This window comes from Streptomyces daliensis (assembly GCF_054782395.1).
In genome coordinates this window covers 65038-122708 of the sequence record NZ_BAAGSO010000094.1, presented here as the reverse complement: position 1 = coordinate 122708, position 57671 = coordinate 65038, and the positions used below count along the sequence as shown (strand labels likewise).

Sequence of the window (57671 nt, the reverse complement as noted above, 5' to 3'; positions counted from 1 at the left end):
GCCGACCTCCCGGTCCTCGTCGCGGGTGAGCACGAGCGGCTGACCGGCCACTGGAACTCCACAGCGCACGACGTTCCCGGGGCCATCGTGGCCGACCTGTTCGCAGCGCAGGTGCTCCGCACCCCCCACGCACCGGCCGTACGGCAGGGGGACACCGTGCTCACCTACCGGGAGCTGTCGGAGCGGGCGGCCCGCATAGCGGCGCGGCTCCGCGCCCGCGGGGCAGGGCCCGGCAGCCTGATCGCGCTGGAGCTGCGGCGCGACGCCGAACTGCCCGCAGCGCTGCTCGCGGTCCAGTCGGCCGGTGCCGCCTATCTGCCCGTCGACCCCTCGCTGCCGCCGGAGCGGGCGGCGGCGCTGCTGGCGGACGCCCGCCCCCTGCTGGTGGTGCGCAACGCCGACGGCCCCACCGCCGACGGCCCCACCGCCGACGGACCCGCACCCGACGGGCTCACCGTCACCGCCGGGTCCGACGACCCGGCCTCCGTACCGGAGAACACCGCGTACGTGACATACACCTCGGGCTCCACCGGGCGGCCGAAGGGCGTCGTCGCGCCCCACAGCGCGCTGACGAACGTGGTGCTCGCCCTGCGCGAGCAACTCGCGGTCGGCCCCGAGGACCGTGTACTGGCCGCAGCGCCCGCGAGCTTCGACATGTCCAAGCCCGAGCTGTACCTCCCCCTGGTCACCGGTGCCACGATGGTGCTCGCCGGTGAGGGCGCGCTGCGGGACCCGGACGAGCTGTCGGCGCTGCTCGACCGCCACCGGGTCACCGTGATGCAGGCGACCCCGTCGCTGTGGCAGACCCTCGTGACGCGACGCCCTGACCAACTGCGCCGCATACGCGCGGTCGTCGGCGGCGAACCCGTACCGCCGGAGCTGGCCAGGACGCTGGCAGGTCGTACGGCGTCCCTGCTTGCCTGCTACGGCCCGACCGAGACCACGGTCTGGTCCACCACCCACGCGGTGGGCCGGGTGACGACCGCGGCCGTGCCCCTCGGGCGTCCCCTGCGGAACACCCGGTGCCATGTGCTCGACGCCAGGCTGCGGCCGGTACCACCGGGCGTGACCGGCGAACTGTACGTGGCCGGTGCGGGCGTGGCCACGGGCTATCTGCACCGTCCCGGCCTCACGGCGACCCGGTTCGTCCCCGACCCGTTCGGCCCGCCGGGAGACCGGATGTACCGCACCGGTGATCTCGCGTCGTGGACCGCCGACGGGGTGCTGCGTTTCCACGGGCGGACCGACGACCAGGTGAAGATACGCGGCCACCGCGTCGAGCTGGGAGAGGTCGAGGCGGTGCTGGCCCGCCATGACGACGTCGAGGCCGCCGCGGTGGCCGTGCACGACCGGAGGGCCGACGACCGCCGCCTGGTCGGCTACGTCGTCCCCACCGGCGCCGGTCCCACCGGCGCCGACCTGGACTCGGTGAGCGCACACCTGGCCCGGCACCTTCCTGACTACATGGTGCCCACCCGTCTGCTCGCGCTGGACCGGCTCCCCCTCAGCGCCAACGGAAAGCTGCTGCGCGACCGGCTGCCCGAACCGGACTGGGCATCCGTGCGGGACTCCCCGCCGCCTTCGAGCCTCCGCGAGCACCTGATGTGCGAACTCTTCGCCGAGGTGCTGGACCTGCCCAGGGTCGGCCCCGGGGACAGCTTCTTCGAACTGGGCGGGCACTCGCTCCTGGCGGCACGGCTGACCGACCGGGTGCGGACCGTGCTCGGGCTGGAGCCGACACTCCGGAACGTCTTCGAGGCGGCCACCCCCGCCGCGCTGAGCCGCCTGCTGGACCGCACACCCGCCACCCCCGCGCCCGCCCACCTCGTGCCGTTCCGGGCCGAAGGGCCGGCGGCGCCGGTCTTCTGCGTCCACCCGCTCAGCGGGATGAGCTGGCTGTACTCGGGACTGCTGCGGCACATCGGCCGCGACCATCCGGTGTACGGCATCCAGGCCGAGGGCCCCGGGGGAGTGGCGGACCTGCCGGGCACCGTCGAAGCGATGGCCGAGCGCTATGTGGACCTGATGCGTTCGGTACGCGCCAACGGCCCCTGCCACCTGGTCGGCTGGTCCTTCGGCGGGCTCGTGGCACACGCGATGGCGGTACGGCTGCACGAACTCGGCGAGCCGCCCGGGTCGCTGTTCCTGGTGGACACCGTCGCCGGTGACGCAGCCGGTACCGGAGCCGGAGCGGAAGCGCCCGTCGACGACCGGCGGGTGCTCAGGGTGCTGCTGACGGCGGCGGGGTTCGACGACGAGCGCATTGCCTCGACGGACCTGGACTTCGACACCGTCTCGGCACTGCTGCACCGGGAGGGCAGCGTGTTCGCCCGGTTCACCGAGGACGACATCAGCCGCCTCATCGAGGTGTCGCGTCACAACGACAGGCTCACCCGGGCCTACCGGCCACCGCGCTGCCCCGGGGACACCACCTACGTCGAAGCGGCGCCGGACGGGCCGCGCCGGGTCCCGCACCACGAACTGTGGCGGCCCCACGTCGGCGGCGACCTGACCATCCGTCATGTCACCGCGTCGCACCACCGTGTGATGCAGCCGCAGCACGTGGACGAAGTCGGAGCACACCTCCGCGATCTGCTGAGGAGGCGGAGTTGACCAGCACAGAGACGAGCACCGTGCCCGGCGCACTGGCCGAGCTGCCCGCCGGCACCCGGGTGGTGATCAGGATGCCCAACGGCCGCGGACTGGCGGACGTGCTGCTCGCCTGCTTCGACCTGCGCCTCGTCGCCGTACCGCTGCACCCGCGCACCACCGGCCGAGCGGTGGCCGCCATCGCCGAACGCGTCTCCGCCGCAGCACTGGTGGACGCCGACGGCCTGCACCGCACCGGCCTGCCCGACGTGCACGCGGCCCCGGACGACCTCGCCTTCATCATGTTCACCTCGGGCTCCACAGGCCCGCAGAAGGGGGTCATGCTCAGCCGGCGTGCGGTACTGGGCAACGCCACCAGGACCGCGGCACTGCACGGGCTGGCACCCGACCGCCCCCACGGCACCTGCCTCCCGCTCTACCACTGCAACGCGCTGGTGATGTCGCTGCTCGGCACGCACCTCACCGGCACACCGCTCACCCAGCAGGCCGCCTTCGACCCGGCCGGCTACTTCGCGGCACTGGACGCCGCGGGAGCCAGGACCGCCTCCATCGTGCCCGCGCTGCTGTCGGACCTGCTGGAGGAAGGACCCGACTGGCCGGAGAGCCTGGAGTACCTGATCACCGCGGCGGCGCCGCTGACCACCGACCTCGCCCGCCGCTTCCACCGCCGCTACGGACCGCGCCTGCGGCAGGGCTACGGCCTCACCGAGGCGGTCAACTTCAGCTTCACCATGCCCCGGCTCGACGACGCGGAGTTCCGCGAACAGTATCTGGCACACGTGCCCCCGGTCGGCGCACCGCTGCCGGACACCGAACTGCGGCTGGAGTCCGGCGAAGTCTGGATCAGAACCCCCGACCTGATGACCGGCTACTGGCAGGACAGCCGGACCACAGCGGCCACGGTCACCGAAGACGGCTGGCTGCGTACAGGCGATCTCGGCGAACTGCGCGACGGCCTGCTCGTGCTGCGCGGACGCGCCGGCGAGCGCATCAACCGGGGCGGGGAGAAGCACTACCCGCTCGACATCGAGCACGGCTGGCGCCGGGCGGGGCTGTCCGGCAGGTTCGCGGCAGTCCCGGTGGACGAACCCTCGCTCGGCCAGGACATCGGCCTGATCGCCACGGAACAGCCCGTCTCCGCCGTACGCGAACTGTACGAGCGGGCGCCGCTGCGCCCCGCAGCGGTCCAGTTCGGCGGGTTCCTCGCGACGTCCACCGGCAAGCCCCAGCGCAAGGCGATGAGCCGGGCCCTCACCACCCGCCGGCTGACCTCCGCACGGTACGAACGACTGCTGCGCCACGCCGCCTCCACCGCCCGCGACCTGCTGCGCTCGGGAGCCCGCCACCACGGTCTGCGCGCACTGGCCGCACAGGCCGAAGGGCACCCGGGCGCGGGACCTGGAGCGGGACCGGGAGTAGGAACGGGAGAGGACGCCGTTCTCGACGCCCTCGACTTCATGCGCAAGCACTGGCACGACGAGGAGGGCGCGGAACTGTCCCGGGCCAAGGCCCACTGGCACACGACGCTGCTCACCGGGTGGCCCCTGGCGGAGCACGCGGAACTCGCCGCCGAAGTGGCCGCCTGCCACGGCCACGAGACACCGCCGGTGCCGTTCGGAAGCGAGGCGCGACTCGGCGGCGGCACGCTGCTCGTGCTCCCGCACGGACCCGCTGCCGACGGCCCCGGCTGGCCGCTGGGCCCGCTGCTGGCCTTCCTGAACGGTTCCGCCGAGGAGGAGGACGGCGAGCCGGACCGCTGGACGCGGCTGACCCGGCTGCGCGACCGCGGATTCCCGACAACCGGCTGCTCGGTGCTGCGCGCCGGGCGGCACGACCTGGGCGGCGTGCTGTGGGCACGGCAGCCGGACCCCGGACCGATCGACGAGCACACTGGAGCGACTGGATGACGCACAGCACCGAAACGCCCGCCCGTACGAACCGGATGAAGGAGTCTCCGGACCACGAGGACGAGATCCTCGACGTCGAGCGGCACCAGGACCCCTCCCGGAACCGGCTGACCCCCGTGGTGCAACTGCCACCGGACGTCGCCCTGAGCGTGGTGGAAGCCCTCGCCCGCCTGGTCCGGGCGGCACACCGCACGGAGCGGGAGCGGCCCACCCCCGACGGTGTGCTCAGGCAGGCGCAGGAGTTCGAGGAGGGGGACGTCTTCATGCTGGAGCCCCCTTTCGAGGGCTACTTCGCCGACCGCTACCTGATGGACTTCTACGACACCGCCGAACGCGACATCTGCTCGCGCATGCACCTGCACACCGGGTTGCGGTTCGTGCGGATGATGACGGGTCCCGAGACCACGATCCGGGTCTCCAGCCTGTCCCCGATATCCGTACGCCCCGCGACGGGGGGCTGGGCGGGCCCGATGAACACGTTCACCGACGCGCTGCCCGGTACGCCTGCCGGGGTGCACCGGGAGCGGCACAACGTCATCGTGCCGCCGAACTCCTGGGTGGACATGCAGATCCCGCGGGGGGTGTCGCACCAGTTCAACGCGGTCGGCCCGAACGCGGTGATCGACTCGGTGCACCCGGAGGAATCCATCGAGACACTGCGCGAGGGAATGTCGGGCTACCGGATGATGGCCCAGACCATCTTCCTCGCCAAGGACAAGAGCCCTGCCAGCACCTGCGCCGACACCACCGCACCGGCCGACACCCCGCACCCCTGACCACGACACCCCGCACCGGAGCGGCGTCGACCGGGTCCAGGAACCCGGTGCGTTCCCCTCCGCACGGTGGTGGAGGTGGTGACGCCGGTCGTGCTGTGAACGTTCCGCCACGTGGGTGTCCCGGCCATCGGGCGGAACACCCACGTGGGCGGGGTCAGGAGTGGGCGGGGGCGGGTGCGGTGGTGGTCCTGCGGCGGGAGACGACGACGGTGGCGGTGCCGGTCAGCAGGGCCACGACCGCCGCCGCGAGCACGGCCGCGGCGGGAAGCGGGGTGCCGGTCGAGGCGAGTGCGGAGTCCCCGGAGCCGCCGACGGTCGCGGCGGTGCTGCCCGAGGAGCCGGAGGTGTCCGAGGCACCTGCGGTGCCGGTGCTGCCGCCGTCGTCGCCGCCGGGCAGGGTGGCGTCCTCGTCGAGGGAGACGTTCACGGTGACCGGGTCGAGGGCTTCCCCGGCCTCGTAGAAGCCGCCGAACGCCTTGGCGCCGTCGGCGGTGAGCTTCGCCGGTGTCCTGGAGAGGGTGAGGATGCCGTCCTTCGCCGCGAGGTCGCCCTCGGGCAGGTCCAGGGTGGCGAGCGTCAGGCCGTCGTAGGTGGAGACCTCGTGCGTGGTGCGGTCCTTGGCGCGTACGTCGGCCGCCAGGGTGCCCTTGCCGTCGGCGACGGTTACCGCGAGGGCGCTGAGCTTGAGGTCGAGGGCGTAGGAACCGTCGGACTCCTTGTGCCCGAGGAAGCGCACCGAGCCCTGGAAACCGGCCGACAGCTTCTGGTCCGCCGAGTCGAAGGAGCCGTCGGCCCCGGAGAAGCGGTAGACGGAGCCGGACTCGGCCGCGCCGTCGGCCAGTTCGATCCTGCCCGAGGCGATGGGCCCGGTGACGTAGGAGCGGAAGGACTCCTTGACGCCCCAGTCGAGGTTGCCGTCGACCAGGGCACCGTCCTCGGCCGCGGTCCCGGACGAGGGAGTGTCCGCTTCCGTGCCCCCGGTGCCCGAGGTGCCGCCGGCACTGGACGAACCGCCGGTGCTGCCCGCGCTGCCCGAGCCGGTCGAGCTGCCCGTGCTGGAAGAGCCGCCGGAGCCGCCGGAGGTGGTCCCGCCGGACGGGTCGGCGGGGCCGGGGTCCTCGCCCGCCGCCGTGGTCATGGCCAGCGTCGCCGGGTCCAGTTCGGCGCCCTCCTCGTAGAACCCGGCGAACGCCTCGGCGCCCTCCGCCGTGAGGGTGGCGGGTATGTCCGCGAGCACCGTGCTGCCGTCCTCGCCCTGGCCGGGCGTGACACCGTCGAGGGCGAGGTCGGCCAGGGGCACGTCCTGCTCGGCGGAGTGCTCGCCGTTGTTGTTGCTCTCGACGTCGGCGGTGAGGGTGCCGGAGGTGGCCGTGGTGTCCACCTTCAGGTCGCTGAGGGTGATGTCGAGCGCGCCGTGGTGGCCCTCGAAGCGCACGGAGCCCTTCACCGCGGCGGACGCGGCGTGCGTCGGGGAGTCATAGGTGCCCTTGGCGTCGCCGAAGGTGAACACGCCGTTGTCCGCGGCCTGTTCGGCGCCGTCGGACACGGTGATCTTTCCGTCGGCTATCGGGCTCGTCAGATATCTGCGGAAGGACTCCTTGACGCCCCATGTGAGGGAGCCGTCCACGATCTGCGAGGACGACGCGGCGGCGCCGTCCTCGGCGGCGTGTGCGGGGAGTGCGGTGAAGGCGGTGCCGCAGACGAGGGCCGCGGTGGCGGTGGCGGTGGCGGCGGCGAATGCCAGGGGGCGACGGGGTGTGGACATGGCCGGTTCTCTCCTCGGTGGTGCCTCGGGGGTGTGGCGGTGTGTGGCGGGGTGTGTGGCGGAACGGGGTGGTGCGGGGAGTGTTCGCGGCGGGGGAGCGCGTTGGAGCGGGTGCCCCGTCCGCCGCGACGGGCCGAGGCGGGCTCTGCCAGGGTGTGCCAGGGCGTGCGCGGTCGAGGTCAGCCGGTGCCGGGCTCGTCGGCCGCCCGCGCGGCGCGGGCGCGGCGGCGCAGCACGAAGACGGTGCCCGCCGCGAGGGCCGCGAGCACAGCCGCGCCCGCGGCCACATAGGCGGTGACCGGCGCGGCCGTGTCCTCGGTGGCCGACGTGGGACGGTCGTCGGCGGCACCCTCGGCGCGCGGCGAGGTGTCGCTGCCCAGATCCGGCAGGGCGGGCAGCCGGGCCTCGCCGGTCACCGCGACGGACAGGGTGACCGGATCCATGGCGGTACCGGCCGGATAGAGGGAGGCGAACGCCTTCGCACCGCGTGCGGTGAGCTTCGCGGGGGCCTCGTCGACGGTGGCGAGCCCGTCCTCCGGTTCGAGGTCGCGGGCGGGGAAGGTGACGAGCGGGACCTCCGTGTCGGTGGTGCCCTCACGGGTGACGTCGGCCGCGAGGGTGCCGCTGCCCTCGGCCACCCGCACCGTGATCCGGCTCAGCTTCAGGTCCAGGTCGTGCCCCGTGAAGCGGACGCTCCCGGCGAAGCGGGCCGTCAGCGTTCCGCCGTCCTCGTCGTAGGTGCCGGTGCCCTCGGGGAAGCGGAAGACGGCGCCGCCGTCCCGGGCCCCGTCGGCCGTCTTCCAGCGTCCCTCGGCGACGGGGCCCGTGACGTATTCGCGGAACGTGCGCCGTACGCCCCAGTCGACGGCGGCGTCCTCGAAGCCGCCGCGCGCGTCCTTCCCGTCCTTCTCCTCCTTTTTGCCGTCCTCCTTCTTGTCCTTGTCCTCGGAGTCCTTGCCGGACGAGTTCCCGTCCCCGGTCTTCGGGGCGGACTCGACGACGTCGACGGAGAGGCTGACGGGATCGAGCGCGGTGCCGTCCGAGTAGTAGCCCGCGAATGCCTTGGCGCCGTCGGACGTCAGGGTGGCCGGAACGTCGTTCAGCGCCACGGGGCTGCCGCCGCCGCGCATGTCCACACCGGACAGGTTCAGCCGGGCGAAGGCCACCTGCGCTGAGCGTGTCACCTTCCCCGAGCCGCGGGCCTTGCTGACCAGGTCGGCGTACAGGGTGCCGGAGCCGCCCTCGGCGCGGACGGTCGGGCGGCTGATGCGCAGGTCGAGTTCGTTGCCGCCGTCGGGCACCTTGTGCCCGGTGAAGTGGACGCCGCCCTCGAACGCCGCGCGGAAGGCGCCGGTCTCCGGGTCGTAGCTGCCGCTCGCCGAGTGGAAACGGAACCGGTTGCCGCTGGTCGTCGACGCGCCGTCCGTGGGCGTGTGACGGCCCTGCGCTATGGGCCCCGTCACATAGTTCTGGAAGGAGGACTTGATGCCCCAGTCGAGCCGGCCGCCCCGCACGGTACGGCTCTCCGCGTGCGCGGCGGACGCCGGGAGCAGGGCTCCGAGCAGGACCGCCAGTGTGGTCAGCGCCACGGCGGCGCGTCTGTAGGGGCGCATCATGTGCCTTTCTCCCGGGGGACGGACGGCGCGTGCCGGAGGGGACGGGCACACCTCCGGCACGGGCACACCTGAAGCCGGGCCCAGGCACACCGGAGGATCGCCGAGTAAGGGAAGGCTAACCTAAGCTATGGTCGTCGGGAACTGCCAACATGACGACAGGACGGTGGACTTCGGTGCGCATGCCACGACTGGGCGCGGCCGCTGCCGCGGCACTGGCCCTGCTGCTTCCCCTCACCGGCTGCGCGCAGGAGGGAACGAGCCCCGCCGCGGGCGAGGCCAAGGGCAAGGCCACCGCCTCCGCCGCGCCCGCCGACCGTGTGGAACCCCTGTCCGGCGACCCCGCACCGCACCTGCCCGCCATCGTGGAGGGCGACGACGGCCGCCGGGTGACGGTGCGTCAGGCGGAACGCGTCGTGCCCCTCACCGGCAGCATCAGCGAAATCGTCTTCACCCTCGGCCTCGGACCGCGCGTGGTCGGCCGCGACATCACGGCCACCTTCGAACAGGCCGCGAAACTCCCCGTGGTCACCCGCGGCCACGAGGTCTCGGCGGAGAGCGTGCTCTCCCTCCGGCCGGATGTCGTCCTCGCCGACTCCACCACAGGACCGGCCCAGGCCCTCGACCAGATCCGCTCCGCCGGTGTCCCCGTCGTCGTCCTCGAAGCGGCCAAGGACCTGACGGACGTGTCGGACCGGATCACACGGGTCGCGGCGGCACTGGGTGTGCCCGACGCGGGCAAGGCGCTCACGAAGCGCACCGACCGGAGGATCGCCGCGGCGCGTGAGAAGATCCCCGCACACCACGAGAAGCCCCGCGTGGCGTTCCTGTACGTGCGCGGATCGGCGTCCGTGCATCTGATCGGCGGGCGCGACTCGGGCGCGGGGTCGCTGCTGGAGGCGGCCGGTGCCCTCGACGCGGGCACGGAATCGGGGCTGACGAAGGACTTCACCCCCGTCACGAGCGAGGCGCTGGCGAAGGCGGCACCGGACGCGTTCCTCGTCATGACGAAGGGGCTGGAGTCGGTCGGCGGCGTGGACGGCCTGCTCGAACTGCCCGGCGTCGCCCAGACGCCCGCCGGGCAGCAGCGCCGTGTCGTCACCGTCGACGACGGCGTACTCCTCAACTACGGCCCGCGCACCGACCAGGTGCTCACCTCTCTGGTGCGCCAGCTCTACCGGGACGGCGACCGGTGAGCCGCGCCGCCACCGAGCCGGACCCGCACACCACCGGTGCCCCGCACCACGGGGGGCCGGGCCCGCACCACGGGGAGCGGGACACTCGCCACGGCGAACCGGACGCCGCACACCCCGAACCGGAACCGCCGCGCGCACCCGCACCCGCACCCGTACCCGCACCCCGCCGTTCCCGCGCGGCGCTCCTCACCTCCGGCCTCGTGCTCGCCCTCCTCGCCCTCGCGTTGCTCTCTGCCGCCCTGGGCGCCTACCGCATCCCGCTCGGTGACGTCACCGCGTCGCTGCTGCACCGTGCCGGGGCGGGCGGCCACCCGCTCGACAGGGTGGCCGAGAGCGTGCTGTGGGACGTACGCCTGCCGAGGGTCGCACTGGCCCTGCTCGTCGGCGCCTCCCTGGGCACCGCGGGCGCGCTGATGCAGGGCGTGTTCGGCAACCCCCTGGCCGAGCCAGGCGTCATCGGGATCTCCTCGGGCGCGGCCGTGGGCGCCGTCGCCTCGATCGCCCTGGGGCTCACCTTCCTCGGCACCTGGACGGTGACCGTCGCCGCCTTCGTGGCCGGTCTGGTGACGGTCCTCCTCGTCTACGCGCTCTCCCGCTCCGGCGGACGCACCGAGGTGGTCACCCTCATCCTCACCGGGATCGCCGTGAACGCCTTCGCGGGCGCCCTGATCGGTCTGCTGATCTTCTTCGCCGACAACGCGCAGGTCACCCAGATCACGTTCTGGCAACTGGGTTCCCTGGCCCAGGCGACCTGGCCCAAGGTGCTCGCCGTGCTCCCCTGCGCGGCCGTGGGCCTGGCCGTGGCGCCGTACTACGCGCGACGGCTGGACCTGCTGGCCCTGGGGGAGCGCTCGGCGCGGCACCTGGGCGTGGACGTCGAACGGCTGCGGATCGTCCTGGTGGTGGCGGTGGCGCTGCTGACCGCGGCTGCCGTGGCGGTCGCGGGAATCATCACCTTCGTCGGCCTGGTGGTGCCGCACCTGCTGCGCATGGCCGCGGGTCCTGGGCACCGCTTCCTGCTGCCCGGAAGCGCCCTGGGCGGCGCCGTGGTGCTCCTCGGCGCCGACCTCGCGGCCCGTACCGTCGCCGCTCCGGCGGAACTTCCGCTCGGTGTGCTCACCGCGCTGCTGGGCAGCCCGTTCTTCTTCTGGCTGCTGCGCAGGACCCGTCGCGGACAGGGAGGCTGGGCATGAGCGCACCCCGACCGTCACCCGGGCACACCGGCCCCTCGGACTCCCCGCCCCTTCCGCCCCTCCCGCCTCCCGCACCCGGTGTGCCGCGGCTGCTCGCCCGCCGTCTGCGCGGCCTGCTCGCCGCGCGCCGTCACGGAAGAGGACGCGAGGTAGCAGGTGCGCGGGATACGAAGGCGACGACGTCCCGCATACGTGCCCGCGTGCTCTCCTCGCGTGGACACCGCGAGCCGCCCGAACCGCCCGCACCCGGTGAGGTGCTGGCCCGCACCGAGCACCTCGGGGTGCTGCGCGGCGGACGGACGGTGCTGCACGACGTCGGCCTCGCCGTCGGCGCAGGGGAGGTGCTGGCCCTGGTGGGCCCCAACGGCGCCGGAAAGTCGACGCTGCTGGCCGCCCTCGCGGGAGACCTGGCGGCCGACACCGGCACGGTCACCCTCGCGGGACGCCCGGCCGCCGACTGGAGCGCGCCGCGACTGGCGATGCGGCGCGCGGTGCTTCCCCAGTCCGCCGAACTCTCCTTCCCCTTCCCCGTGTCGGAGGTCGTCCGCATGGGGCGCGCCCCCTGGGCCGGCACCGCGCGTGAGGACGAGGACGAGGCGGCGGTGGGCGCGGCGATGGAGGCGGCGGAGGTGACCGCGCTCGCGCACCGGCCGTTCCCCACCCTCAGCGGAGGCGAGCGGGCCCGCGTGGCGCTGGCCCGGGTGCTGGCACAGCGCACCGCGCTGCTGCTGCTCGACGAGCCCACCGCCGCGCTCGACCTGCGCCACCAGGAACTGGTGCTGCGGGTGTGCCGCCGCGAGGCCGCGGCAGGCGCCGCCGTGGTCGTGGTCCTGCACGACCTGGGCCTGGCCGCGGCCTACGCGGACCGCGTGGCACTCCTGCGAGCGAGCCGGATCGCGGCGCTGGGGCCGCCCGCGCAGGTGTTCACCGAGCCGCTGCTGAGCGAGGTGTACCGGCAGCCGGTGGAGGTCCTCGCGCACCCGCGCTCAGGAGCACCGCTGATCGTCCCGCGCCGCGAACCGCCGCCCTCAGAAGCGAACCAGTGACGTGACTGACGGCCCGTCAAATTCCGTGCGGCCGAGGCTGGTTGACCCGCACTCGCCAGACGGGAGCGGCCACCGTGGCCGCTCCCGCCGCGTGGGGCCGGACCTCGACCGGCGGGGTCAGACCTCGACCAGCACCTTGCCCCGGTTGGCCTCCCGGTGCACGTACAGGCTCTGGTAGGCCGCCGGGATCTCGTCGAAGCCCTTGCGCACGGTCTGGTCGTAGTGCAGCTCGCCGCGCCGGACCAGCCCGCCCAGTTCCCTGTGCATCTCGGCCAGCACCGGCTCGGTGAACCACTCCTGGGCGAAGATGCCGCGGATCGTGGTGCGCGGGAACATGATGTACGGCAGCAGGCGCGGCCCGGTCAGTTCGCCGTTCACCGTCGTCGCCCACTGCCAGCAGACCGCGACCTGACTGTCCACATTGAGCATGGTGAACACCGCGTCGGTGATCGAGCCGCCGAGGTTGTCGAAGTAGCGGTCGACCCCGTTCGGAACGGCGAGCAGCAGCGCCTCGCGGACCTTCTCGGCGTCGTCCGCCTGGTCGTACAGCACGACGTCGTCGAAGCCCAGCTCCCTCAGATACGCGGCCTTGTCCGGCGACGCGGTGGTACCGACCACCCGGCGGGCGCCCGCGCGCTTGGCGAGCTGGCCCGCCAGCGTGCCGACAGTTCCGGAGGCGCCGCTGATCAGCACGGTGTCGTCCGGCCGGATGGTCATGAAGTACTTGAGCGTGCCCCAGGCCGTCAGGCCGGGCGCGCCCATGATGCCGAGCGCCGTGGACAGCGGCAGTGTCTCGTCGTGGAGTGCCGGGGCGAGACGGCGGTAGGCCGGGAAGACCATCGGGAAGCTGCCGTGTTTCCACACCTCCTCGCGGCCGTCGTGGACGACGTGGCTGCGCCAGCCGCCGAAGCCCTGCACCAGGTCCCCCACCCGGAACGCGGCATCAGGACCCGCCTCGAGCACCTCCAGGATCGAGTCACCGCCCATGTGATGTCCGACGGGCGTCTCCAGCGCCAGACCGTTCTGGTACGGGTCCACCGAGACGTACCGGGTCCGGAAGAGCATCTCGTCCGGACCGAGTTCGACGTCGGTCTCCTCGGTCACCTTCCGGTAGATCCGGTCGACGTCGGGCACGCCGCCGAGGTGCTCTCGGACCACCCATTTGTCGATCTTCATGTCAGCTCTCCTGTCGTCATGTCGCGGGATCGGTGAGCGCGGAGCCGGACAGGGCGGGGCCGGGGGCCGGCGCGGCAGCGGGACCGGACTCGCCTGCCTGCCGGGAGTGCCGCGGTGGCGGGCCGACGGGGATGATCCGCTGCGTCGGCGGTGGTGCGCTGTCGTCGGTCTCGGCGGTGAACTCCAGCCCGTCGTCCCGGCAGATGAACTGCATGACGTGGCGGCCTGCGGCGGCCGCCCGGATCAGACCGCCGATGGTTGCCCAGACACCGGAGAGGTAGAAGTCCGAGAGCCCGGGCAGCACCGGACCGTTCTTCTTGATCTCCTTCTCCAGGGTCTCGGCACCCTCCACGAACGGGTTCCACCCGGGGAAGGCCCCGTTGTGGACGCCGGTGTAGCGGACCTGGGTGAGCGGGGTGGAGACGTCGGCGACGGCCACCGCGTCCGAGAGGCCGGGGAACCGCTCGTCCAGGAAGGAGACGACGCCGTTGCGGACCCGCCGCTTGGCGGCCGTGTACTCCCGGCCGTGCTTGACCGGCAGCGTGTGCAGTTCCTCGCCGCGCCGCACCCGCGGGGACTGCTCAGGACCCTCGCGCAGCGCCCGCCAGGGGGCGATGTCGGAGAAGTAGGTGACGTACACGACGGTCGACTCTCTGGGCGCCAGCTCGGGGTAGTGGCGGGTGCGGAACTGGACGTTCATGGACGGGCAGCGCATTCCGAGGAGCCCGCTCGTCGCCCGCTCAGGCAGCAGGTACGTGGTGCACGGATCGCCCTCGGGAAACGGCTTGCGCAGCCCCAGGAACAGGGACACGTACCCGGGCATGAGCTGGCCGGGCTCGTCGATCAGCGAGGTGTAGAGCCGCCGGTAGGTGTCGTTGAGGTACCGGCCCTTGAGCAGCTCCATCACCGTGGTGCGGCCGTCGGCGGCGGAGACCACGATGTCGGCGCGGAACTCCCGGCCGTCGCTCAGCCGTACGCCCACCGCCCGGTCCCGCTCGACCAGGATCTCCTCGACCTTGGCGTTGTAGGTGATCTCGCCTCCGCACTTGCGGTACCGCTCCTCGACCGAGCGGACCAGGCCGAGCGAGCCGCCCTCGGGCACCCCGGCGGACTGGTTGGCGTGCGCGGCGAGCTGGAAGTAGAACGGCAGCACGGGGAAGGCCGGGTGCTTCTCGTAGAGGATGAAGTTGAACGCCTCGCGCAGGAGCGGGTCACGGAACCGCCGCGCGTAGTCGGTCATCAGCACGGAGAGCGACTTCCGGACGGTGTTGAAGTAGGGGATGAACGAGGCCAGCATCCGCCAGCGCTCCGTCCGGCTCATCAGCCCGACCGGTTTGAGGAACGGGTAGACCGCCAGCGCCTTGCGGAAGGTCCGGATGCCCTGGCAGAACTCCCGGACAGGGGCGGCGTCGGCCGGGGACAGGTCCAGCAGATGGGCCTCCAGCCGGTCCGGCTCCGAGTAGAAGTACACCGCCCGGCCGTCCTGCCCGCGGACGATGTTGAACGCGTCGAAGTGCCGCATCTCCTTGCCCTGGAGCGCGCCCAGCTCCAGCCAGATCTGGTACATCTCGTTGCCCGGTCCGTTGCCGAGCAGCCAGCTCACGCACCAGTCGAAGGTGAAGTCGCTGCGGTCCCAGCTCGTGCAGGATCCGCCCGGGATCTCGTGCATCTCGAAGACCTGCGTCTGGTAGCCGTTCATCCGGGCGTAGCAGCCGGTGGAGAGACCGCTGAGGCCGCCGCCGATGATGATCATCGTCTCGCGGCGGCTGCCGCCGCCCCGACGGTGTTCTTCGTGCCTGGATCGCGTCATGTCTCGGGCCTTTCGACCTTGGATTTGTCGTTGCTCGCGCAGGGCTGTGCCGGTCTCAGGAGACGGGGGCGGCGACGGCGGTGAGGACGGACCGGGCGAGACCGGCGTTGCGGGCGGCGTATTCGCGGTCGAGCATCTCGGCGTGGGTGCCGAAGCCCTTGACCACCGTCGTCCCGGTGACCGAACTCCCGTGCCAGGTGCCGTGCTGCCCGGACTCGTACAGGGCCGTCTTGCCGTCCTCGGACAACACGCTCAGCGCGGCGGCGACCGTCCCGTGGTTGGGAGTACGGCTGGCGAACCGCAGGTAGTCACGCGCCTGGTCCCGCGTCTCCTCGGCGACGGTCTCCGAGCCCGTGTGCCGCTTCAGGTGCCCGGCCAGCTCGTCTTCGAAGGCCCGGACGTGCTCGTCGGTGAGGGGGAACGGCTCCGGGATCCGGAACGAGTCGACGATCACCACATGGGACACCGTCCGGCCGCGCCGCTCCAGTTCCTTGGCCACTTCGAAGGCGAGGTTGCCGCCGAGCGAGTAGCCCAGCAGAGCACATGGGCCTTCGGGCTGGAGGGACTCCGTCAGTTCGGCGTACCGGGAGACCTTGTCGTCGCCCATGACGTAGTTGAAGGCGACCGTCCGGTACTCCGTCAGATGGGCCGCGAACTCGCGGTAGACCAGGCCGTGACCGCCGGCCGGCGGGAAGCAGAAGAGGCTCTGCCGCCGCTCCTGGTGGAAGCAGAGGTAGGGCTGGTCCCCTTCGGCCCGCCCTGTGGCGATGTGCTCGACCGTGCGCGCCATCCCGTGCAGGGTGGTGGCCTTGAACAGCCCGCTGACCGGGATGGTGACGTGGAACTCGCCCTGTAGGGCGTGGATCAGTTCGATGAGCTTGATCGAGCTGCCGCCGCACTCGAAGAAGTCGTGCTGGAGCCCCGGCTCCTCGACGCCCAGCAGAGTCCGCCAGTGCTCGGCCATCCGGGTCTCGTAGAAGGTGACGGGCGGATCGGCGGGCTCATCGTCGTCGGCCCGGGGCGCGGGCAGCGCGTCGGCGTCCACCTTGCCGTTGGCCGTGAGCGGCAGCGAGTCCACCTCGGTGAAGTGCGCCGGGATCATGAAGGTCGGCAGATGACCGGCCAGGTGCAGGCGGAGCCCGCGGCGTTCCCACGTCCGGCCGGGGGCCGGAACACAGTAGGCACAGAGCACGTTCTCGCCGCCGCCGTCCGTCCGCACGATCACCACGGCCTGGTCGATACCGGGGTGTTCGGCGAGCCGGGTCTCGATCTCGCCCAGCTCGATCCGGTGGCCGCGCACCTTGATCTGCGAGTCGGCCCTGCCCACCAGATGGATCCTTCCCCTGGCGTCCCACCGGGCGAGATCGCCGGTGCGGTAGGCCCGGACCGGTTCGCCGCCGCCGGTGCCGCCGGTGTCGCCGAGTGGCAGGGTGGCGAAGCGGGCCGCGGTCCGCTCCTCGGCTCCGACGTAGCCGAGCGCCACTCCGGAACCGCCGATCCACAGCTCCCCGGTCACTCCGGGCGGCACCACCCGGCCGTGCCGGTCCAGGATGTAACAGACGCTGTTGGGGAACGGCCGTCCGACCGGGACCATCCGGCCGGGCTCCAGACCGTCCGTCGGGCCCTCGAAGTAGGCGCTGTCGATGGTGGCCTCGGTGACGCCGTAGGAGTTGACCAGCCTGGTCTCCGGACCGCAGAGGGCACGCAGCCGCTCGTGCTCCTCGACCTTCCACGCGTCCGAGCCGACCACCAGCAGCCGCATGAACTCCAGCCGGACACCCGCCCGCTCGCAGTGTCCGACGACCGTCCGCGCCACGGCCGGGACGAACTCGGCGGCGTCGACCCGTTCGGTGAGCATCACCTCGTAGAGCCGGGCGGTGTGGAACAGCAGCTCGCGGCCCACCAGCACCAGCGTCCCGCCCGAGCACAGGGCGCGGACCAGATCCCCGGTGAAGACGTCGAACGCGAGGCCGGCCATCTGGAGATGCACCCGGGCACCGGTGTCCAGCCGGTACTCGGTCCGCCATGCCTCGTAGGCCGAGGCGAGGTTGCCGTGACCGACGCGCACGGCCTTGGGGCGGCCGGTGGAGCCCGAGGTGTGGATGACGTAGGCCGGGTCGTCGGGGCCGACCCGCGGGCCGGTGAACTCGGTTGCGGGAACGTCCAGTTCGGTGGTGGTGACCAGCCGTGCGGGCAACCGGCCGAGCCGTTCGGCGTCGTCGGCGACCAGCAGTGCGGCACCGGAGTGCTCGACCATCGACGCCAGGCGGCCCGTCGGGTGGGTGGGATCGAGCGGCAGGTAAGCGCCGCCGGTACGGAGGACCGCCAGCAGGGTGACGATGAGGGCCGGAGACTTCTCCAGGCAGACGGCCACCACCGAGCCGGGCCCGGCCCCCAGCGCGCTGAGCCGGGCGGCGGCCCGCCCGGAGCGCTCGGCCAGCTCGCCGTAGCTGAGCCGCTCCGCCGGGCCCGACTCGCCCGACTCACCCGGTGCGACGACCGCGGTCGCGTCGGGGCGGGCCTCCGCGGCACGCAGGATCAGCTCGTGCACCGGACCGTCGGGCACCACCCGCCGCCCGGCGCCGCTCCACTGCTGGAGCACCAGGGCACGCTCCTCGGGGCCGAGCAGCTCCAGCCCGGTGGCCGGCTGCCCGGGGCCGGTCTCCGTCAGCGCCGCCAGCAGGCGGACGTAGTGGGCTGCCAGCCGGGACACGGTCCCGGGGAGGAAGAGGTCGGTGTTGTATTTGAGGACGCAGTGGAAGCGCTGCTCCTTCTCGTCCTCGTAGGCGGACAGGGTGAGGTCGAACTGCCCCTCCTCCTCGGGAAGTTCGATGTAGTCGAGGTGGTAGCCGTACTTCTCGGTGGCCACCTTGTGATGGAGCAGGATGAACATGGCCTGGAAGACGGCGGAGCGGCTGGGGTCGTGGTGCAGGCCGAGCTGCTCCACCAGCAGCACGAAGGGGTACTCCTGGTTGTCCAGGCCGCCCAGCACGGTGGTCCGCACCCGGTCCAGCAGCTCCGTCACGGTCGGCTCGCCCGCCAGCGAGACGTGCAGCGGCAGCGGGTTGACGAAGTAGCCGTAGACTCCGGCGAACTCCTCGTCGGTGCGGCCCGTCACCGGACTGCCGACGATGATGTCGTCCTGTCCGGAGTATGCGTGCAGCAGCAGGTAGTAGGCGCTGAGCAGGACCACGAAGACGGTGACGTTGTGCTCGCGGGCCAGCGCACGCACCCGGGCGCTGGTCTCCTCGTCGAGCGCGAAGAACTCCGAGGCACCGTTGTGGGTCTGGACGGCCGGGCGCGGTTTGTCGGTGGGGAGGCTGAGGGCCGGTATCTCGGCCGGAAGATGCGTACGCCAGTACTCCAGGGCCTTCTGCGCCTCACGGCCGGCCAGGAACTCGTTCTGCCGGTTGAGGAAGTCCACGTAGCGCGCGGTGACCGGGGGAAGCTCCGGCGCCCGGCCCTGGCACAGTCCCTCGTAGACGGCGAGCAGTTCCTCGATGAAGGTGAAGGTGGAGATCGCGTCCGAGATGATGTGGTGGACGCCCTTCATGAGCACCCAGCGCGCGGGCCCGCGCCGGAACAGCCGGAACCGCACCAGCGGATCGCGCTCCAGGTCGTACGGCCTGCGGTACTCCCGCACGAGCATCGTGCGGATCTCGTCCCAGCCCAGATGCGCGACGTCGAAGACCTCGAAGTCCGGCTCCGCGTCGGCGGAGATCCGCTGGACGACCTGATCGCCGTCGAACATGAAGTTCGCCCGCAGACTGGGGTGCCGTTCGACCATCGCCCGGAAGGCGTCGGCCATCAGCTCGGGGTTCAGCTCCACCCGTACCTCGACCGCGCCGCCGATGTTGTAGGCGAAGCCGTCCGGGTTGAGCTGCTTGAGGAACCACAGCGCCTTCTGATTGTGCGTCAGCGGATACACCGACGCGTCCTCGTACCGCTCGACCTCGGCCGCGCCGGATCCGGTGCCGTCCTCGTCGAGCAGCTCGGCCAGCACGGTGTGGAGCTGGTCGGCCAGATCGCCCACCGAGGTGTTGCTCAGCAGTGACACCACCGGAAGCGTGGTGCCCAGTTCGGTGTTCAGGCGGGCACGCAGTTCCATCGCGAGCAGCGAGTCCAGTCCGAGGTCGCCGAGCCCGGTGGCCGGAACGAGCTGTTCGCGGGGTACCCGGAGCACGGTCGCGGCCAGTGCGGTGAACCGCTCGGTGAGCAGCGTCAGCCGCTCTTCCTGGCCGGCCGCCCGCAGGGCTTCCAGCATGCTGCTCTGCCCGGCGGCGGCCGGGGCCTGTTCCCGTGCGGCGGCGGCCAGCTCGGAGACCAGCGGCGGCGGAGCCGGGTACCAGGAGAGGAACACCGGCCAGTCGGCCACGGTGGCGACCAGCAGTTGGGCGCGGTCCTGGCCGAGCACCCGCTCCAGTACGGCCATGCCCGTCCCGGGTGCGAGGGAGGACATGCCGCGGTTGTTCCGGTAGTGGTCGATCAGACCGAGTTCCTCGATCATCCCGGTCGCCCAGGGACCCCAGTCCAGGCTGAGCGCGGGCAGGCCGAGGGCCCGCCGGTGATGGGCCAGCGCGTCCAGGAAGGCGTTCCCGGCGGCGTAGTTGGTCTGGCCCGCCGTGGTGAGCAGCGAGGCGATCGAGGCGAAGAGCACGAAGTGGTCGAGCGGTTCGGCGGCCAGGTGCCGGTGCAGGGCGAGTGCGCCGAGCAGCTTGGGTGCGCAGACGGTGTCGAACACTTCCCGGTCCAGCTCGGGCACGAGGGTGTCGCGTACCTGTCCGGCCAGGTGGAAGACGCCGCGGACCGGCGGCCGGCCGAGCTTCCGGTACTCGGCCAGCCAGTCGGCGAGCGCGGACTCGTCGGTGACGTCCAGTGTCGCCAGGATCGGCTCCGCGCCGAGCGCCTCCAGTTCGCGCAGGTAGGCGGCCCTCCGCCCCGCGGGGCTCTCCGGGGCGAGGTCGCGCCACTCCTCCCGCGGGGGCATGGGGCTGCGCCCGGCCAGGATCAGCCGACGGGCGCCGCGCCGGACCAGAGTGCGGCAGAGCACACGCCCGAGCGCGCCGAACGCGCCGGTCACCAGGTAGGCCCCGTCCGGACGGAGGCTGGGGGGCAGCGGGCGGCTCAGGCCCTGCGCTGGGCGGAGACGCATGGCCAGCCGCCGTCCCGCGCGCAGGGCGATCTCGTCCTCGTCGGCGAGCGTGAACTCGCGCAGCAACGCCTCCGCCTCCTCGTCGGCGGGCGCCGTGGCGGGGCCGAGGTCCACCAGCTTCCCGGGGTGTCCGGGCAGTTCCTGGTGGCGGAGCACCCGGCCGATGCCCCAGGCGGGGGCGCCGAGCGGTTCGACGGGCTCGCCGGAGGCGGTGGCCTGTGCAGCGCGGGTGACGATGTGCAGCCTGCTGCCGGGCAGTTCGACGGGCAGCAGCGCGGCGAGCGCGACCAGGCTGTAGGCACCGGTGCCTGTGTGGCCGGTCACCGCGGCGCGGTCGGCCGTGTCCAGCGCGGGCCGGTCGAGGTTCCAGAGGTGGACGACGGCGGCCGGATCGGGGGCTCCCGCTGTTCGCCGGTCCGTGAGCAGGCGCTCCAGGTCGGTGGTGGAGCCGGGGTCGACGACGGACTCACGGCCCTCGGTGACGGTCCGGTAGCCGGTGCCGGGCCGGACCAGGTGGCAGCTTCCGCCGCGCGCGGTGATCCGGGCCGCCAGCGCGTCGGCGACGCCCTGGCCGTCGGCGAACAGCAGCCACCGGTCGGGGTGCTCGGCCGGTGGAGCGCTGGGTCCTGGCGCCTCCGGCAGCTCGCTCCAGGCGGGTTCGGTGAGCCAGCCGTCGATGGTGCTGAGGCCGACGGTGGTGGCGGCCCGCTCGATGTCGGCGGCCCGGAAACCGGTGATCCCGCCGAGCGGCACACCGTGCTCGTCGTGGACGGCGATGTCACCCACCAGCTCCGTCCCGCCGTCGTGGGTGACCGTGGCGTGTGCCCAGAGCGGCCGGTCGCCGGTCGCCTCCAGCCGGACCTCCGCGATGCTCAGCGGCAGCCTGATGCCGTGCGTCGCCGGGTCGGCGGGGCCGAGCAGTCGCGGCGTCAGCAGCGTCTGGAAGAAGGCGTCCATCACCACCGGGTGGACCTGGTGGTCCGCGCCCTGCCCGGTGACCGCCGACGCCGGCCGCACCCTGGCCAGCGCCTCGCCGGGGCCGATCCACACCTCGTCGATGCCCTGGAACGCCGGGCCGTAGTGGTATCCGAGGGCCGCCAGCCCGGCGTAGCACTCGGGCCCCGACAGATGACGGGCGGCCCGGCCGCGGATCGTCGCGACGTCCAGCGGGCGTCCCGGGCGGCGGCGCTGGCCGGGACGGACCGTACCGGAGGTGTGGACGGTGCGTTCGGCACCCTCGCCGGTGAGGGTGGAGACGGTGAAGCCGCCGTGCTCGGCGGAGAGGGTGAGGTGGACCCTGCGGCTCTCCTGGTCGGGCAGGTAGAGCGCCTTGCGCAGTTCGATGTCGGTGAGAGTGGCGTCGGTGCCGCCCGTCAGCGAGCGGACCGCCTGGACCGCCATCTCCAGATATCCAGCGGCAGGGAAGAGGACCTGCCCCTGGATGCGGTGGTCGTCCAGATACGGCAGCGCCTCGGCGTCCAGCCGCGCCTCCCAGGCGGGTTCGGCGCTGACCAGCCTGCGGCCGAGCAGCGGGTGGTCGGTCCGGCCCTGCCGGATCTGTGCGACCGGCCGGGGCTCGGCCCAGTGCCGGTCACGCTTGAACGGGTAGCGGGGCAGGGGGACGGGCCGTCCGGCGGGCTGGAGGACCGACCAGTCGACCTCGGTACCGAGACCGTGGAGCGCTGCCAGTGAGGCGGTGAAGGTGACCTGCTCGTCCTCCTGACGGCGGATCGACGGCAAGGTGAGCACCTCGGGACGCTCGGTGTCGCCCAGGCGCTCCGCCACCACTTCCTGGACCGAGCGGCCCAGTACCGGGTGCGGGCCGATCTCCAGGAAGAGGCCGTACCCGTCGTCGGCCAGCCGCTCCACCGCCTGCCGGAAGCGGACGGTGTTGCGGACGTTCTGCCACCAGTACTCCGCGTCCAGCTCGGTGCCGTGTGCGGTGCCTTCGTGGCCGGTGAGGTAGAGCGGTACCCGGGCCGGGCGGGGAGCGAGGTCAGCGAGCGACTCCAGCAGCTCGTCCTTGATCAGGTCCATCTGGGCGCTGTGGTACGGCACATCGACGCTCAGCGGGCGGGCGAAGACCCGCGCGCCGGTGAGCGAGGAGGCGAGCTCGGCCAGCGCCTTCTCGTCCCCGGCCAGGGTGAGGGAAGCGGCACTGTTGACCGCGGCGACGGAGACCGCGTCCCCGTACGGGCGAATCCTGCGGCGGGCCTCTTCCTCGGGGAGGGCGACGGCGAGCATGCCGCCGCTGCCTGCCAGCTTCTGCTGGAGGCGGCTGCGGTGCAGCACCACCTTGAGCGCGTCGGCCAGGTCGTAGACGCCTGCCTCGTAGAAGGCGGCGACCTCGCCGGTACTGTGGCCGACGATGGCATCCGGGCGGACGCCGCGGCTTCGCCAGAGAGCCGCCAGCCCGACCTGGAGGGCGAAGTTGGCGGGCTGGGCGAGCCAGGTCTCGGCCATCCGGGAGTGCGCCTCGTCGGCGGCCAGTTCGTCCAGCAGCGACCAGTCGGTGAGTTCGGTGAGATGTCCGGCGCAGCGCTCGACGGCCTCGCGGTAGACCGGTTCCGTGGCGAAGAGCCGGCGGCCCATCGCCCACCACTGCGGGCCCATGCCGGTGAAGACCCAGGCCAGGGCGCGGTGCCGCGGTTCGCGGCGGTGGCCGGTGAGGACACGGGGGTGCGGCTCGCCGCGCAGATAGGCGGAAAGGGCCTCGTCCAGCGACGCGCGGGAGTCGTAGACCACCGAGAGCCGGGCGTCGTGGTGCTGACGGCGGTGGGCCAGAGTGTGGCCGAGGTCGGACAGGCTGACGGGGGTGCCGTCGTGTACTCCGGCCAGTTCGGCCTGGATGCCTGCCGCCAGCTCGGGCAGCGCGGCGGGATCGCGGGCGGTGAGCGGCAGGATGGTGCAACCGGCGGGCTGCCCGGTCACCGGCCCGTCCGCCGACTCGCCCGCCGTCCCGGTGGGGACTTCGGCGAGGACCGCGGAGCGCACCTCGGTAGGCACCTCGGGAGCGGCTTCCAGGAGGACGTGGGCGTTCGTACCTCCGAAGCCGAAGGAGTTGACCCCGGCCCGCGCGGGCCCCTCGTGCGCCGGCCAGCGGGTGGGCTCGGCGGGGATGTCGTAGGGCAGGGTGGCGGGGTCGATCGCCGGGTTGAGGCGCTCCAGGTTGATGTGCGGCGGGATGACGCGGTGCTTGAGCGCCAGGGCGGTCTTGATGAGCCCGGCCAGCCCGGAGGCCGACTCGGTGTGCCCGATGTTGGTCTTGACCGAGCCGACGTAGCACTTGTCCCCGGGACGGCGGCCGATCGCCAGCGCCTTGGCCAGTGCGTTGGCTTCGACCGGGTCGCCGACCGGAGTGGACGTGCCGTGTGCCTCGACGTACTGGAGGCTGCCGGGGGCGATGCCGGCCTCCGTGCAGACCCGCTCGATCAGGGACACCTGGGCTTCCGGGTTGGGCACGGTGATGCCGTTGGTGCGGCCGTCCTGGTTGACGCCGCTGCCGATGACGACGGCGTGGACCGGGTCGCCGTCGCGCAGCGCGTCGGAGAGCCGTTTGAGCACGACCACGGCGACACCCTCGGCCCGTACGTAGCCGTCGGCCGCGGCGTCGAAGGTGCGTGAGCGGCCCTGCGGGGAGAGGAAACCCCCCTTGGTCTCGGCGATGGTGTACTGCGGCGCGATGTGCAGCAGCGTGCCGCCGGCCAGCGCGAGTTCGGTCTCACCGCGGAGCAGGCTCTGGGTGGCGAAGTGGACGGCGACGAGGGAGGAACTACAGGCGGTGTCCAGGGAGACGCTGGGGCCACGGAAGTCGAAGCAGTGCGAGAGGCGGTTCGACACCATCGTCATCATCGTGCCGGTGGCGGTGTGCGCGGCGAGGCTCTCGAAGGAGAGGTCGGAGAACTGGACGATCTTGTAGTCCAGGGTGAACGCACCGATGTAGACGCCGACCTCGCGGCCCGCCAGCTCGGCGGGTATCTGCCCACCGTCCTCCAGCGCCTCCCAGGACACTTCGAGCAGTTTCCGCTGCTGCGGGTCCATGTGGTCGGCCTCTCGGCCGCTGATGCCGAAGAAGGACGGATCGAATTCGTCGAAGCCCTCGATGTAGCCGCCGCGGCCACCGACCAGCCGGCCCGGCTTGGCCTTGTGCCTGCTGCCCAGGGTCGCCACGTCGTACCGGCTGGGCGGGGTCGGCGTGATGCAGTCCTTGCCGTCGACCAGGTTCCGCCAGAACGACCGGTGGTCGCAGGCACCGCCCGGCAGCCGGCAGCCGATCCCGATGATGGCGATCTTCTCCCCGTCGCCTGCGGGAACGGCGTCGCGGGAAGTGGCTCCGGCGGAGAGTGCTCCGGGGGAGCAGGCAGAGCATAAGTCCGTCATGGTCGAGTCCTGCCTTTCGGGGAGGTGCCCTGGCCATTCGATGGAGCGGGGCCCAGGGACTCTGGGGACGGGTGTCATGCGGGTGCCGTGGGTCAGGAGCGGAAGGCGTGCCGGCCCGGAACCCCGCGACGGCTCGACCGGTGAACGGCCGCTGTCGCGCCTCGTGCCACGGCCCGGGTCACTCCGGCCGGTCGGCTGATCGGTTGGCCGGTCGGCCGGAGACGGCTTGGCGGTGTCCACCGGCGTGCTGTGCTGTGGACAGGGGGAAACCGGACCGGCCGGGAGACGAGGGCCGGAGGCAGGGGCGCGCGGGGACGCGGGGGGTACGGGCGTGACGGGGCCGGGCCCGGAGCCGCCGGCGCGTAGCGGTCTGCTGGTGCTGGGCGGGGACGGCGCCGACAGGGCCGGTCCGGGGTGGTGACCGGTGGAAGGCGGCACGGCGGACGGTCGCACAGGGGTGGTCGACCGGTTCTGGGCCGGGTCAAGCCGGGGTGGCCGAACTGGTGGATCGCGCGGATCGGAGCGGGACGGCGGTTCGGAGCGGGACGCCGGTCAGACCGGCTGGCGTGGCCGGGGTTGTGCGCTGTCGACTCGTTCCGTGCGGCGCCATGCCTGAAGGTGACTGGCCACTACCGCACCGGTACGGGGGAAGTCGGCGGGATACTGGAGACCTACCGCCACCGGCTTCCGGCCGGGCCGCCAGGTGAAGCTGCCGAAGACGTGGTCCCAGAGGGAGAGGTCGGACCCGTAGTGCCCGGCCTCCGTGAGGTCGATGCTGTGGTGCAGCCGGTGCAACTCCGGACCGGCGAAAACATGGTTGAGCACACCGATCCGGACATCGATGTTGGCGTGCACGAAATAGCCCTGCACGATCACGAACAAGCCCACCACGAAGACTGCTTGCGCCGAGAATCCGGTCAGCGCGAGCGTCAACTGGACGACGCCCTGGGTGAGTATGACGTCGACGACGTGGTTGACCGCGTTGTTGCCGACGTTCACCTTGGCGGGTACGTGGTGGACGCCGTGCAGCCGCCAGAGGCGGCGATTTGTGTGGCACCAGCGGTGGATCAGGTAATTGGCCAGCGAGCCGAGCAGCAGTGCCGCGGGAATCTCCGCCCAGAGCGGCAGCGCGGGATGTACGGGTGCCACCCAGCCGACGACTGTCGCCACGGGAAGCTGGGCCACGGCCCCGCCGAACATCGTCAGCACGAAGTACACACTGTACGCACCCCACTCGGACGCACTCGGCGACCACTCCGGTTCATACGGAATCAGTCGTTCGAGCAGCGACAGGCCGCCGACGACGCCGAGCAGGAAGAACACACTCACCATGCCGAGATCCCAGCGCAGGTGCAGAGCCGCCACGGACACCGAAGCAAGCGTGAACAGCATGACAGGGTATGCGACATGCCGAAGCGCGGTTCGGAGCTGCCCATGCATAATGCGCCCTCCACAGCTCACTGCGAATGAGAACTTCGACGATGCTAGCGGTTGGGCGAAAGGTGAGGGGAGGGTGTTCCTTCGGTGATCGCGCATTTGTCCAGATATCAATGAACCCTTTCCGGTCTGCTGATGGAGCGGAGTGGTTCCGGAAATCCTTCTTCTGTGCGGTACCGGATCCCCTCCCGCCCGCAGGAGGCGGGAGGCCGGCGCGATCATTTCCCCTAGGTCTCCGTCGAATTCCACTTCAGGTGCTGTATGCTCATCCGGCACTGCTTCCCCTGTTGCCTCAAATGCACGTCACCCGATGTCCAGTTACGAGAGGAATATTTTCGGACGCGAGTGAAGGTGGGGCTTCGCGATGTGCTGGAACGCCGTTTTGGCCGACGGGGTATCCCATGGCAGGGAAACTGACGTGAAGGTGCGGCTACTCGGCGGTGCTGTTGTCGGAAACGTCGTGCGAATTGCGACAGGAAAGTCCGGTGTGGCCAATAAGCAGCCCGTTCACCGGCAAGGGGAAGTGGGAATTCCGTCCGGTTCCAGCCCGTGCGGCTGCCGGTTTTCCGCCAAGGCGAGGTGACGGCTGGCGGAACGCGGACGGGCAGGCGGGTCGGCGGGGACGCCGTCGCCGTCCCCGCCGACGCTCACTGGTCCGCCACGATGCGCCACCTGTTGTCGGCGGTGCCGTTGTCCGAGTCCTGGACCGCGAAGGCGCCGACGGCGGTGGAGTGGTTCTCGATGCCGAGCAGCTTGCCGCTGTGCGCGTTGCGGATCACGCAGGTGCCGTCCCCCTGGTCGAGCAGTGTCCACCGGTGGTCGGCTGTGCCGTTGTCGGACCACTGGAGGACGGCCGCGTTGTCCGCTGTGGACATGTCCCGCACGCCGAGCACCTTGCCGCTGTGGGTGTTGCGGATCCGGACCGCGCCCGCGTCGTCGATCACCTCCCAGCCGTGGTCGGCGGTGCCGGAATCGTGCCACTGGAGGGCCCGGCCCCCGTCGGCCGTGGACATGTCCTGGATGCCCAGCACGAGGCCGCTGCCCACGTTGACGAGGCGGACGCGATCGGTGCCGCCGATGCGCCAGTAGACGGTGTAGTTGTGGCCGTGCGCCTCGTGGAACGGGCCCAGTCCGACGGAGGAGCCGTTGGCGGTGGCGGTGAAGGCGAGGGAGGAGTCGCCGGTCCGCCGGATCGAGGCGGTGTTCAGTGAGGGGAGGGAGCCGAGCGCGCTGTCCCCGTAGTCGCCGGACAGGACCGTCGGGCCGTAGGTGACGGCGGCGACGTCCGGATCGTCGTTGGCAGCGCGCAGGACGACCCGCATGGGCAGGCGGACGGTGACCGTGTCGCCCGGGGACCAGGAGCGGGTCAGCTTCGCGTAACTGCCCGGCGTGGTCGCGATGTTCTGTGCCACACCGTTGACGCTGACGGTGGCCCCCGAGGTCCAGCCCGGGATGCGGACGCGCATCGCCCATGTGCCGCCCGCGTCGCCGGTGACCTTCAGCGTCGTGGTGTCGCCGACCGGGAACGACGTGGACTGGGTGACCGTGATCCCGCGCTGCGACCAGTCGAGGACCGAGGGCACGAACAGGTTCACGGTCAGGGTGCTGTCGTCGCCGTCGCGGAAGTAGACGGAGTCCATCAGCCTGGTGTGCATCTCCAGTCCTGTGCCCTGGCAGCACCAGAAGGTGCCGTAGTCGGTGCTCCATGTGCCGCCGCCCCATGCCGGGCCCACACCGCGCCGGGACCCCGGTGCGAGGGGGGTGAAGTAGGTGACGTGGCCGTGGCCGTCGGCCGGGTTCTGCTGGCCGGTCATCTGGTTGAGCCATGCCTGCTCGTAGAAGTCGAACAGGGCGGCCCTGTCCGGGGTCAGCGCGAACAGCTCGCGGGTGAGGCTGAGCATGTTGAAGGTGTTGCAGCTCTCGCACGTGTCCTTGTTCAGATACGCGGCGATGGCGTTCGGCGCGCGGAAGTGCTCCGCCTGGCTGTTTCCGCCGATCGCGTAGGTGTGTGTGCCGACGCAGATGTCCCAGGCGTGGGTGGCGATGTCCCGGTAGCGGGTGGTCCCCGTGGCCTTGTACTCGCGTGCAGCGCCGATCCACTTCGGCACCTGGGTGTTGGCGTGCAGCCCGCTGAGCCGGTCCTGGCCCGCGGCCAGGGGGTCGAAGACGGCGGCGTGGTCGAAGCGCCGGGCGACGGCGAGCCACCGTGTGTCGCCGGTCTGCTGGCAGAGGTCGGTGAGCACGGCGTTCATGCCGCCGAACTCGGTCTCCAGCATGGCCTGCGTCTGCTGGCCGCTCAGCCGCCCGGTGCGCCAGTCGACCCATCCGGCCAGGGCCAGCAGCACGTCGCGTGCCTGGGTGCTGCCGAGCAGCCGCCACACGTCCAGCAGACCGGCGAGGGTCTTGTGGACGGTGTAGTACGGCACGTTGCCGTTGGTGAGCGTCCGCTGTTCGAGCGCGGTGAACTCCGACTCGGGGTAGCCCGAGAGGTACCCGGCGCTGAACCCGGCGGCGCTGTTGTTGGCCTGGCACTTGGCCAGCTCCGCGACCATGTAGGTGGCCTTGTCCCGGCAGACGGTGTCCCCTGTGACGGCGTACGACTGCGCCCAGGCCGTGAGGAAGTGGCCCTGGACATGGGTGCGGAAGGGGAAGGTGGGCGCGTCCCAGCCACCCGTGGCGGCAGCGCCCTTGGTGGAGAGCCGGTGGTTGGCGCGGAAGTTGTAGAGCAGCCGGTCGGTGTCGACGAACCGCAGATAGCTGCGGGTGCGGTTCTCGTTGTCCAGCCACCTGCTCGCGGTCAGCCGGACCTGGCCGAACGCGAAGGGGTGCGCGGACACGCCGATGTCGGGCCTGGCGGGGGGAAGCACGGCGGCGCGGGCGGGAGAAGCGGCGGCCAGGGGCCCGGCGGTGGAGGCGACGGCCGTGGCTCCGGCGATCTGGAGGAGACGGCGTCTGCTGACGGAGGAGGACATCGTGCGGCCCTTTCTGCGACGGGGAGGCCGGGCCTTCGTGCACAGGGGAGCGTGGTGTGTCCCGGCGGAGGGGCGGGGAGGGGTGGTCCGCTCAGGTTCTCCGTGTGTCCGATATATCGGACGCTGTTCGTTATGTCGCCGGAACGATAGTGGCGCCGTCATGAGGCGTCAACGCTTGTCGGCGGACCGGGGCCGCCGGGGTGAAGGTGACGGTGTGTCAGTGCGGGACTCCGCGACGGGACCGCCGGTGCCGGACCGTCACCGTCGGGCCACCGGGCGCGGACTGTCAGTGCCGGATGAGTCCGCCGACGGGAACGGATGCGACGTGGCCCGTCGGCGGGCGGGTCCGGGCCAGGGCGAGGCCGACGTCGACGAGCGAGGACCGGTGCAGAAGCGCGGCATCGGGGACCGGGGTCCACACCGACTCGGCGATCTCGCCGTCCGGCTCGGGCCGCAGGAGGCCACCGGTGATACGGACCTGGTAGAAGATGCCGACGTTCTGGTGCTCAGGGCCGCCGGGGACGGTGCGTTCGGCCGAGGGGATCACCCTTGAGTCCACACCCAGCAGGCGCTCCACCACCGCGTCGCAGCCGGTCTCCTCGGCCACCTCGCGGATCACCGCGTCGAAGGGGTCCTCGCCGTGCTCGACCCTGCCGCCCGGCAGGGTCCAGTTGGACTCGCCGGTGGCGGAGACATGACGGGCGAGCAGGACTCGCCCGTCCTCAACGCACACGGCGTACGCCGCCAGCCGGAAACTCATCCGCGCACCTCCCGCGGGACCGTACCCCGGCATCCGGGCCCCGCGGCGCCGCGGTACCCGGATCCGGTCACGAAGCGGGGGTGGCGGCGGTGGGGCCGTCGCACGTGTCCCCCGCGCAACAGGCCCCTACCCGGGTGCGGAGCCGGGTTCGGCGTAGGCTGCTGCTTCCTGTCGGTGCACGTATGTGCCCGACCGCATCCGCGTGCCCGGCCAACTGCCGTACGGATCCGGGCAGCTGACCTCGGAGGACGAGCAGTGAGCTATTTCGCCGTCCAGTCGGACGACCCGGGGCACCCGGAACACCCGGGCCGCGCGGAGCGTCAGTACGTGCTCGGTCAGGAACTGCGCGTCTCCATCCTCACCTCGGCCGAGGAGACCGAGGGGCGGCACGACGTGACGGACTCCTTCATGCCCGCGGGCGCCGCCACCCCGCTGCATCTGCACACGCGGTACGAGGAGCGGCTCTGGGTGGTCTCCGGCGCGCTGACGGTGTGGGTGGGCAAGGAGCGGACGACGCTGCGCTCCGGCGACTTCTGCACCATTCCGCTGCACACCCCGCACGCCATCAAGGCGGAGGGGGAGGGTGCCCGTGCCCTCAACATCTCCTCGCCCGCGGGCTTCGCCGAACTCATCGCCCGCGCGGGCACCCCGTTGCGCCTCGCCACCGGTGACACCGAGCTGGACGCGGAGCTGTTCGGCGCGGTGGCCGAGGAACTCGGCGACGTCGTTCTGGGCCCGCCCGGCACGACCCCCGCCGACCTCCCGGACGGCCCGGCGCTGCCCTGAGCGGGTGTCTCGGTGTGCCGGTGTGCCGGTGTGCCGGTGTGTCCAGCGGCTGACGGAGCGGAACGTACGGGCACCGTCGGACCCATGGCAGGCGACGATCAGAGGGTGAGCGCGGAGCCGTCGCCCGCCGCACGGTCCCGCGCGCCGGGCCGGGGCAGGAACGCGCGGACGGTGAGCAGCACTCCCGCGATCAGGACGACCTCCGCCGCGTTGCCGAGCGGGGGCACCTTCGCCGCGGCACCGGAAGCCACGACCATCACCGCCGAGGTGAGGGCGAGCCGGCCGAAACCCGTACGCCGCCACAACACGATGCCGGCGGCGAGGACGATCAGCCCGGTGAGGACGGCGGGCAGCGGGCCGACCGGTGACGTCGAGTCGTTGACGTAGCGCAGCGCCCCTCCCCAGTGCTCGGCGCGCAGCGTCAGGCCGAGGATGTCGTGGTGGACGCCCGCGCCGGTCAGCAGGGCGGTGAGGGCGGTGGCCACGGCGCGCACAGGGCCCCGGCGCGCGCCGCTGACTCCCGCGTGGTCCGCTGCCGCCAGTGCCCAGAGGACCAGCAGAGGCGTCAGCAGGGCGTGCAGCGCGAAACGGGGGACACTCAGCGCCTCCAGCAGCGGTCCCGCACCCAGCGGGTCCCCCAGGGCGATCACGCCGTTGTCCCAGACCAGCGCCGCGCTCACCAGGGCCGGGACGACGGTCAGCCACCCCGGGGCCCGCCGCCAGTACCGCACCGCCGCCACGGCAAGCCCCAGTTGCGCGGCGGCGAGCAGGGCGAATATCAGCGAGACCATCCCGTACGCCTCCTCGCGTCGTCCAGCAATATCTCAACGGTCAAGATACCTGGCGCGGGTGCGGGCACCCGGGAGCGGGGTGCGCGAAGGGTGCTCACCCGCCCGGAGCACCGGCGCACCGCCTCGTGTGGCGCCCCGCGCACCCCGCGGCGACGGTGGGAACGGACGAGGATCCGGACCGCCCGCTCGCGGTCGACGGGAACGGGACGGACGGGGCACGCATGCCGACGACCGGGGAGACGGCGCCGACGCTGGGCGTGGAGGAGGAGTACTTCCTCGTCGACGCGCACGACGGCGGCGTGCGGGCCTCGGCCTCGCGGGTGCTGGCGCGGGTCGCGGCGCCCCTGAGCGGCCAGGTCTCGGGCGAGTTCACCGCCTACCAGATCGAGGCCAAGACACCGCCCTGCCGCGGGCTGCGCGAACTCGGTGACCACCTGGTGCGGATGCGCGCGGGCGTGGCGGCCGCGGCCGCCGGGGAGGGGCTGCGGATCGTGGCGTCGGGCACCCCGGTCCTGGGCGCGCGCGAACCCGTGCCGCTGCGCGAGGACCCCCGCTACGACGCCGGTGCCCGGGAGTACCGGGCACTCCAGGACGACTTCGCCTTCTCCGCGCTCCAGACGCATGTGCGGGTGCCGGGCCGCGCGGAAGCGGTGCTGGTGAGCAACCATCTGCGGCCCTGGCTGCCGACGCTGGCCGCGCTCGCGGCGAACTCCCCGTACTGGGCGGGCCGCGACACCGGCTACGCGAGCTGGCGCACCGTCGCCCTGGGCCGCTGGCCCGCGGCCGGACCGCCCCCGTACTTCGACGGCGTCGACCACTACGACCGCCTCGTGGCGCGCCTGCTCGACAGCGGCGCTGCGCTCGACGAGCACAACGTCTTCTGGGACGTGCGGCCCTGCCCCCACCTGCCCACCGTCGAGATCCGCGTGATGGACGTCAACGCCGGAATCGCGGAGACCACCGTGTTCGCGGCCCTGGTGCGGGCCCTGGTGGCCGAGGCGCTGGAGCGGGTGCGGCACGGCGACCCCGGCCCGCGCGTGGACCAGGAAGTGCTGCGCGCCGCCTACTGGCGCGCGGCCCGCGACGGCTGCTCGGGGCACGGTCTTGAACCGCTCGGCGGACGGCTCCTGCCCGTCGCAGAGCTGGCCCGGCGGCTGCTGGCGCACGTGCGCCCCGTGCTCGACGGATACGGGGAACTCGCCGCCGTGAGCACCGTCGTACGCGCACTGGCGGCCGGGCGCGGCGGTGCGGAGCGCCGCAGGGCCGTGCATGCGCGGCGGGGGCACCTGCCCGACGTGGTCGCCGACCTCGTCGCCCGTACCACCGGCTCCCGGCCGCTCCCGCCCTCCGTCGGCGCGGGTCCGGCGCCGGGGCGGAAGCGGAGCGCGTCGAGCAGGAGAGCGGCGGAGCCGGTGCCCGCACCCGTGGGCGCCGGAGCCGGGCCCGTGGGCCCCGGAGCGGGGAACAGTGCGACAGGAACGGAGCGGATCATGACGGAATCGACGGCGGGAACCGGTACCGGCGGTCGGCGGGCCGAGGACTGGTGGCGCCCGGAGGCGGGCTTCTTCGGCGACCTCTACAAGGAGGCGGACGACTCGCTGCGGACGTTCTTCGCGGGCACCTCGCGCGTGGACGACCGTACGTGCGCCGAGGTCGACGGCGTCATGCGCCTGTGCGGCCTCGCGCCCGGCGCGCGCGTGCTGGACTGCCCGTGCGGCTACGGGCGGCACAGCGTCGAGCTGGCGGGTCACGGCGTGGACGTGGTCGGCGTCGACATCAACCCCGGCTTCCTGGAGGCGGCCCGGCGCAGCGCGGCGCGGGCCGGGGCGGCGGTGCGCTTCCTCGAAGGCGACATGCGGGAGCTGCCGCCCCTGGAGCCCGTCGACGCCGTGATCAACATGTTCTACTCCTTCGGCTTCTTCACCCCCGAGGAGGACCTGGCCGTCCTGCGGCGCTTCCGCCAGTCGCTGAAGCCCGGCGGGCGGTTCCTGATGCACACGATGGTCACAGCGCCCGCGCTCCGTGACGGCCGCATCCCCGCCGAGGAACGCCGCCGGCTCTCCAGCGGCCGGACCCTGGTCTCGCGCCGCCACCTGGACGACGGCACGCGGCGCGAGTTCGGCCAGTGGGCCATCGTCGACGACACCGGCGCCGAGTTCCCCATGACCCCCTACGACGTGCGGATCTACACCCCCGAGGAGTTCGGCGAGCTGTGCCGGGAGGCCGGGTTCGCGCGGACGACGTGCCACGGCGACTGGGACGGCACCCCCTACGAGGACGCTTCCCCCAACCTGATCGTCGTCGCCCACGCCTGACCGGCCCGGCCCGGTCCCGCCCGGTCCCGTACCGTACGGCCCCGCTCCGCCCCGTACCGTACGGGCGGGGACGGGGCCGTCGCGGTCCGTCACGGCAGCCGCATTGCATGACAATGCGAGATGACGCATACTCTTCCTATGTCTAAGGTTCTCACCTCCCTGCCCACCGGCGAGCGCGTCGGCATTGCCTTCTCCGGCGGCCTCGACACCTCCGTCGCGGTCGCGTGGATGCGCGACAAGGGTGCTGTCCCGTGCACCTACACCGCCGACATCGGTCAGTACGACGAGCCCGACATCGCGTCGGTGCCGGGGCGTGCGTCGGCGTACGGTGCCGAGATCGCGCGCCTGGTCGACTGCCGCGCGGCACTGGTCGAGGAGGGGCTGGCCGCCCTCACCTGCGGCGCGTTCCACATCCGCTCGGGCGGGCGCGCGTACTTCAACACGACGCCGCTGGGCCGCGCCGTCACCGGCACCCTGCTGGTCCGCGCGATGCTCGAGGACGACGTGCAGATCTGGGGCGACGGATCGACGTTCAAGGGCAACGACATCGAGCGGTTCTACCGCTACGGCCTGCTGGCCAACCCGCACCTGCGGATCTACAAGCCCTGGCTCGACGCCGACTTCGTGACCGAGCTGGGCGGCCGCAAGGAGATGTCGGAGTGGCTGCTCGCCCACGGCCTCCCCTACCGCGACAGCACCGAGAAGGCGTACTCCACCGACGCCAACATCTGGGGCGCCACCCACGAGGCCAAGACCCTGGAGCACCTGGACACCGGCGTCGAGACCGTCGAGCCGATCATGGGCGTGCGGTTCTGGGACCCCTCCGTCGAGATCGCCGCCGAGGACGTGACCATCGGCTTCGACCAGGGCCGCCCGGTGACGATCAACGGCAAGGAGTTCGCCACCCCGGTCGACCTGGTGATGGAGGCGAACGCCATCGGCGGCCGTCACGGCATGGGCATGTCGGACCAGATCGAGAACCGGATCATCGAGGCCAAGAGCCGCGGCATCTACGAGGCGCCCGGCATGGCCCTGCTGCACGTGGCGTACGAGCGGCTGGTCAACGCGATCCACAACGAGGACACCCTCGCCCAGTACCACAACGAGGGGCGGCGCCTCGGCCGTCTGATGTACGAGGGCCGCTGGCTGGACCCGCAGGCGCTGATGGTGCGCGAGTCGATCCAGCGCTGGGTCGGTGCCGCGGTCACCGGCGAGGTGACGCTGCGGCTGCGGCGCGGCGAGGACTACTCGATCCTCGACACCACGGGCCCGGCCTTCAGCTACCACCCGGACAAGCTCTCGATGGAGCGCACCGAGGACTCGGCGTTCGGCCCGGTGGACCGCATCGGCCAGCTCACCATGCGCAACCTCGACATCGCCGACTCGCGCGCCAAGCTGGAGCAGTACGCGGGACTCGGCCTGATCGGGACCGCGAACCCCGCCATCGGCGCGGCACAGGCCGCCTCGACGGGGCTCATCGGCACCATGCCGGAGGGCGGCGCCGAGGCCATCGCCTCCCGTGGCGAGGCCGCCCGCGGCGGCGACGACGAACTGCTCGACCGCGCCGCGATGGAGTCCGGCAACGACTGACGGCTATGTCTGACGGGACGTCCGACGATGACGGCCGACGTCAACGTCCGACGCCGACGGCCGGAGGCCGACGGCCGCGCTCTCCGGCTCCGGCACCCACGGGCCGCCGTGCTCCTGGCGACGCTCGACGTTCCAGGGGCACGGCGGCCCGTGCCGTCGGTACCTGTCACGAGGACCCGCACGGTCGGCCTCTCAGCCCGCGTGGGGGCACCGGCCCCGTGAGCGGGCCGCCGCGTCCGCGTCCAGGTAGAAGTTCGGGCGCAGCTCCGCGTGGTCGTAGTAGCGGTGGAAGACGGGGGTGGCGCCGCCCGAGACGGGCGGCACGATCCAGCTCCAGTCGGCCGGTACGGTGCGGCCGTGGCGCTCCTCCTGGGCCAGGTGGGCCAGGAAGTGCCGCGACTCGGTGTGGTGGTCGGTGATCCTGACACCCGCGCTGTGGAAGGAGTGCAGGACCGCGATGTTCAGCTCCACCAGGGCCCGGTCGCGCCACAGGGTGGCCTCGCTCCCGGTGTCCAGGCCGAGGCGCCGGGCGATGACCGGGAGCAGGTCGTAGCGGTCGGTGTCGACGAGGTTGCGGGCGCCGATCTCGGTGCCCATGTACCAGCCGTTGAACGGCGCGAGAGGGTAGTCGACGCCGCCGATCCGCAGCCGCATGTGGGAGATGGCCGGTACGGCGTACCAGCGCAGCCCCAGCGCCGTGAGCTGCGGGAAGCGCGGATGCGCGAGGGGCACCTCGCGCACCAGTCGGCGGGGCACGTCGAACAGCTGGGGCTTGTCCTCGGGGAGGTCGATGACCAGCGGCAGGATGTCGAAGGGTGTGCCCGGCGGCTGCCAGCCCAGGCGCCGCACGGCGTCGGTGAAGTCCGCGAGCGCGGGGTCGCCGGTGACGGTGCCGTCCTCGTGGCGGTGGCCCGCGTAGCGGATGAGCTGGTCGTTCCACAGACGGGGCGCCGGCCGCCCGGGCGCTTCGGGTGCGAAGACCGAGATGACGGGCCGGATCCGGCCGCCGTTGGTGGCGATGGCCAAGTGGTCGCACAGATGCCGGTGGATCTGTTCGGCGCCGGTGGCCGCGCGCCGGTCCAGGACGCGCAGGCTGTTCCAGTACAGGCGGCCGATGCAGCGGCTGGAGTTGCGCCAGGCGACACGTGCCCCGAATTCCAGCTCGGCCCCGGTGTGCCGGTAGGTGCCGGTCTCGCCGATGGCGGCGCGGACCTCGGCCAGGCGACGTGCCAGGGGAGTGGCCTGCCCGGGCCGCTCGGCGTGGAACTGCCGCAGGAACTCCTCGGCCTCCTCCCGGTCGGTGACGGGGACACCGCCCCCGCCGTGCGTGCCCTGCGAAGTGTTCACCGGGAATCTCCCGCACCGGCGCGGCCTCCGCGTATCAGCGAGGTGCCGAAGACGGTGTCCCAGTACGGCGCGGAGATGCCGAACCCGCGGGTGTCGTCGCGGAAGTGGTGGCGCATATGGAGCCTGCGCAGATGACGCAGCAGCCGGTTCCGGGGACCCGCCTGGTGCAGATAGAGGTGGACGAGGTCGTAGGCGAGGTAGCCGAAGGCGTAGCCCGCGCCGAAGGTCAGCGGCAGCGAGGCGGCACCGCACCCCAGGAGAAGGGCGCCGCCGACCATCGGCACGCTCAGCACGGGGCTGAGGACGGAGCGGCGCACGTCCTGCGGATAGGTGTGGTGGATGCCGTGCAGCAGCCAGTGCAGCCGTGCCCCGATGCCGCGCTCCGGCTCGTGGTGCAGCACCAGCCGGTGCCCCCAGTACTCGGACAGCGTCCAGGCCGCGTACCCGGCCGCCGCCCAGCCCGTCAGGGCCCATGCGCCGCCCTGCCCGCGCGCGCCGTACACGCACACCGCCATGACCGGGACGTACAGCAGGACGGCGACACCGGGGTGTACGTGCACGAGACGGTCCAGCACCGGGTGGGCGAACTCGGCCGGTGCCCGCCCGCGCCTGACGGCGCCCTTGCCGGACACGGGCACGGTGCTCATGCGCTGGTCCTGTCCTGCGTCGCGGTGCGCGCGGCGGTGTCGCGCGCGGTGCTCTTCCCGGGGAGGACCGTGGCGCGCGAGGGCGCCGCCGGGGCCGTGCCAGGGCCGAAGACACGCTGCTCGTAGGCGCGGCGCGCGTCGGCGTCGGTGGTGCGCAGCAGTTGGTCGGCCTTGAGGAAGCGGCCCAGCACGTCCCGCAGGTTCTGCGGCACGAGCAGGAGCAGCCGGGTGAGCGGGTTGGTCCAGCCCGGCACGTACACCGCGTAACGGCGCGGGCGGCGGGCGGTGCTCACGACCCGGCCGGCGATGTCGACGGGCGTGAGCATCGGCACGAAGCGGCCCTTGCCGACGCCCGAGGTCAGCTTCGTGGCGGCCGGGATCGGCAGCACGATCGACAAGTGCACGCCGGATCCGCGCAGTTCGCCCCGTACGCTCTCGGACAGGCCCGTCACCCCGTGCTTGGCGGCCGAGTAGGTGGCGCAGCCGGGCAGTCCGATCATGCCCACGGCCGAGACCATGTTGATGATGTGCCCCCGGCCGCGACGCCGCATGGCGGGCAGTGCGGCCTTCATGCCGTGCGCGGTGCCGAGCAGATTGACGTCGAGCTGGTGGCGGGTGGCCTCGTCGGACTCCGTCTCGAAGCGGCCGACCAGCATCTCGCCCGCGTTGTTGACGAAGATGTCGATGGGGCCGTGCACGGCCTCGACGTCCTCGAAGAAGCGCCGCACGTCGGCGGGCCGGGTGACGTCGAGCGCGTAGGCGCTCACCCCGATCCGTCCGGCGACGGTGCGGGCGTGGGCCAGATCGCGGGCGCCGATGGCGACGTGCGCGCCGTGGGCGCGGAAGGCCACGGCCGTGGCCAGGCCGATGCCGCGGCTGCCGCCGGTGATGGCGACGACCTTGCCTGTGAGGTTGAGGAACACGAATTTCTCCTGAGAGGTGGGTCGGACGGTCCGGTCGGACGCCGGTCCGTTGGGACGGACCGGCGGCAGCGGCCGGTGGTGGTTTTGGTGTGTGGTGTGTGGCGGAGGGAAAGGGGCGTGGTCAGGCGGGCGAGGTGTAGCGGCGCCGGTGCCACACCAGCGGCACACCGGGGCGCCGCCCGGCGGCGCGCACCAGCCCCGTGAGGATGGTGTGGTCGCCTCCCGGGTACAGCCCCACGACCTCGCAGGCCAGCCACACCAGCGCCTCGCACAGGACGGGCACCGAGGCGACGGGTTCGTGCGGCAGCCCGTCGAAGCGGTGTGCCGGGTCGGGCGCGGGACGCGCGAACAGGTCGGCGACCGCCGTGTCCCGGGCGCGCAGCACGTTGATGCCGAAGGCGCCGTGGACACGGATACGGGCCAGGGTGCGGCTGTCGTTCGCCAGCGCCGCCAGGGCCAGCGGAGGGTCCTGGGAGAGTGAGCACACGGCGCTGGCCGTCATCCCGCAGGGCCCCTCGGGCGCGTAGGTGGTCAGGACGCTGACCCCGGCCGGGAGCTGTGCGAAGGCGTCCCGGAACTGCCGCGCGGACACCTGCCCCTTGGCGAGCACGACGGGTGGTGCGAGGGCCGGACGCTCCATGTCACCCACCCGTCGCGGGGAGGGGAGCGCCGACGGCCCCGGCGTCCGTGGCGTCGACGGCCCCGGTGACGGTGGTGTGCCTGCCGAACAGGCCGCGCAGGATCAGGCCGATGCTCTCGGAGAGCGCCTGACGGGCGACCGGGTCGAGTATCGACGCCAGACTCGGCATGCCGAGATCGAAGGTGGCGGTGAAGTCCACCCGCACACACGGGTCGTCGTCCGCCCCGGCAGCGGCCACCCGCCATGTGCCCTCGAACCGTTCGAAGTCGCCCTCGGTCTGGGTGAATCCGATGGTGAGCGCGTCCGGGTCCACGCGGTCGTGCTCGGACCAGCACAGCACGCCGTTGCGGAAGTTGACCGCCCAGTGCGAGGCGACGGCCCCGTCGGACAGCTCCGTTACGGTCACCTCCCGCACGGTGGAGGTGTAGCGGGGGTAGGCGGAGAAGTCCGCGAGCCGGGTGAAGACCTCGGCCGGACCGGCGCCGGGCACGAACGCCTTCAGTGTCACGCTGGGCATGGGCTCATATCCCTTTCCGTACGGTGGAGACGTCGGTGACGGTGGTGTGTGCGGTGCCGTGCCCCGTGGTGGTGGTGCGGGCCAGGGCGCGGGCCGCCGTGGTGAACACCTCGCGGAGGGTGTCCACGTCGCGGGAGGTGAGCAGCGCGGGCGGGGTCAGCCGCAGCACCCGGTGGGCGTTGAGGGAGTGGTTGACCAGCACGCCCGCGTCGACGAGCTGGAGGAACAGCTCCCCGGCCAGGCCCTCGTCGGCGAGTTCGATGCCGATCAGCAGACCGCGTCCGCGGATGTCCACGAGCGCGGTGCCCCGCAGCGGTGCGAGGGCCTCGTGCAGCAGACGCAGCAGGGTGTCGCCGAGATCGGCGGCGCGCCGCACCAGGCCCTCCTCCTCGATGGCGTGCACGGCCGCCTCCGCGGCGGCCATCGCCACCGGCGCCCCGGCGAAGGTGGAGGAGTGCAGGAACGGGTCGCGGTCGAAGGGCGCGTACGCCTGCGCTGTGGCCACCGCCGCCGCCACAGGCACGACGCCGCCGGAGAGGTTCTTGCCCACCAGCAGGATGTCGGGCCGCACGTCCTCCTCGTCCGCGCCCCACCAGGTGCCCAGCCGTCCGAGACCGGTCTGGATCTCGTCCAGGACGAACAGCGCCCCGTACCGGGCGCACAGACGCTGGACGTCGGTGAGGTAGCCGGGCGGCGGCACGATCACTCCGCCCTCGCCCTGCACGGGCTCGACCACCACGCACGCCTCGGGCCCTTCGCGCAGCACCGCCTCCAGCGCCGCCGCGGCTCCGTAGGGCACGTGTTCGGCGGGCAGCAGCGGCCGGAACGGGTCCTGGTAGAGCGGCGCGGCGGTCAGGCTCAGGGCACCGGCGGTCTTGCCGTGGTAGCCGCCGGTGGCGGAGACGAGGCGCCGTTTGCCGTGCGCGCGGGCGAGCTTGATGGCGGTCTCGGTCGCCTCGGCGCCGGAGGTCACGAAGTGCACGTGGTCCAGACCGGGCGGGGTCACCCGTGCGAGGGCCGTCGCCGCGCGGGCGACGCGGGGCTCCAGGAGGAGACGGGTGGCCATCGGGTGACGGTGGATCTGCTCGATCACCGCCTCCATCACCCGTGGATGGCGGTGGCCCAGGAGGAAGACGCCGTAGCCGGAGCAGTCCAGGTACTCCTTGCCGTGCGTGTCCCACACCTTGGTGCCCTCGGAGGCGACCTCCACCACCGAGCCGGTGAGCGCGGCCAGCCGCGCCCGGCCGTGGTTGACGTGCCGACGGTAGGCGTCCAGCACCGCTTCGGGGCTCTCCAGCGCGCTGTCGCGGCGGGCGGGGCCGATGCGGTCGGTGCGGTCCGTAAGGTCCGTGTGGTCCGTGCGGCCCCGCGCTCCGCCGACGGGGTGCAGCCCCTCCACGGCATGGGGCGGGGCGTGGTGTCGGTGGGTGCTCATCCGGCAAGCAACTCCTCGCCCGGCCCGGCCGCGGCGCCGGGGGAGGTACGGGACGTGTGCGCGCCGCCGTGGTGCCGCCCGCCGTGCGCGGGCGCGAGGCCCTTGGCGCGGGCCAGGTGGGTGACGGTGCGCAGCAGCGCGGTCTCCACCTCGGCCGTGCTCGGCGCGGCCACGGCGACGGGCGCGGCCCCCAGACTGCTGGGGAAGGGACCGGCGTCGGCGAACAGCGCGGTCAGGGCGAGCATGTCGTCGAAGCGGCGCCGCATCCCGGGCCGGAGCGTGCTGATGAACACCGGGCGGATCAGCCTGTCGACCATGTCCTGGCCGACCATGCGGGGCATGACGGGGGTGAGCCCCAGTTCCGCACCGGCCTTCGCGGTCAGCTCCAGCAGACGCTCGACGGTGATCGCGTTCTCTCCCGCGGTCACCCACACCTCGCCCCCGGTGCGGCCCTCGGCGACGAGCCTGGCGAGCACGCGGCCCACCAGATCGCAGGGCACGAAGTCCACCCGCGAGTGCCGGGGCGCGGGCAGCAGCGGCAGCAGCCCGCGCAGCAGGGACAGCAGCACGGCGTGCATGCCCTGGAAGGCGGAGATGTGCCCGGTCACCGAGTCCCCGATGACGACCGAGGGGCGGACGATCACCGCGGGGACGCCGCTGTCGCGGACCACGGCCTCGCCCGCGCGCTTGGAGTCCACGTAGTCCTCCGGACGTGCGGAGGCGTCCCCGGTGTCCTTGCCGAGCCCGGCCCGGGTCAGCTCGCGCCGCGCGACGAAGGCCGTGGACAGGTGGTACAGCCGTGCGTCCGCGTCAGCGGTGAAGTCCGCGATCCGGCGCGTACCCGCCTCGTTCAGCCGGTGGGTCGCGTCGGCTCCGCTGCTGAACCCGGTGACGGCGGCGGCGTGCACGACCACGTCCACTCTGCGGACGAGGGCGGCGTAGTCCGCCTTGCCGAGCCCCAGGCGGTAGGCGGTCAGGTCGCCGCGCACCTGTTCGTCGGCGCCGGGGCAGGGCGCCCGGTGGGTGAGGGCGATGACGTGGCAGTCGGCCAGCTCCGGCAGCAGCGCGGTGCCGATGACACCGGAGCCGCCGGTGAGCAGCACGGTCGGCCGCGCGGCCGGTGGAGCGGCGGGCAGCGCCGCGGAAGCGGAAGCGGGCGCGGGCACGGACGCGGACACGGGAGGGGGAGCCGGGGCCGACGCGGCGGCGGCGACCGGCGAAGAGGCGCCAACGGCCGACGAAGCGGCGACGGATGAGGAAGCGGAAACAGACGTCGAAGCGGATACGGGCATGGACACGGGCGTGTCACCTCGCGATGCGGAAGACGGAAGAAGCGGACGCGGACGGGCCCCGCGCACCCCGATCCTGGCCACGGCACCCGGACACGGGAGCCGACGGCGGGGCCGCGGGGACGGCGGGCGCCGGACGGCGCCGCGATGTGGTGAACCGGGAGCGGGACAGGGCTTGTCAGGGCCGGGCTCGGCGGCGACCAGGCGCGGTCTCAGGGGATGCGCAGCGGGCGGCCCGTGAAGTGCTCGGCCAGCGCGGTGGCCATACGGGCACGCGCGGGCGGGTGGAAGGCCAGCGCGCGGCAGGCGGAGCTGAGACAGGCGATGTCACCGGAGGAGAGGAACGCCATGCCGCCCAGCGCTTCCACACACTGCTCCGCGACGCGGCCGATGAGCAGTTGCGCGGTGTAGCGGCAGGCGAGCGCGTCGGCGAGGACGGTCTCGTGCAGTCCGTCGGCGGCCTTGCGGGCCACCCCCTCCAGCGCGAGTACGGCGCCGTGCACGGCGGTCGCGGCCTCGGCCCGTACCGCGTCCCCGGCCTTCGGCACGGCCAGGACGCGCTCGACCAGCGCGGAGGCGACCCCCAGATAGCTCGCGGTCATCAGCGCCTCGAACCACACGAAGCCCGCGGTCTGGAGCCGATCGAGACGGCCGTCCTCCGTGACCCCGGTGCGTACGACCAGCTCGGGAGGCACCTCGACGTCCTCCAGCACGACCTCGTCGCTCTCCGCGCCCGCCAGGACGGGGCTCTTCCAGAACGGACGCACCGATACCCCGGGCGCGTCGGCCGGCACCAGCACCACCGCCAGACTCGGGGCGCCGCCTTCCGGGCCAGGCAGGGCCACGGACGCGGTCAGCAGATCCATGGAACGCGCCAGGCTGCACGGCTTCTTGGCGCCGCTGAGCCAGATCTTGCCGTCCGCGCCCTCCCCCTCCACACGCGCGGTGAGGGCGGGGGAGAGGATGCCCTGGCCCGTGGTGCCCTCGGCGAAGCCGGAGGCCAGCAGCAGATTGTCGTGCGCGACGGCGGCCAGCAGCATCCACTCGGGGCCGCCGCTCGCGGCGGCGGCCTCCGCCAGTGAGGCCACGGAGAAGTGGTGCATGGTGGTGGCCACGGCCAGCGAGGGCGAGCGGGACCCCACCGCGCGCTGCACCCGTACGGCGCTCAGCAGATCGGCTCCCCTCCCGCCGTGTTCGGCGGGCACCACGAGCCCGGGACCCCCTGCGGCGCGGAACGCCGTCAGCGCCTTGCTGCCGGGCCGCTCCAGTTCGTCGAGCGGCGTGACGGCGAGGAACTCCTCCAGGCCGGGCAGGACATGACGCAGATGTTCTCTCTCGCGCTCCAGATACCGTGTGCCCACCGGGCACCCCCCGTGCATCGCTGGCTGGACTGACCGATCCGCACCGCGCGCCCCGTCGCCACCTTCTCCGGCGACGGCGGCCGGTGCATGAGGCATCACCCTAGGAACACGCTCTTCAGGAGACGTGCAGCGCGGATGCAGCCAGGAGTAAGGCTTCCGGCAAGGTTGAATCCTTGACGAGTGTGTGACGTACGCACCTGTCCCTCGCTCCGCCCCGTCCGTCACTCCGCGAGGAAGAACCGCCGGTGCAGTCGGGCCAGCGGCGCGGGCGCCCACCAGTTGGCCTGCCCGGCGAGCCGCATGACGGCGGGCACCAGGACGCCCCGTACGAGGGTCGCGTCCATCACCACCGCCAGGGCCAGGCCGGTCCCGAGCAGCTTCAGCGGGGTCAGGCCCGAGGTGGCGAACGACAGCAGCACGGCCGCGACCAGCGCCGCCGCCGCGGTGATCAGCCCGCCGGTGCGCTCCAGGCCGCGGGCGACCGCCGCCGTGTTGTCACCGGTCCGCACATACTCCTCCCGGACGCGGGAGAGCAGGAACACCTCATAGTCCATGGACAGCCCGAAGGCCACGCAGAACATCAGCACCGGTGTGTCCACGTCGATCAGACCGGTGACGGTGAAGTCGCCCACCAGCCACCGCAGATGCCCCTCCTGGAAGACGTACACCATCGCGCCGAACGTGGCGGTGAGGCTCAGCAGATTGAGCACCACTGCCTTGACGGGAATGAGCACGCTCCCGGTGAACAGGAACAACAGCACCAGCGTGGAGCCCCCGATGACCGCCAGCGCCCAGGGCAGCCGGGCGCCCAGGACGTCCTTGGAGTCGGCCAGCAGCGCGGCCTGCCCGCCCACCAGCGCTCCGGCGGGCGCCGGGGTTCCGCGTACGGCACGGACCAGGCGCAGGCCCTCCGTCGAATAGGGCTCGGTGCGGGAGACGACCGACAGCCAGGTGCCGCCGTCCTCGGAGCGGAAGCGGGCCGAGGAGGCGCGGGGCGGTGCGACCAGGCGCCCGGCCCGGTAGGACCCGGTCGCGGCGTCCACCCTCCGCACGCCGTCCAGCCGCGACAACCGCGCCGCGTAGTCGGCCAGTTGACCCTCGCGCACGCCGCCCGCGCGGCCGGGAAGGACGACGGGGAGGGGCGAACTCTCCCCGCTGTCGAACTCCCGCCGAAGTGTCTGCGCGGCGCGGTGCGCGGGGGAGGAGCGGGGCAGTACGCGGTCGTCACTGTCGCCGAACCGCACATGCTGGAAGGGCAGTCCGAGCGTGACCAGCAGCGCGACCGACGCGAGCGCGAACAGCGCGGGCCGCCGCATGACGCCCCCGGCCAGCCGGTTCCAGAAGCCGCCGCCCGCCTCCAAGGCAACCGGCACGGACGGGGTGACCCGTGCCGTGCGGCGGCGCGGCGCGGAACGTCGCAGCGGGGAACGCCGGGGGCGGCGGTGCCGCCCGCGCGGACGGCCCCAACCACCCGGACGGCCACGGAGCCTGCGGCGGCGCCCCCGCGTACGGCGGTCCGCGCTACGCCGCACGGACAGCGCGTCCAGGCGCCGCCCCAGCAGGGCCAGCAGCGCGGGCAACACCACCACCGAGCCCAGCGCCGCCAGCGCGACGACCGCGATGCCCGCGTACGCGAAGGACCGCAGATGGTACTGCGGGAAGACGAGCATCGCGGACAGCGAGAGCGCCACCGTCAGCGCGGAGAACACCACCGTGCGTCCGGCGGTGCGCACCGCCGCCGCGACCGCCTGCGGCACCGTGCGTCCGGCGGCCAGTTCCTCACGGTGCCGGGTGATGAGGAAGAGGCTGTAGTCGATCGCCAGGCCGAGGCCCAGCGCCGTGGTGATGTTCACGCTGAACACCGACACCTGGGTGAAGCCGTCCAGCAGACGCAGCACGACGAACGTCCCGGCCACCGCGAACGCGCCCACCAGCAGCGGCAGCAGCGCCGCGATCACACTGCGGAACACCAGCACCAGGATGACGAGCACGACGGGCGCCGCGAGGAGTTCGGCCTTCCTCAGGTCCTCCTCGCTGCGTTCCTCGATCTCCGTACGGACGGCCGTCGGCCCGGTGGCGGTGATCCGCAGCCCGCCCGGCCGCGCGCCCACCGTCCGCTGGACCAGTCGTCCTGCGGTCCTGCGGACGGTGTCCTCGTCCCCGGCCAGCCGCACCGTCACCAGGCCGGTGCGCCGGTCGTCGGAGCGCAGGGACCGCGGACCGCCCAGAGTCCAGTACGAAGCGGCCCGTACGACACCGGGCTCCGCGTTCAGGCGCGCGGTGAGGCGGCGGCCCCGTGTCTGTACGCGCTGGTCGTCCACCTCGTTCATCCCGGTCCCGCCGCTCGCCGCCTCGACCAGGAACACCAGGTGCGGGGGGCCGGAGCCGAAGCGCGCTTCGAGCAGGGACTCGGCACGCGCCGAGGCCGAGCCGGGCGCGGTGGTCCCGCCCTGGGAGAGCCGGTATTCGACGTCGGCCCCGAACGGCACCGCGACGGCGACCGCGAGCACGGCTGCGGCCAGCACCAGCAGCCGCCGTCGGGCCAGCCACGCGCCGAACCGCTCCAGCGGCGACGTCCGCTCCGCCCCGGCACTCCGGGCGCTCGGCGGCACGGGTGCGGGGGTGGGCGCGGGGGTGGGAGCGGGCGCCGACGGGGGTGGTGCGGTGTGCGGCGCGGAGTGGGAGACCACGGCTCCTCCTCGGGCTGCCGTCGGGGCAGACCTGCCGGATGCGCGTCAGCGTAAGGAGCCGTCTCGCAGGGGGCGTTCAGCGCGGATGCAGCGCGGATGCAAGGGCGTGGCAGGGATGCGACGCGCTCGCGCTGCCACGGCGACGCGGAAGCGCCGCCGCACCGCACCACCGCCTTCAGCGGTGACCCCGTGCCCGGACCCGCAGCCGTACCGTCGCCTCCAGACCACCTCCGGGGGCCGCGTCCAGGGTGAGCCGCCCGTTGTTGGCGCGGGCCAGCGATGAGGCGATGGCCAGGCCGAGACCGGAGCCCTCACCGGGGGCCGCGTCGCTGCCGCGCCAGAAGCGCTCGCACGCGTGCCGGCGTTCGGCCGCGCTCATGCCAGGACCCTCGTCCCGGCAGGAGACGCGCACGTGGCGGCTGTCCGCGCGCACGGCCAGCCGCACCCGGGAGCGGGGCGGTGCGAGGGCCAGCGCGTTGTCGAGGAACACGTCCAGGATCTGGTCGAGGGCTCCGGGCACGGCCGCCGCCACGACGGGCTCACCCGCCACCTCAAGGGTCACCTGCCGCGCCTCGGCCTCCGGCCGCCACGCGGCGGCACGCTCCCGCACGACCGCCAGCGCGTCGAAGGGCCGGGCCGGGACATGGCGTCCCTCGCTGCGCGCCATGGTCAGCAGCGCGGAGAGGATGCGGCTCATGCGGTCCGCCTCCGACAGCACATGCTCCAGCCCCGGCAGCCCCTCGTCGGCCAGGTGCGGCTCCAGGTTCTCCAGCCGCAGCCGCAGCGCCTGGAGCGGGCCGCGCAGTTGGTGGGAGGCGTCGGTGAGGAACGCCTTGCGGGCCGCGGCCTGACGTACAGGACGCCAGCGCTGATATACGGCCAGCGGCAGCGCCAGCAGCGCCCCGGCCGCCAGCACGGCCACACAGCGGTGTCGCACGGAGACTTCCACTCCTTCCCCCGGCCGGTACCGGCCACCGGGGCGACGGCCGGCACAGCCCATTCGTCCGAGGGCCCCGCCGAGGGGTTGTCTTCGGGCAGACGTGGTCCCGAAGCCGTACGGAAGCGGTAGCGGCGCCTACCGTCCCCGTGTCACCGCCGTACGCACGCTCCCGTCACACGTCTCGTCCCTGCCCCCGGACCCCGGACCGTCGTCCCGGGCTCCGGTTCACGCCGCCCCGGGAAGGGCGAGGCGGAAGCCCACCCCGCGCACCGCCCGTATCCACTGCCGGTGGCCCAGCTTCCCGCGCAGCGTGCCCACATGGACGTCGAGCGTGCGGGTCGAGCCGTACCAGTTCGTGTCCCACACCTCGTTGATCAGGTCCTCGCGCAGCCGGACCGCACCCGCGTCCGACATCAGCGCGGCCAGCAGATCGAACTCCCTGCGGGTCAGCTCGACCGCACGCCCGTCCACCGTGGCGCGCCGGGCCCGTGCGTCCACGACCAGCGGCCCGTAGCGGCGCACAGCGCGGCCCGCTCCCGCGTCCGTGCCGTCCTCGTCCTCCGCGGCTCCGTCGCAGCCCGGTTCCCGTTCCCCCGCGCAGCGCCGGTTGCCGCGCGCCCGGCGGCACACCGCCTCCATCCGCGCCAGCAGCTCGCGCAGGCTGTACGGCTTGACGACGTAGTCGTCCGCGCCCTCCTGCAACAGCAGCACCCGGTCCAGCTCGTCCTCGCGCGCGGTCACGGCGATGACCGGTACCGAGGAGTTCTCCCGCAGCCTCCGGCACACCTCGTGCCCGTCCAGGTCGGGCAGGCCCAGGTCCAGCAGGACGAAGTCGGCCTCCCGGGCGAAGGCCACCGCCTGCCCGCCCTCGTGCAGATGCCGCACCTCGTGTCCGAACCGGCGCAGCCCTTCCGCGAGCGGGCCCGCGATGTGCTCGTCGTCCTCCACCACCAGCACGCGCATGTTCGTCTCCCCCGAATTCCCCCGGAACCCCCGTGGCCGACGCGCGTGGCGGGCACGTTCCCGGACGCGCGGCGTTTCCTCCGAGCGTAGGGCGGAAGCGGTGCGGGCTCGACCATCGCTGCCGACTGCACCCATCGCCCGCCCGCCCGCACCGGCCGCTCGCCCGGCCTTCGCTCCGGCCGTCGTTCCGGTTGTCGGCTTCCGCGCCCGGCAGTGCCCGGACGGTGCCCGTCCGGGCGCGGAAGCCGACGGCTCTCCTATGGGCTCAGTGGCGGCCGACCTGGGGCACCGTGAACGACGGGCGCCCCGCGGGCAGTTCGACGGTGTACTGCTCCAGGTAGGTGTCCAGGAACGGCGAGCGGGAGCCGGGAGTCGGCACGTCGTCGGACGGGCCGTCCAGGGCCAGCCTGAGCTTCGCGTCCTTGACCCTGATCGTCTCGCCGGAGGGCGTGTCGCGCCACGAGCCGGTCTGGATGGAGCCGATCTCCACGGCCAGCACGTGCCCGCGCGCGAGGGTCCAGTCGGTCGCCTTGAGATCGACGCTCAGCTTGCCCGACTTCAGCAGGGAGACCTGCTCGTCGAACATCGCGGCGGTGCCGTCCGGGGCCACGTCGTACAGCTTGACCATCACGTTGCCCTGCCCCTTGGCGCTCAGCGAGACGCGCGGGGTGCCCGTGACACGTACGGACTTCCTGACCGGCTCGGACCACACGAAGAAGCTCGACGTGACCTCACCGGCCCGCTGCCGCTTCGCCGCTTCCCCGGCCAGGCCCTTCGGGGCCGACGGCTCCTTCGCGGGCGCGTTCTCCATGTCCCACTCGCCGGAACCGGACGGCGGCGCGGGTGCCTTCGCGGCCGGTCCGCCGGAGGCGGCCAGGTCCGCGCGCGCCGAGGCGCCGCCGTCGTCCACGTACGTGCCGCCGCCGAGCGCGACGGTGGCGGACTTCTCCACGACGGGCCAGGTCTTCTGGGCGCGCCAGGCGCCGGTGTTGTCCTCGACGGCGTAGGCCGGGTAGCCGGTCCCTGGCCGCTCGCCCTTGAGGTGGTGGTCGTAGAAGGAGAGGGTCTCCTCGTACCAGCCCTCGCGGCCCATGGCCAGACGCCCGTCGCCGGTGCGGTCACCGCCGCGCACGTGGTCCCACTGGCCGACCCAGCCGCGCTCGACGCCCTTGTGGTTGTCGAGGTACTCCTGCATTTCCTCGGGCTTGGTGTTGGGCTCGATGAAGCCCTGGGTGACGAACAGCGGGGTGTCGCTGCCCTTCGCCATCCTCGCCAGATCGCGGGAGGTCCAGTGCGGGTCCCGCTGGTCGGCTATCCGGTATCCGGCCGAGTTCTCCGTGAGGCACTCCGGATGTGCCTCCTCGTACCGTGCGTTGTCCCGGTAGCGCGCCTCGTCGTCGGGCATCTGGGGGAGCGAGGCGATGGAGTTGTACGCGTTGGCGGTGCCGGTCACGTTCGGCCGGGGCACACCGTTGGAGTAGATGTACTGGTACATGTCCCACAACGGCTCCTGCGCGACGACGGCCTTGAGCGCGCGCTGGTCCAGGTTGTTGCCGATGAGGCCCGTGACGGCGTCGTAGGACTTGCCGTACATGCCCACGGCGCCGGTGGACCACGGCTGCTTCGCCGACCAGTCGACGGCGGCCTTCACATCGGCCTGTTCGCCGGGGCCGCCCCAGTCGAGGCAGCCCGTGGAGCCGCCGAAGCCGCGCAGGTCCACCATGACGAAGGCGTAGCCCTCGTCGAACAGGTCGGTGCCCTCGATGAAGTCCTGGAAGCGCGACGAGGGCCCGGTGTGCGTCCAGTCCTCGACACCGGTCTGCCCCGAGTGCCCGAAGTACGGGCCGACGGAGAGGATGACCGGCACCTTCTTGCCCTTGGGCAGCCCTTCGGGCCGCAGCACGTCGGCGTGCAGTTCGGTGCCGGAGCCGTCCGAGGACGGGAAGTAGTGCTGCGTCCAGGCCGAACCCTCCGGGACGCGGTCGTTCTCCTCGTGCGTGACGGGGTCGGTCGCGGTGGCGGCCTTCGCCGTCCGGGCGGTCTGCGGGGTCTGCGGGGACTGCGCGGACTGTGCGGTCTGCGCGGTGGCGGTGGGGCCGACGAGCGCGCCGGTCAGCGCGAGCGTGGCGACGAGCGCCGAGGCGGCCCAGGTGGCCGCGCGACGTCTTCTCACATGCTCCTCCGAAGTGTGTGGTACGGAATGGTGCAGGTGACGTCGGCGAGGGCGGGGCCGGGGCCGACGGCGATGAAGCCTATGATCAGCACGGAAACCCTTCAAGGTGGCCGCAAGGACTGCCGGGGCGGCGCGCGAGAAAGAGAAGGTGTCCGACACAGTGGCTGAGCACCCCGTGACCGCCGCCCCCTCGCCGCGCGTCAGCCGGCTCTCCGTCACCCCGGTCAAGGGCCTGGGAGTCACCCATCCCGACGAGGTCGAGCTGACACCCTCCGGCATGCGGGGCGACCGCGCGTTCTTCATGGCCGACGCCGACGACAGGCTGCTGTCGATGACCCGTACCGGCGCCTGGGCCGCGTACACCGCCGCCTTCGATCCGGCCGCCGGCGTGCTCACGGTGACCGGCCCGGACGGAACCCGCGTGACCGGCGAGGTACGGCTCGGCGAGCCGGTGAAGGCCGACTTCTTCCACCACCACAAGGTGGCGGGCCGAGTCGTCGAGGGGCCGTGGGCGGAACTGTTCTCGGAGCTGGCCGGAGCGCCGGTACGGCTCGTGCGGGCCGACGCGGACAACGGCGGCGTGGACCTGCGGCCCCTCACACTGCTGGGCGACGCGTCGGTGACGGAGCTGGCCCGTCGCTCCGGGCTCGACGAGGTGGACGGGCGCCGGTTCCGGATGTCGCTGGGCTTCTCCGGCACGGAACCGCACGCCGAGGACACCTGGGAGGGCCGGACACTGCGGATCGGCGCGGCCGTGCTCCAGGTGGAAGGACCGGTCAAGCGCTGCGGCGCGGTGAACCGGAACCCGGGCGACGGCGCGACGGGCCTGCGGGTGCTGTCCCTGATCAAGGGCTACCGTGGCCTGGGCCGGAGTGTCCTGGGCCGGGGCGTCCTCTTCGGCGTGTACGCACACGTGCTGCGGCCCGGGCGGATCAGGGTGGGCGACGCGCTGGAACCGGCCCCCGCCCACTGACGGCGGCGGCACCGGCCGGGACATGAGCCGTGAGTCGTGAGAAGCCGTGGGGCGTGAGACGTGCGGCGGGCCCCTGGTCTTCGGGTGAGGCCGCGCGTAGATTCCTGGTGCCGACGTCGTGATCATTACGGGAGGGCCGACGTGGACTGGGGGACGTTCGTCGCGACGATCGGCGGTGGCTGCGTGGCCATCTCCGGCACCGTGCTGGCCGACCATCTGCGTCACCGCCACGAGGACGACCGAGGCGCGGGCGAACGGCGAAGAGCCGTGTACATCGAGTTCATCGCCGCCGCCGAGACGGGCCACGCCCGGCTGCGCCAGCTCGCCCAGAACCCCGGAGCCGAGCCCGATCTGGGCGCCGCCGCCCGCGCCGCGCTGAGCGACGCCACCATCTACGAGGCGCGGGAACGGCTGTTCATCGAGGCGTCCACCGCCGTCGCCGGTGCCGGGCAGGCGATGTTCGAGCGGCTCCGCGGCCTCCAGCGCGCGGTCGCGGCGGGCGCCGAACCGTCGTCGCCCGCCTTCCACGACGCCTACCACCCGTACATCGGCACGGTCTGGGCCTACCGCGTCGCCGTACGCGAGGAGTTGGAGGGCCAGTCGCTCTCGCCCTCGGTGTTCGGGTGGGACAGATGGGACGGCAAGGACCGGTGCACCCTGTGCCGGGAAACGGCGGCCACGGGGAGGTGAGGTCCCGCCCCTTCACCTCCCCCAGGCCGGCGCGCCCGACGCTCAGAACGGGTCGGAGGCCGTACCGGCTTCTGCGGGTCCCGGCCAGTACGCCGGGTACGCGGCGGCAGGCTGCCGTCCGGGCCCCGGAGCAGCCTCCTCCGCACCGGTCGCGGTGGCCGGACCGGACGGCGGCAGCGGTGAGCCGTCCCCCAGCGGCAGGGCGGCGGCTTGTGCCCGCTCCCCGAGGTGCGCGGTCCCGCCGCCAGGCCCCGCACACGCGGACCCGCCCGTCGGCTCCGCGCCGTCGACGGGGAACCGCCGCTCCTGCGGTGTGGCGGGGAACAGGTCGCGGAACGCCACCGCGCCCCCGCACTCGTCGATCATCCGCTGCGAGTTCTCCCGAGCGAACCGCACGCCCGCGCTCCGCACGGAGGTTCCCGTCGACTCGGCCCGGCTCATGAGCCCCCGGACCAGCGGGCGGATCTCCGAGGACAGCCGCCCGCACGCACCGGCGGGGCTGACCACCTCGCCGAGGATGACCCACCACGCTCCGGCAGCGGCGCCGGTGTTCGCGATGAAGTCCGGCACGACGGTGACCCCGCGCTCCAGCAGCAGCCGCTCGGCCTCCGGAGTGGTGGGCACGTTCGCGGCCTCCACCACCAGCCCGGCGCGGATCCGGTCGCAGTTGTCCGCGGTGATCGTGTAGGAGACGGCGGCCGGTACGAGGACGTCGACGTCCTGGCCCAGCCACTCGTCACCGGGGCACTCGATGTCGTCGTCGCGCAGCGCGGAGCGGTCGACGACGCCCCCGGTGCTGCGCGCGGCGAGCATGCGTTCCACGTCGAGCCCGCGCGAGGTGTTGAGGATCAGCCCCTGGGCGTCCGTGATCCCGGTGATCCGCACTCCGGCACGCGCGAGATACAGCGCGGTGGACCCGCCCATGGCGCCGAACCCCTGCACCACGGCACGGGCGGACCCGGCGGGAGTGCCGTGGTGTTCCAGCGCGGCGAGAGCGGCCTCCGCGACGCCGAAGCCGCCGACGAGTTCCGAGAGTTTCAGGCCGTCCGTCCGGGTGGCGAACGCCCGCCGCACGCGGTCGCGTACCTCCGCCTCGACGGGGGAGCGGACCACGGCCGCGTGGAAGGAGGTCTCGCCGAGGCCGATGCGCGCGAAGCTGCGGTCGAGCTGTTCCTGCTGCGTACCGAGGTCGCCCGCGGTCACCCAGAAGCGTTCCAGCAGTGGGAGAACGCCTTGCAGGAAGCGCTCGCGCACCTCGTCGGCGCGCGGGTCGGCGGGGTCGAAATCGATGCCGCCCTTGGCGCCGCCGACGGGCAGCCCGAAAGCGCCCATCTTCAGCGTCATCTCCCGGGCCAGTTCCCCGACTTCGTCGAGCGTGCATCCGGGCCGCATGCGGAGACCGCCGGTGGCGATGCCCGTCACCAACTGGTCGATCACGACGAACCCTCGCGCGAGGGTATGCGGATCCCGCCAGGTGACCTGGAGAAAGGGCTCATGGCCAAGGGCCTGCAACGGTGTGTCGACGGCAAACTGCGTCATATGGCACTCACCCTCTCCGCTTACGACTTACGACGGGCTTTCGTTTCCACGTCCAGGAATTGCGCAGGACTGACCCCGGGAAGTGTTATCGGCTATTACTTCCCGGAAACCGCACGGCAGTATTGTGCTGATTGAAGTGGTGGCGCGCGCGCCGTCGTTGAGCGGGCGGTCGTGTGGGCAGACCTCGATAAACCCGCTGGGTGCGCTTTCAGTGATCCCGCAAGAGGCAATTCATGGAATATACGCAGAGAACGCATCCGGTTGCGTTGTACGTAGTTGTACGTAGCGACCACTGTGAGCTAGCGATAAACCCTTGTCAAGGCGTCACAGGAAGCGGGGCCGACACCAATTTTCGCGCTTACTGACCGGCCGATTCGAACAGTCGAAAAACGCAGTTCAGGGCGCCTGCCCGAGACCTCCGGCAGCCCGGTGCCGCGCGCGTCCCCGCCCCCGTTCGAGGCACCCGGCGCCGCCCCCGTCCGGAGGCTGATGAGCGCGGTGAGGACGAAGACGGCGGCCTGGTACGCCATGGCGTGCCGGAAGGCGGCGTCCGTGCCGTCGGCAGGCGCGGAGTAGGCGAGCCCGGCCACGGCCACTCCGACGGACCCGCCGAGCTGCTGTGCCGTGGGCAGCAGCCCCGAGACCGATCCGGCGGCGGGGCCGTGCACCGAGGCCAGCACCAGCGCGAACACGGAGGCGGTGAAGGCGCCGAACGCGGCCCCGCCGACCGCCAGCACGGGCAGCGCGGCCTGGCGTCCGGCCGTCGAGCTCATGAGCGGGGCCAGCGTCAGGGACACCCCCGCCAGTACCAGGGACGCGAAGGTGAGCACGGCCGCACCGTGGCGGCGGCCGAGCGCGGGTGCGGCCCTGCTGCCCAGGACGGCGGCGCCCGCGAACGGTGCCGAGGTCAGCGCGGCTGCGGGCGCCGAGTATCCGAGCGCGGACTGGAGGTGGAGGAAGAGCAGATAGGTGAAGGACGGCACCCCCATGTTGAACACGAACACCAGCAGCGTCCCCCTCAGCGCCGACCGGTCGCGCAGCACCTCGGGATGGATCAGGGGGTCAGGACGGCGGGGGAGGCTCAGCACGAAGTGTCCGAGGGCGATCGCGGCGACGGCGAATCCTACCCATGTCCACCAGGGCCACCCGGCCTCCCGCCCCAGCGTGAGCGGCAGGACCAGCGCGCCGGATCCGACGGTGACGAGCACCGCGCCCAGCTTGTCGACGCGGAGCCCGTCCGCGCCACGGACGCCCGGCAGGACGGCCGTCCCCGCCAGCGAGGCGAGCGCCACCGGCACGGTGAGGAGGAAGACGGGCCGCCAGCCGAGGCCGAAGAGGTCGGCGTCGAGGACGAGCGCGCCGAGCAGCGGCCCCGCCAGCGAGGCGACGGCCATGGTGGCCCCGTACAGGCCGAGGGCACGTGGCCGGCGGGCGGCCGGGACGGCGGCCTGGATGAGCGACAGGACCTGCGGCGCGACCAGCCCGCTGCCCGCGCCCTGCACCAGCCGGGCCGCGACCAGCGACGCGGCGCCGGGAGCGCACGCACTGGCCACCGAGCCCACGGCGAAGACGACCGTGCCCGCCAGGAACAGCCGCCGGTAGCCGTACCGGTCATCCAGCCGGGCGGCGGGGACGAGCAGGCACGCGTACGTCAGCGTGTACCCGGCGAGGACCAGCCGCACCGTGCCGCCGCCCGCGTCCAGGTCGGCCTGGATACGGGGCGAGGCGACCTGTGCGACGGTGACGTTGAGCAACTGCGCGAACGTGGCGCTGAGCACCACCGGCAGCACGAGCCGTCCGCCGCCGCGCGGCGGCATGAGGCGTCCGCGGCTCATGACAGCAGTGCTGCGGCGAGTGCGCGGGGCCGTGCGGCGAACGGGCTGTGGCTGCCGGGGAGGGTGCGCACGGTGAAGGGGTTGCCGTCGCCGTCGCCGGGCATGGCCAGGTCGGCCTCCGCGATCATCAGGTCCTGCACGGCGGGTGCCAGCGCCCGGTCGTCGGCGCAGCGCAGGAAGGTGCGGGGTATCCGTCCCCACCGCGCGGAGGTCACCGTGACCGGGGTGGCGGGGACGGCGAGCGGCAGGTCGGTGCTCAGCGCCGAACGCCAGCGGTCGAAGCGGTCCGGCGGGGTGTCGTGGTAGTGGGTCTGCCGCAGTGCCTCGACGTAGGCGGGATCGGGCGAGAGCGGATTGATCCGCACCGCGCCCAGTTCCTCGGGGTCGCCCAGGCCGAGGGTCCGGCCCCGTGCCGTGGCGTTCTCGGGCGAGCCGGCATAGTCGAAGAAGCGCGGCCGTCCGGCGGGGACGAAGGCCGACAGATAGACGAGCGCGTCGACCAGCTCGGGCGCCCGCTCGGCGGCCAGCGACGCGGGACCGCCGCCCGCGCTGTGCGCGACGAGCACGACACGCCGGTGGTGGCGGCGGACCCGGCGCAGCGTGCGCAGCACGCTCTCCGCGCAGTCCTCCATCGTCACGGCGGCGAGCGGGGACTTCTCGGTCAGCAGGCCCGGCTGGCCGGGCAGGAGGTAGCCGCTGGGCAGCGTCGCGTCGAAGCCGTGCCCCGGCAGATCGACGGCCACGCTCGCGGCACCTGACCCGGCGAGTGCGCGCTGCGTCGCCGCCCACTGCGCGGAGCTGTGCCAGGCCCCGTGCACGAGGACGAAGACGGTGTGCGCGTGGGAGTGGTGGGAGAGGTCTGTCATGCCCGCATTCCACGCGACCCGGTCCCGGGCATCCAGCGAAAGATCTGGCAAGCTGGGCCACGATACCCAGGAGATATCGCAGGCCAACAGGCCAACAGGCCAACAGGCTGACGTGAAGGAGGCGGGCTGACGTGGAGGCGCGGCATCTGCGGTACGCCCTGGCCCTCGCCGAGCACGAACACTTCGGCCGGGCGGCCGGAGCCCTCGGCATCGCGCAGCCTCCGCTGTCCAAGCAGATCGCCGACCTCGAACGCGAGGTGGGCACCCGGCTCTTCGACCGCACCCGCCAGGGGGTGTTCCCGACGGCGGCGGGCGCGGCCTTCCTCTCCCGGGCGCGCAGAGCGCTCGACGAGATCACGGCGGCCCCGGTCGACGCGGCCAGGGCGGCGCGCGGCGAAACGGGCAGGCTGCGCCTGGGGTTCGTCGCCTCGGCGCTGCTCGATCCCCTCCCAGACGTCCTCGGCAGGTTCGGCCGTGAACGGCCCGATGTGCGGCTGGAACTGCACGAGATGGCGACCAGCCGGGGCACGGCGGCCCTCGTCGCCGGGGAACTGGACGTGGCGATCACCCTCGGCGGGCCGCGGGGCGCCGGGGCCGAGCGGCTGGTGTCGGTCCCGGTCGGCCACGATCACCTCGTCGCCGTGGTGAGCGGCACGCACCCCTACGCGGGGCAGCCGTCGGTGAGCGTGGACCAGTTGCGGCGGCAGCCGCTGATCGTGGCGCCCGGCGCGGACGAGCCCGCCGTCCGCGCCGGGCTGCACGCCCTGCTGGGCGAGGACTCCCCGGCCCTCGCCGGGGCGACCGTCGCGAGGGACGTGCACACGATCATCGGCCTCGCCGCCTGCGGTGTGGGCGTGGGCCTGGGGCCCTCCCGCATGCTGGCGGCCCCGCGCCGGGGCACGTGGTTCTGCGAGGTGACGCCGCGCACGCCCCTGCCCGATCTGGTGCTGTCCTTCACCGAGCGGGAACGGTCCCCGGTGCTGAACGCGTTCCTCGACGTGATCCGCGCACTCTGCCCCGGCGTCGGCGCGGCGCTCGACCACCGGCTCGGCCCACGGGGTCCACGGGACTCACAGGGCTCACGGGGCGAAGGCGGCCACTGAGCATCCGGGCCGGGCGCGACGCCTCACCTGGCCACCACGTGCTCAGTTCTGTGCGGCGCCGAACCACTTTTCCAGTTCGCCGCGCAGCTCGGCCTGGCCGTCGCCGACCCATGCCACATGGCCGTCGGGGCGCAGCAGTACGGCGGGTGCGTCCAGTTCCTCGCTGACGTCGACGATGTGGTCGACGCGGTCGGTCCAGCCCTCGGCCGAGAGGCTGCCGGTCTGGTCCAGCAGCAGTCCGCGACCGCCGTGCATGAGCCCGTAGAGGCGTCCCCCCTCTTCCCGTTTCAGCTCCACGTCGCGCAGCCGTCGGCCGAGGAGTGCGTGGCCCTCGCCGAAGTCGTAGCGGACGGCGATGGCGGTGATCTTCTCGATCAGATGGCGGTGCACCTCCGGGAAGTCCATCAGCTCCGAGACCAGTCGGCGCACCGACTGAGCGCCGGGTTCCGTCGACATCAGCACGCC

36 protein-coding genes and 1 pseudogene (1 of these 37 running past the window's edge) are annotated in these 57671 nt (G+C 72.8%); 12 read left to right on the top strand and 25 right to left on the bottom strand.

What is annotated here, in order from left to right; translation table 11 throughout:
* The 3 genes in view from ACYVOO_RS23080 to ACYVOO_RS23070 are tightly spaced (each overlapping or abutting the next) and all read left to right on the top strand, a layout consistent with a single transcriptional unit that may run on beyond the window.
* On the top strand, positions 1-2613 hold the 3' portion of the coding sequence (locus ACYVOO_RS23080) for an amino acid adenylation domain-containing protein (RefSeq protein ID WP_461017588.1). It extends 8994 nt beyond the left edge of the window; the window shows 2613 of its 11607 coding nt (coding positions 8995-11607); its start codon lies beyond the left edge, outside the window; it ends in the stop codon at positions 2611-2613.
* Complete coding sequence (locus tag ACYVOO_RS23075) at positions 2610-4517, top strand: class I adenylate-forming enzyme family protein (RefSeq protein WP_461017587.1); 1908 nt, start codon at positions 2610-2612, stop codon at positions 4515-4517. The genes ACYVOO_RS23080 and ACYVOO_RS23075 overlap by 4 nt, the downstream gene beginning before the upstream one ends.
* Positions 4514-5293, top strand: coding sequence for a hypothetical protein (locus ACYVOO_RS23070; RefSeq protein WP_461017586.1), 780 nt, complete (start codon positions 4514-4516; stop codon positions 5291-5293). The genes ACYVOO_RS23075 and ACYVOO_RS23070 overlap by 4 nt, the downstream gene beginning before the upstream one ends.
* 154 nt (positions 5294-5447) lie before the next feature.
* On the opposite strand, the gene ACYVOO_RS23065 is transcribed toward ACYVOO_RS23070, so the two are convergent.
* Both ACYVOO_RS23065 and ACYVOO_RS23060 read right to left on the bottom strand, forming a co-directional pair.
* The gene (locus tag ACYVOO_RS23065) at positions 5448-7058 is read right to left on the bottom strand and encodes an HtaA domain-containing protein (RefSeq protein WP_461017585.1); all 1611 of its coding nucleotides are present in this window, start codon (positions 7056-7058) and stop codon (positions 5448-5450) included.
* Positions 7059-7237: 179 nt separating this feature from the next.
* Positions 7238-8671, bottom strand: a complete 1434-nt coding sequence (locus ACYVOO_RS23060; protein ID WP_461018099.1) for an HtaA domain-containing protein — start codon at positions 8669-8671, stop codon at positions 7238-7240.
* 152 nt (positions 8672-8823) lie between these two features.
* On the opposite strand from ACYVOO_RS23060, the gene ACYVOO_RS23055 reads away from it, so the two are divergent.
* The 3 genes from ACYVOO_RS23055 to ACYVOO_RS23045 are packed head-to-tail and all read left to right on the top strand — an operon-like array spanning position 8824 to position 12106.
* Positions 8824-9867, top strand: a complete 1044-nt coding sequence (locus tag ACYVOO_RS23055) for a heme/hemin ABC transporter substrate-binding protein (protein ID WP_461017584.1) — start codon at positions 8824-8826, stop codon at positions 9865-9867.
* Entirely contained in the window at positions 9864-11060 is a 1197-nt protein-coding gene (locus tag ACYVOO_RS23050; protein ID WP_461017583.1) for a FecCD family ABC transporter permease, read from the top strand. The genes ACYVOO_RS23055 and ACYVOO_RS23050 overlap by 4 nt, the downstream gene beginning before the upstream one ends.
* Entirely contained in the window at positions 11057-12106 is a 1050-nt protein-coding gene (locus ACYVOO_RS23045) for a heme ABC transporter ATP-binding protein (RefSeq protein WP_461017582.1), read from the top strand. Before ACYVOO_RS23050 ends, ACYVOO_RS23045 begins: the two co-directional genes overlap by 4 nt.
* 117 nt (positions 12107-12223) lie before the next feature.
* Here ACYVOO_RS23045 and ACYVOO_RS23040 read toward each other — a convergent pair whose 3' ends face one another.
* The 6 genes from ACYVOO_RS23040 to ACYVOO_RS23015 form a co-directional block, all read right to left on the bottom strand.
* A complete protein-coding gene (locus ACYVOO_RS23040; protein WP_461017581.1) occupies positions 12224-13282 on the bottom strand; it encodes an MDR family NADP-dependent oxidoreductase in 1059 nt (352 codons plus the stop codon).
* 16 nt (positions 13283-13298) lie between these two features.
* Positions 13299-15092: a phytoene desaturase family protein gene (locus tag ACYVOO_RS23035; RefSeq protein WP_461017580.1), complete on the bottom strand. Its 1794-nt coding sequence runs from the start codon at positions 15090-15092 to the stop codon at positions 13299-13301.
* Positions 15093-15147: 55 nt separating this feature from the next.
* Positions 15148-24624, bottom strand: coding sequence for a non-ribosomal peptide synthetase/type I polyketide synthase (locus tag ACYVOO_RS23030; protein WP_461017579.1), 9477 nt, complete (start codon positions 24622-24624; stop codon positions 15148-15150).
* A gap of 552 nt (positions 24625-25176) precedes the next feature.
* Positions 25177-26064 (bottom strand): sterol desaturase family protein, encoded by an 888-nt coding sequence (locus ACYVOO_RS23025; protein WP_461017578.1) that lies wholly within the window; start codon positions 26062-26064, stop codon positions 25177-25179.
* A gap of 644 nt (positions 26065-26708) precedes the next feature.
* Positions 26709-29033 (bottom strand): beta-L-arabinofuranosidase domain-containing protein, encoded by a 2325-nt coding sequence (locus tag ACYVOO_RS23020; protein ID WP_461017577.1) that lies wholly within the window; start codon positions 29031-29033, stop codon positions 26709-26711.
* 286 nt (positions 29034-29319) lie between these two features.
* Positions 29320-29793, bottom strand: coding sequence for an NUDIX hydrolase (locus tag ACYVOO_RS23015; protein ID WP_461017576.1), 474 nt, complete (start codon positions 29791-29793; stop codon positions 29320-29322).
* Positions 29794-30048: 255 nt separating this feature from the next.
* On the opposite strand from ACYVOO_RS23015, the gene ACYVOO_RS23010 reads away from it, so the two are divergent.
* The gene (locus ACYVOO_RS23010; protein WP_461017575.1) at positions 30049-30579 is read left to right on the top strand and encodes a cupin domain-containing protein; all 531 of its coding nucleotides are present in this window, start codon (positions 30049-30051) and stop codon (positions 30577-30579) included.
* Between the two features lie 98 nt (positions 30580-30677).
* Here the strand turns inward: ACYVOO_RS23010 and ACYVOO_RS23005 are convergent, their stop codons facing one another.
* A complete protein-coding gene (locus ACYVOO_RS23005) occupies positions 30678-31370 on the bottom strand; it encodes a hypothetical protein (RefSeq protein ID WP_461017574.1) in 693 nt (230 codons plus the stop codon).
* A gap of 221 nt (positions 31371-31591) precedes the next feature.
* On the opposite strand from ACYVOO_RS23005, the gene ACYVOO_RS23000 reads away from it, so the two are divergent.
* Both ACYVOO_RS23000 and argG read left to right on the top strand, forming a co-directional pair.
* Complete coding sequence (locus ACYVOO_RS23000) at positions 31592-33685, top strand: glutamate--cysteine ligase (protein ID WP_461017573.1); 2094 nt, start codon at positions 31592-31594, stop codon at positions 33683-33685.
* Between the two features lie 138 nt (positions 33686-33823).
* Complete coding sequence (gene argG / locus ACYVOO_RS22995; protein WP_461017572.1) at positions 33824-35275, top strand: argininosuccinate synthase; 1452 nt, start codon at positions 33824-33826, stop codon at positions 35273-35275.
* 192 nt (positions 35276-35467) lie between these two features.
* Here the strand turns inward: argG and ACYVOO_RS22990 are convergent, their stop codons facing one another.
* The 12 genes from ACYVOO_RS22990 to ACYVOO_RS22935 form a co-directional block, all read right to left on the bottom strand.
* A complete protein-coding gene (locus ACYVOO_RS22990) occupies positions 35468-36622 on the bottom strand; it encodes a nitric oxide synthase oxygenase (RefSeq protein WP_461017571.1) in 1155 nt (384 codons plus the stop codon).
* On the bottom strand, positions 36619-37269 hold the full coding sequence (locus ACYVOO_RS22985; protein WP_461017570.1) for a sterol desaturase family protein: 651 nt from the start codon (positions 37267-37269) through the stop codon (positions 36619-36621). The genes ACYVOO_RS22990 and ACYVOO_RS22985 overlap by 4 nt, the downstream gene beginning before the upstream one ends.
* Positions 37266-38192: an SDR family oxidoreductase gene (locus tag ACYVOO_RS22980; protein ID WP_461017569.1), complete on the bottom strand. Its 927-nt coding sequence runs from the start codon at positions 38190-38192 to the stop codon at positions 37266-37268. Before ACYVOO_RS22980 ends, ACYVOO_RS22985 begins: the two co-directional genes overlap by 4 nt.
* A gap of 121 nt (positions 38193-38313) precedes the next feature.
* On the bottom strand, positions 38314-38832 hold the full coding sequence (locus ACYVOO_RS22975) for a flavin reductase family protein (protein WP_461017568.1): 519 nt from the start codon (positions 38830-38832) through the stop codon (positions 38314-38316).
* Between the two features lies 1 nt (position 38833).
* Positions 38834-39349: a type II toxin-antitoxin system RatA family toxin gene (locus ACYVOO_RS22970; RefSeq protein WP_461017567.1), complete on the bottom strand. Its 516-nt coding sequence runs from the start codon at positions 39347-39349 to the stop codon at positions 38834-38836.
* Positions 39350-39353: 4 nt separating this feature from the next.
* A complete protein-coding gene (locus ACYVOO_RS22965; protein WP_461017566.1) occupies positions 39354-40784 on the bottom strand; it encodes an aspartate aminotransferase family protein in 1431 nt (476 codons plus the stop codon).
* Positions 40781-41950, bottom strand: coding sequence for an SDR family oxidoreductase (locus ACYVOO_RS22960; protein WP_461017565.1), 1170 nt, complete (start codon positions 41948-41950; stop codon positions 40781-40783). Before ACYVOO_RS22960 ends, ACYVOO_RS22965 begins: the two co-directional genes overlap by 4 nt.
* Before the next feature lie 335 nt (positions 41951-42285).
* A complete protein-coding gene (locus ACYVOO_RS22955; RefSeq protein WP_461017564.1) occupies positions 42286-43434 on the bottom strand; it encodes an acyl-CoA dehydrogenase in 1149 nt (382 codons plus the stop codon).
* Between the two features lie 221 nt (positions 43435-43655).
* On the bottom strand, positions 43656-46124 hold the full coding sequence (locus ACYVOO_RS22950) for an MMPL family transporter (protein WP_461017563.1): 2469 nt from the start codon (positions 46122-46124) through the stop codon (positions 43656-43658).
* A 175-nt stretch (positions 46125-46299) separates the two neighbouring features.
* Positions 46300-47061 carry a sensor histidine kinase gene (locus tag ACYVOO_RS22945; protein WP_461017562.1) on the bottom strand — a complete coding sequence of 254 codons (762 nt, stop codon included), beginning with the start codon at positions 47059-47061 and terminating at the stop codon, positions 46300-46302.
* 228 nt (positions 47062-47289) lie between these two features.
* The gene (locus ACYVOO_RS22940; protein WP_461017561.1) at positions 47290-48027 is read right to left on the bottom strand and encodes a response regulator transcription factor; all 738 of its coding nucleotides are present in this window, start codon (positions 48025-48027) and stop codon (positions 47290-47292) included.
* Positions 48028-48292: 265 nt separating this feature from the next.
* On the bottom strand, positions 48293-50200 hold the full coding sequence (locus ACYVOO_RS22935) for a CocE/NonD family hydrolase (protein ID WP_461017560.1): 1908 nt from the start codon (positions 50198-50200) through the stop codon (positions 48293-48295).
* 160 nt (positions 50201-50360) lie between these two features.
* On the opposite strand from ACYVOO_RS22935, the gene ACYVOO_RS22930 reads away from it, so the two are divergent.
* Positions 50361-51173, top strand: coding sequence for an MOSC domain-containing protein (locus tag ACYVOO_RS22930; protein ID WP_461017559.1), 813 nt, complete (start codon positions 50361-50363; stop codon positions 51171-51173).
* A 141-nt stretch (positions 51174-51314) separates the two neighbouring features.
* Positions 51315-51863: a CchlQ gene (locus ACYVOO_RS22925; RefSeq protein ID WP_461017558.1), complete on the top strand. Its 549-nt coding sequence runs from the start codon at positions 51315-51317 to the stop codon at positions 51861-51863.
* A 42-nt stretch (positions 51864-51905) separates the two neighbouring features.
* Here the strand turns inward: ACYVOO_RS22925 and ACYVOO_RS22920 are convergent, their stop codons facing one another.
* From ACYVOO_RS22920 to ACYVOO_RS22910, 3 genes are all read right to left on the bottom strand, one after another.
* Positions 51906-53402 carry a Glu/Leu/Phe/Val dehydrogenase dimerization domain-containing protein gene (locus ACYVOO_RS22920; protein WP_461017557.1) on the bottom strand — a complete coding sequence of 499 codons (1497 nt, stop codon included), beginning with the start codon at positions 53400-53402 and terminating at the stop codon, positions 51906-51908.
* Positions 53403-53701: 299 nt separating this feature from the next.
* A complete protein-coding gene (locus tag ACYVOO_RS22915; protein WP_461017556.1) occupies positions 53702-55237 on the bottom strand; it encodes an MFS transporter in 1536 nt (511 codons plus the stop codon).
* Positions 55234-56103: an alpha/beta hydrolase gene (locus tag ACYVOO_RS22910; RefSeq protein WP_461017555.1), complete on the bottom strand. Its 870-nt coding sequence runs from the start codon at positions 56101-56103 to the stop codon at positions 55234-55236. The genes ACYVOO_RS22915 and ACYVOO_RS22910 overlap by 4 nt, the downstream gene beginning before the upstream one ends.
* A gap of 131 nt (positions 56104-56234) precedes the next feature.
* Between ACYVOO_RS22910 and ACYVOO_RS22905 the strand changes: the two genes are divergently transcribed.
* On the top strand, positions 56235-57206 hold the full coding sequence (locus tag ACYVOO_RS22905) for a LysR family transcriptional regulator (protein WP_461017554.1): 972 nt from the start codon (positions 56235-56237) through the stop codon (positions 57204-57206).
* A gap of 42 nt (positions 57207-57248) precedes the next feature.
* Here ACYVOO_RS22905 and ACYVOO_RS22900 read toward each other — a convergent pair.
* Positions 57249-57671: pseudogene (locus ACYVOO_RS22900) on the bottom strand (aromatic-ring hydroxylase C-terminal domain-containing protein); the annotation flags it as partial.

What these genes read in the sequence shown, in the direction of transcription:
- ACYVOO_RS23070 (WP_461017586.1), top strand. Translation starts at nt 4,514, where the DNA reads ATGACGCACAGCACCGAAACGCCCGCCCGTACGAACCGGATGAAGGAG.
- ACYVOO_RS23065 (WP_461017585.1), bottom strand. Translation starts at nt 7,058, where the DNA reads ATGTCCACACCCCGTCGCCCCCTGGCATTCGCCGCCGCCACCGCCACC.
- ACYVOO_RS23060 (WP_461018099.1), bottom strand. Translation starts at nt 8,671, where the DNA reads ATGCGCCCCTACAGACGCGCCGCCGTGGCGCTGACCACACTGGCGGTC.
- ACYVOO_RS23055 (WP_461017584.1), top strand. Translation starts at nt 8,824, where the DNA reads ATGACGACAGGACGGTGGACTTCGGTGCGCATGCCACGACTGGGCGCG.
- ACYVOO_RS23045 (WP_461017582.1), top strand. Translation starts at nt 11,057, where the DNA reads ATGAGCGCACCCCGACCGTCACCCGGGCACACCGGCCCCTCGGACTCC.
- ACYVOO_RS23040 (WP_461017581.1), bottom strand. Translation starts at nt 13,282, where the DNA reads ATGAAGATCGACAAATGGGTGGTCCGAGAGCACCTCGGCGGCGTGCCC.
- ACYVOO_RS23035 (WP_461017580.1), bottom strand. Translation starts at nt 15,092, where the DNA reads ATGACGCGATCCAGGCACGAAGAACACCGTCGGGGCGGCGGCAGCCGC.
- ACYVOO_RS23030 (WP_461017579.1), bottom strand. Translation starts at nt 24,624, where the DNA reads ATGACGGACTTATGCTCTGCCTGCTCCCCCGGAGCACTCTCCGCCGGA.
- ACYVOO_RS23025 (WP_461017578.1), bottom strand. Translation starts at nt 26,064, where the DNA reads ATGCATGGGCAGCTCCGAACCGCGCTTCGGCATGTCGCATACCCTGTC.
- ACYVOO_RS23020 (WP_461017577.1), bottom strand. Translation starts at nt 29,033, where the DNA reads ATGTCCTCCTCCGTCAGCAGACGCCGTCTCCTCCAGATCGCCGGAGCC.
- ACYVOO_RS23015 (WP_461017576.1), bottom strand. Translation starts at nt 29,793, where the DNA reads ATGAGTTTCCGGCTGGCGGCGTACGCCGTGTGCGTTGAGGACGGGCGA.
- ACYVOO_RS23005 (WP_461017574.1), bottom strand. Translation starts at nt 31,370, where the DNA reads ATGGTCTCGCTGATATTCGCCCTGCTCGCCGCCGCGCAACTGGGGCTT.
- ACYVOO_RS23000 (WP_461017573.1), top strand. Translation starts at nt 31,592, where the DNA reads ATGCCGACGACCGGGGAGACGGCGCCGACGCTGGGCGTGGAGGAGGAG.
- argG (WP_461017572.1), top strand. Translation starts at nt 33,824, where the DNA reads ATGTCTAAGGTTCTCACCTCCCTGCCCACCGGCGAGCGCGTCGGCATT.
- ACYVOO_RS22985 (WP_461017570.1), bottom strand. Translation starts at nt 37,269, where the DNA reads ATGAGCACCGTGCCCGTGTCCGGCAAGGGCGCCGTCAGGCGCGGGCGG.
- ACYVOO_RS22975 (WP_461017568.1), bottom strand. Translation starts at nt 38,832, where the DNA reads ATGGAGCGTCCGGCCCTCGCACCACCCGTCGTGCTCGCCAAGGGGCAG.
- ACYVOO_RS22970 (WP_461017567.1), bottom strand. Translation starts at nt 39,349, where the DNA reads ATGCCCAGCGTGACACTGAAGGCGTTCGTGCCCGGCGCCGGTCCGGCC.
- ACYVOO_RS22965 (WP_461017566.1), bottom strand. Translation starts at nt 40,784, where the DNA reads ATGAGCACCCACCGACACCACGCCCCGCCCCATGCCGTGGAGGGGCTG.
- ACYVOO_RS22940 (WP_461017561.1), bottom strand. Translation starts at nt 48,027, where the DNA reads ATGCGCGTGCTGGTGGTGGAGGACGACGAGCACATCGCGGGCCCGCTC.
- ACYVOO_RS22920 (WP_461017557.1), bottom strand. Translation starts at nt 53,402, where the DNA reads ATGACGCAGTTTGCCGTCGACACACCGTTGCAGGCCCTTGGCCATGAG.
- ACYVOO_RS22915 (WP_461017556.1), bottom strand. Translation starts at nt 55,237, where the DNA reads ATGAGCCGCGGACGCCTCATGCCGCCGCGCGGCGGCGGACGGCTCGTG.
- ACYVOO_RS22910 (WP_461017555.1), bottom strand. Translation starts at nt 56,103, where the DNA reads ATGACAGACCTCTCCCACCACTCCCACGCGCACACCGTCTTCGTCCTC.